Source organism: Mesorhizobium sp. B4-1-1 (genome assembly GCF_006439375.1).
In the GTDB taxonomy this organism is placed as follows: Bacteria; Pseudomonadota; Alphaproteobacteria; order Rhizobiales; family Rhizobiaceae; genus Mesorhizobium.
The window spans coordinates 284862-327860 of sequence record NZ_VFTH01000006.1 but is presented as its reverse complement, the minus strand read 5'-3'; the positions used below and the strand labels follow the sequence as shown (position 1 = coordinate 327860).

Here is a 42999-nt window from a genome sequence, read left to right as displayed (position 1 = left end):
ATCTCCCCCCTTGTGGGGGAGATGGCCGGCAGGCCAGAGGGGGGCGCCGTAGAGCGCCTCGTCTGCCTGACTGGCCACTATCCCGAGCACGGTCATGCCGGCTCGTCCATCAGATGCAGGCTGTCGCGGTTGAAGGTGAGCATCACCGCCTCGCCTTCCGCCGGCAGCGCCGTGCCCGCCGGCACGACCGCATGCAGCCTCAACCCGTCGGCGTCGAGCGCCAGCCTTGTCGTGGCGCCGAGGTAGTTGGTCCCGACCAGGCGCGCGGCGACGCCGTCGCCGCTGGCCGCACTGGAGATGCGGATGGACTCCGGGCGCAGACTCCCCCAGCGATGCTGGCCGGAATAGCGCTGGACGAAATCGGGCGGCAGCACGTTGGACGAGCCGACGAAATCGGCGACGAAGCGTGTGTTCGGGCGCTGGTAGATATCTTCCGGGGTGCCGACCTGCATGATCCTGCCATCGTTGAAGACGGCGACGCGGTCGGCCATGGAAAGCGCCTCGCCCTGGTCGTGGGTGACGAAGACGAAGGTGATGCCGAGCACTTTCTGCAGCGATTTCAATTCCTCCTGCATGTTCTCGCGCAGCTTGAGGTCGAGCGCGCCGAGCGGCTCGTCGAGCAGCAGCACCTTGGGCTGGTTGACCAGCGCGCGGGCAAGCGCGACACGCTGGCGCTGGCCGCCGGAAAGCTGGCCGGGGCGACGCGCGCCATAGCCCGGCAAACGCACCAGCGACAGCGCTTCCTCCGCCGCCTTCAATCGCTCGGCCTTGCCGACGCCCTTGACCATCAGGCCATAGGCGACGTTGTCGAGCACGTTCAGATGCGGGAACAGCGCATAGTCCTGGAAGACGGTGTTGACGTTGCGGCGATAGGGCGGAACGCCTTCGGCGCGCGCGCCGAAGATGGAGATCGAGCCGGCCGTCGGCTGCTCGAAGCCGGCGATCAGCCGCAGGCAGGTCGTCTTGCCGGACCCTGACGGTCCCAGCATGGCGAAGAACTCGCCCGGTACGATGTCGAGATCGACGGCGTCGACGGCGCGCACGTTGCCAAAATGGCGCGAGACTTGCTTGAAGGAAACAGCAGAGATCATGGGCCTGTCTGTCTATAGCCGGGCTGTCGATAGCCGGGTCTGGGAAATTCGCGCGGCGAACCACCTCCCCGCGAGAGGTCGCGGTTCAGCCTCGGGTGGGGACACTCCAACCCCCACACTGCATCTCGATCCTCTCCCCGGAGGGGAGGACTAGGAGATCACCGGCCGCCGATGACGCCGATATAATCCGACACCCAGCGGTAGTAAGGCACGCACTGGTCGGTCTGGCTGGCGCATTTCGACACCGGCGTCTTCCAGAACTTGATCTTGTCGAAATTCTCGTAGCCGTTGGTCTTGCAGCCTTCCTCGCCGAGCAGTTCGTTGCCCTTGCAGGCGGCGGGTACGACCGGCAGCGAGCCGAACCAGGCCGAGACGTCGCCCTGGACCTTCGGCGACAAGGAATGCTCGAGCCACATATAGGCGCAGTTCGGATGGGCGGCGTCGGCTTCCATCATGGTGGTGTCGGCCCAACCGGTGACGCCCTCTTCCGGCACGGTCGAGGCGACCGGCTTCTTGGCGGCGACCAGCGTGTTGACCTGATAAGGCCATGAGCCCGAGGCGACCACGCCCTCGTTCTGGAAGTCGTCGACCTGGATCGCGGCATCGTGCCAGTAGCGGCCGACCAGCGTGCGTTGCGTGCGCAAAAGATCGAGCGCCGCCTTGTACTGGTCCTCGTTCAGCTCGTAGGGGTCCTTGATGCCGAGTTCCGGCTTGTGGAACATCAAATAGTTGGCGGCGTCGGCGATGTGGATCGGGCCGTCATAGGCCTGGACGCGGCCCTTGTTCGACTTGCCGTCGGGCAGCTTCATTTCCTCGAAGACGACGTTCCAGCTCTTGGGCGCTTCCTTGAAGACGTCGGTGCTGTACATCAGGATGTTCGGGCCCCACTGATAGGGAACGCCGTAATGCACCTTGTCGACGGTGAACCACGGCGCATCCTTCAGGCGGTCGTCGACGGTCTTCCAGCTCGGGATCAGATCGGTGTTGATCGGCTGGACACGCTTGCCGGCGACGAGGCGCAGCGAGGCATCGCCCGAAGCGGTGACGAGGTCGAAGCCGCCTTCGTTCATCAGCGAGACCATCTCGTCCGAGGTGTTGGCGGTCTTGACGTTGACCTTGCAGCCGCTTTCCTTCTCGAAAGCCGTCACCCAGTCATAGCCCTTGTCGGTCTCGCCACGCTCGATATAGCCCGGCCAGGCAACGATGTTGACCTCGCCCTCGCCCTTGCCGAGTTCCTTGACCTGGGCCATGGCCTGAGCGGAAAAAGTCAGCGCGACAGTCAGCGCCGTGCACGACTTCAGGAATGCATTCATCGTCGATCTCCCATTGCTAGGGGCAGCGCTCTCAGGGCGCGGCTTTGTTCCCTGAGCGAAAGTGCTGTGAAAAATCCGGTTTCGCAAATTCATTTATCAGAAAGCCGATATCGGTTTTACCGATAGATATCATAGTCGTTGGCGCACCATCCGCTGCGACTGTGCGAGGCCGATGAAGTCGCGCGCGGCCTGCGGCAGGCCGGAGCCGCGGCGCCAGACGGTGCCGACCTGGACCACCGGCAGCGAGCCGGATACGTCGCGCGATTCGATGCGGTCGCCTTCCAACGACCAGGGCCGGTAGACGAGGTCGGGCAGCAGCGCCACGCCGGCGCCGGTGGCGACCAGGCTGCGCACGGCTTCGACCGAGCGCGTGCGGAAGGCGACATGCGGCCTGGCGCCGATCGCCGACAGCAGCTTGCCGGTGTTCTCCTCGATCTCGTCTACGGTGAGCATGATCAGCGGCTCGGACGCGATGTCGCCGATCGAGATGATGTCGGCGCTGGCGAGCCTGTGGCTGAGCGGAACCCACAGCCGATAGGCCGAAACTTCCAGGATTTCCGACTGCAGCGCGGTGCGGTCGCGCAGGTTGGACGTCACCATGACGGCGATGTCGAGCTTGCCGCCGACCAGAAGGTGCTCGAGATAGTCGCCATTGTCCTCGATGGCCGAAACCTCCACGCCGGGATAGGCGCGGCGGTAGCGGGCGAGCAGATCGGACAGCACATAGCCGGCGACCAGCGAGGTGACGCCGAGCTGCAGGCGGCCGCCCACAGCGGCCTGCTCGCTGGAGAAGGAACGGCGCGCATCCGAGACATCGGCCAGGATCTTGGTCGCGTGGCGCAGGAACTGGTGGCCCTTATGGGTGATGTTGAGGCCGCGCGGATGGCGCTCGAAGAGCTCGACGCCGAGATCGCTCTCCAATTCCTTGATCGCCTCGGTGACCGAGGACTGGGAAATCGACAGGTTCTGCGCGGCCCCAGAGACGGTGCCCTGCTCGGCGACGGCGACGAAGAACTGCAATTGGCGGATGGTGAAGGCCATGGCCGGACTAAACACCGGCGCGCGCGGGAAGGGAAGCCGGCACAACCCTTTGTTCTACGCCGGTGAATTCCAGCCTTTTGCGGGTCTGACGCGGCGCCAGTGGGGGCGCAGTCCGATGAGAAACGCGACTTCCAGCGCGAGCACGACGGCCATGATGCGGAACGCCACCGTAGGCAGATCGTGGACGCTGTCGCGCATAGCATAGCCGGCAACAAGAAAGCCGGCGTTCCACAGCATAGCGCCAAGCATGGTGGCCAAAACGAAAGGCAAAGCCGGCAGACGCAGCGCGCCGGCGGCGATCGGCAGATAGTTGCGCACCGTCGGCACGAACTGCGCCAGCAGCGAGGCCCTTATGTGGTTGCGGCAGTAGGCGGCGGAGAACCGCAGATAAGTTTCGCGGCGCAGGAAGATGTAGCGACCGAAACGCCCGACCAGGGCGCCGGCTCGCACCGGCCCGAGCCGGACACCCAGAGCATACCAAAACAGGCAGCCGGTCGTCGAAGCCAGGGTCGTCACCACCAGTAGGCTGCCGAGCGCCGCCAGATCAGGAGCCCTGGTCATGCCGAGAAGGAGCAACAGCACATGCGACGGCGGCACCGGCAGGATCTTTTCGGTGAAGGCGAGGCAAGCGGCGCCGAACAGGCCAAGCCCCAGTGCCGCGGACAGGAGATCGCTCATGCGAAACGCCAGTCATATGTGTCGAGACCCTTGATCCTGGAGACGCGATAGACCGTCGCCGGCGGGAAATTACGCAAGGTGCCGCCAATGCGGACCGCCTCGAGGTCGAGCCTGTCGAGGACGGCCTGGTCGAAAGGGCAGTGGCGGCCAAAGGTGAACTGATATAGGGCTGCGCCCGGCCGAAGACTGGCGAAGACGCCTTCCAGGATCGCAGATGATTTGCGCGGCGATATCAGCCGAAACGGCAGCCCGCTGACCACCGCGCCGACGACAGGGCCATCGAACAGCGGCAGATGGCGCAGGCCGACCGCGTCCGTCTCGACAATGCGCGCCGACGGGAAGCGACGCGCGAGCAGCGCGGCAAAATCCGGATCGGACTCGACCAGCGTAAGGTCGTTTTCGCGCACGCCGCGCTGCAGCAGGGCGCGGGTGAAAGGCCCCGTGCCCGGCCCGAGCTCCAGCACCGGACCGGTGTCGGGGCCGATCTCGCGCGTCATCAGCGCCGCCAGGCTCGGACTGGAGGGCGTGACCGAGCCCATCCGGAAGGGCGCCAGCGTCCAGGCCTTCAGGAAGGACAAAGCGTCATTTGCAGGCATGTTGACCTCATTGCTTGCGCGGGCGATTCGAGTTGCCCGGCATGGACGAGGCGCTGTTTGGAGGTCGCGGATTGCATGGACATTGCGAACGGCATGGCATCGCGAAAGAAAAAGTTCGCCGCCGGCGGCAAGAACTGGCGCCATGTCTATGCAATCTTGGCGCGATAGTCGGCCAGGCAGGATTATTAAGAGATGGGACTGCAAGAGGTCTTCAATGCGTATCCTGATGGTCGAGGACGAGCCGGAAATGGTTTCGGCGCTGCGGGCGGCGCTGAGGCGGCACGACATGGTGGTCGACCATGCCGGCTCGCTGCTGGAAGCGGAAGGATTCGTCGCCGTCGACGGCTATGACGCGATCCTGCTCGACCGGCAGTTGCCGGACGGCGACGGGCTGGCGCTGGTGCCGAAGCTTCGCGCCGCCAGGAACACGACGCCGGTGCTGATGCTGACGGCCCGGGGCGACACCGCCGACAAGGTCGACGGGCTCGACATGGGCGCCGACGATTATCTGGCCAAGCCTTTCGCCTTCGAGGAACTGCTGGCCCGGCTGAGGGCATTGCTGAGGCGCCCGGCGGCGATCGAGACGCAGACGATCCGCGCCGGCCACCTTTTGCTCGATGTCGGCCACCGCGAGCCCTCGATCCGCGGCGAGCCGCTCACCTTGCCGCGCCGCGAACTGCTGGTGCTGGAAGCGCTGATGCGGCGAACGGGGCGCATGGTGCAGCGCGAGGCCCTGATGGAGGCCGTGTTCGGGCTGGACGACGAGATCCAGTCCAACGCGCTCGATACCCATGTCTCGCGGCTGCGCCGCAAGCTCAGCGAAGCCGATAGCGGGGTCGTCATCAACGGCATACGCGGCGTCGGCTACCTGCTGCGCGAGATCACATGAACCTTCGCCGGCCGCGCTCGCTGAAATGGAGCCTGGTGCTGCGCATCGCCATCCTGCAATGCGTGATGCTGACGCTCATCATCATCGGCATCATCGGCGCAATGCTCGCCACCGGCCTCATTCCGCACGATTACGAGGACGGCACGATGGACGTGCTGGCGGATGCGGTGGCGCGCGACGCCAAAGGGGCGCTGGTGCTGAAGGAAAATTCCGATCTGACCAAGCTGCGGTCGGATGTCCCGGACCTCTGGTTTATCATCCGCGACAAGGACGGGCACCTGCTTCAAGAAGGCACCGTGCCGGTTGCCTACCAACCTTTCGTCGGATTGCTGGACAACATCAGCGATGCCCGCATCGACCTCGCCATCGGCGAAGCCGCGCCGCCGGGCGGCAAGATCCGCTGGACCGACACGGCCGCCGGCAACGTCCAGATCATGAGCGGCACGAAGGGCGAGCTTTCGCTGCTGCGCGTTCTCGGGCAGGCGCCGGAACTCTTCCTGCAAGGGATTTTGCCGCTGGCCGGGCTGATGGCGCTGGCGACGCTGTTCGCAACGCCGTGGGTGGTGCGCGGCGCGCTTTCCGGCCTCGGCAACGCGGCGCGCGCGGCGGAGCAGATCGAGATCGACAAGCGCGGCGTGCAACTGCCGCTGGACGGCGTGCCGAAGGAAGTCACGCCGCTGGTCGATGCGGTCAACGCCGCCCTGTCGCGCCTCGATGCCGGTTACGCGCGGCACAAGCGGTTCCTGACCGACGCCGCGCATGAGCTCAGAACGCCGGTCGCCATCCTCAACACACGGCTCGCCGCGCTGCCGGCGACGCCCGAGCGCGCCAGGCTCCTGCAGGACGCCGCGCGGCTGTCCACGCTGGCCGACCAATTGCTCGACCTGCAGCGGCTTGATCGGCAGGCCGAGCATTTCGGGCTGGTCGATCTGGTCCTCCTTGCCCGAAACGTCGTGGTCGACCTGGCGCCGCTGGCCTTCGCCGTCGGCTACGAGATGGCGTTCGAGCCGGCCAAGGAAAAGCTTGTCGTGCGCGGCGACCGCACGGCGATCGAGCGCGCCGTGACCAATCTCGTCCAGAACGCGATCGACCATGGCGGCAAGGCCGGTCGCATCACCATCAGCGTATGCCTGCCCGCGGTCATCGAGGTGCTGGACCAAGGCCAAGGCGTGCCGGCATCCGAACGCGAGCGGATATTCGAGCCTTTCTACCGCCTGCATCCGCGGGATCATGGCGCCGGCCTCGGCCTCAACCTTGTCCGCGACCTGATGCAGTTGCATGGCGGCAAGGTCGAGGTGCTCGACGGCAGGCAGGGCGGCGCCTGCTTCCGCATAATCTTTCCGGCCTAATGTTCGGGTCGGTCATCGCGGCGATCCAGCACCATGGCAGGGATGGCGGCGTAGTAGTCGCTGGTGTTCGGCTAGCTTTCCTGTCCCCCGGTCGGGGTCAAGGCGTCGCGATGGCCAAGCGCGCGCCGGCCTGGCTCAGCGCGGCGGCGATGTCGGGCGGCGGCGGCTGGTCGGTGGCGAGCTCGGAAAAGCCGTCGAAGCCACAGACCCTGACCAGGCCCTGGCGGCCGAACTTGGTATGGTCGGTGACGACCAGCGAGCGCTGGCCGCGCGACAGCACCATGCGGGCGAATTCCGCCTCTTCCAGCTCGTAGTCGGTGAGGCCGGCGGCGGCGTCGACCGCGCCGATCGAAATCACCGCGTGATCGACCGAAAAGCGGCTGATGAACTCGATCGCCGAGATGCCGAAGGCCGCGCCTGAATCGCTGCGCAGCTCGCCGCCCGCCATATAGACCTTGTTGCCGTTCACCGTCGCCAGCGTGCGGGCGATGTCGGAGGAATTGGTGACCACCGTCAGCCGGCGATGGCCGAGCAACTCTCGCGCGAGGAAGGATGTGGTCGTGCCGGTGTCGAGCATGATCGCCTCGCCATCGCGGATCGTGGCCGCGACCATCCTGGCGATCAGGCGCTTGGCTTCGGCATTCTCGCGCATGCGCCGCTCGAACGGCGCCTCGCCCACCATCGAGGCAAGGCCCACGGCGCCATGCATCTTCAGCACCGACCCATCGTCGGCCAGCGGCTTGACGTCGCGCCGCACCGTTTCCAGCGAGACGCCCAGACGTTCGGCAAGGCTGGCTATGGTGATCGTGCCCTCGTCGTTGAGGAGCCGCAGGATTTCGCCATGCCGTTTCGAATGGATCATGTGGATGTCCGGGATTTTGACCGAATTTAAGGCTTTGGCAACGCTTTGAAAGGAGTCGCTTATATTTTCGGGCAAAACACCCAAAAAAAGTCACAGCTTTTGATTGACAGCTCTGCCACCCCGGCATGACATTGACCTTGTGACAGGCTCGGAACTGCCGCAGGAGGGTGATGGCAGAGCCGCAGCCTAGTGACCAGATCGCCTGGAATCAGCCAGGCGCGAGCTTTTATCGAATCCGCGGGGGCGGATGCCGGGATATCATACCTGGCCAAGGGGCTCGTCGGTGCGGTGCGGGATACCGATCCTGGCGTCTCGCACCGACGAGGCTTTTTCACTTTTTGCCATCCTTGTTTTGGGCGGGGCCGGCTGAGGCCGGAACGAAGCCGTGAACGCCGAAGACCGCATCCGCGCCCTGCCGTGCTGGAACGGCGGCATCGAGATCGAGCCGCTGCCGGGCGGCCTCAGCAACGCCAATTTTGTCGTCACGGATGCGGCCGGGCGACATGTCGTGCGCTTCGGCCAGGACTTCCCGTTCCACCATGTCTTTCGCGCGCGCGAGGTGATGACGGCGCGGGCAGCGCATGCGGCGGGCTTCGCGCCGGCCGTGCACTATGCCGAGCCCGGCATACTGGTGACGGAATTTCTTGGCGCGAAGACTTTCCTCGGAGAGGATGTGCGCGCCAATCTCGGCGGCGTGGCGGCGCTGCTGCGCGGCTTCCATCGCGAGATGCCGAACCACGTCTCCGGCGCCGGCTTCATGTTCTGGGTGTTCCACGTCATCCGCGACTATGCGCGCACGCTGAGCGAAGGCGGCAGCCGAAAGAAGGATCAGTTGCCGCGCTATCTTTCGCTCGCCGACGAGCTCGAGCGGGCGCAAAAGCTTTTGCCGATCGTCTTCGGCCACAACGATCTTTTGCCGGCCAATATTCTCGACGACGGCAAACGGCTGTGGTTGATCGACTTCGAGTATGCCGGCTTCAACACGGCGATGTTCGACCTCGCCGGCGTCGCGTCCAATGCCGGCATGAGCAACGACGAATCCTTCGCCTTCCTGACCGCCTATTTCATGAAGGAGCCGGACGGCGAAATCCGCCGCTCGCACGCCGCCATGCAATGCGCCTCGCTGCTGCGCGAGGCGATGTGGAGCATGGTCTCCGAGCTTTATCTCGACGCGCCCGGCATCGACTATGTCGCCTATACCGAGGAAAACCTCGTCCGGCTCGACGCGGCGCTTGAGAATTACCGGACGAAATACGGGACCAAGTCATGACTTTGCCCAGCCATGCCGAAATCGTCGTCATCGGCGGCGGCATCATCGGCTGCTCCACCGCCTATCATCTGGCACGCGACCACAAGGCCGATGTGGTGCTTCTCGAGCAGGGCAAGCTGACCTCGGGCTCGACCTGGCACGCCGCCGGACTGGTCGGGCAGTTGCGCTCCTCGGCCTCGATCACGCGCGTGCTCAAATATTCCGTTGATCTCTACAAGGGACTGGAGGCCGAGACGGGCCTGGCGACCGGCTGGAAGATGACCGGCTGTTTGCGGCTGGCGACGAACGCCGACCGCTGGACCGAATTCAAGCGGCTGGCGACCACGGCAAAAAGCTTCGGCATGGACATGCAGCTTCTGTCGCCTGCGGAAGTGAAGCGCATGTGGCCGCTGATGGAGACCGGCGATCTGGTCGGCGCCTCGTGGCTGCCGACCGATGGGCAGGCAAGCCCCTCCGACATCGCCCAGTCGCTCGCCAAGGGCGCGCGCATGCATGGCGCGAAACTGTTCGAGGACGTGCGCGTCACCGGCTTTGCGATGAAGGACGGCCGCATCACGGCGGTGAAGACTTCAAAAGGCGACATCGCCTGCGGCAAGGTGGTGAACTGCGCCGGGCAGTGGGCAAGGCAGGTCGGCGCGATGGCCGGCATCAACGTGCCGCTGCAGCCGGTCAAGCACCAGTACATCATCACCGAGAAGATCGAGGGGTTGGCCAACGACGCGCCGACGATCCGCGACCCCGACCGCCGCACCTATTTCAAGGAAGAGGTCGGCGGGCTGGTGATGGGCGGCTATGAGCCCAACCCGCAGGCCTGGACGACCAATCTCCCAGGGGGTGACGTCCCCAACGATTGGGAATTCCGCCTGTTCGACGACGACTACGATCACTTCGAACAGCATATGACCCAGGCGATCGCGCGTGTTCCGGCTCTGCAAACCGCCGGCGTCAAGCAGATGATCAACGGGTCGGAGAGTTTCACGCCGGATGGCAATTTCATCCTGGGCGTCGCGCCCGAATGCGCCAACATGTTCGTCGGCGCCGGCTTCAACGCCTTCGGCATCGCGTCGGGCGGCGGCGCCGGCTGGGTGCTGGCGCAATGGGTGGTCGACGGCGAGGCGCCGCTCGACCTCTGGGTGGTCGATATCAGACGCTTCTCCGGCCTGCACCGCGACCGCGACTGGGTCCGCGACCGCACGCTGGAAGCCTATGGCAAGCACTACACGATCGGCTTCCCGCACGAGGAGTATCTGACTGGACGGCCCCGCATCGTCTCGCCGCTCTATGAGCGGCTGAAGACGCACCGCGCCGTGTTCGGCTCCAAGCTCGGCTGGGAGCGGCCGAACTGGTTCGCGCCGGACGGCGCGGCCGCCGAGGACGTCTATTCGATGGGCCGCCAGAACTGGTTCGGCCCGGTCGGCGACGAACACCGTCATGTGCGCGAGAAGGTCGGCATCTTCGACCAGTCCTCCTTCGCCAAATACGAGCTGACCGGCGCGGACGCGCTGAAGGCGCTCGACTGGATCTGCGCCAACGACGTCAACAAGCCGGTCGGACGGCTAACCTACACGCAGCTCCTCAACACGCGCGGCGGCATCGAGGCCGACCTCACCGTGTCGCGGCTCGGCGAGGACCGGTTCTACATCGTCACCGGCACCGGCTTCCGCACGCATGATCTGTCCTGGATAAGCGACCATGTCGGCTCGGGCCTCGACGCCAGGTTGAAGGACGTCACGGAAGATTTCGGCACGCTGTCGCTGATGGGGCCGCGCGCCCGCGACGTGCTGTCGGCGGTGACGGAGGCCGATGTCTCGAACGCCGCCTTCCCCTTCGGCCATGCGCGCGAGATCGCAATAGCCGGCCATAGCGTGAAGGCGCTGCGCGTCACTTATGTCGGCGAGCTCGGCTGGGAGCTGCATGCGCCGATCGCCGCCACCGGCGAGGTTTTCGACGCGCTGATGGCGGCGGACAAGGCGCATGGCATTCGCCCGGTCGGCTACCGCGCGCTGGAGTCGCTCAGGCTGGAGAAAGGCTATCGCGCCTGGGGCTCCGACATCACGCCGAACGACACGCCGCTGGAAGCGGGACTCGGTTGGGCGGTGAAGCTCCGCAAGAACACCGACTTCGTCGGACGCAGGGCGCTGGAGAAAGCAGCCGGCAAAGCGCCGACGAAACGTTTTGCCGGCTTCACCGTGGACGATCCCGAGATCGTGCTGGTCGGGCGCGAGACGATCCTGCGCAATGGCGAACCGGTGGGCTACCTCACCAGCGGCGGCTACGGCTACACGATGGGCAAGAACATCGGCTACGGCTATGTGCGCAATGCCGACGGCGTCGGCGACGAGTTCCTTGCCTCTGGCGACTACGAACTGGTGGTGGCGATGGAACGCACGCCGGCAAAGATCCATCTCGAGGCGCTGTACGACCCGGCCGGGGCAAGAACAAAGGCCTGATCCGCCGAGCCCGGGTCAGCTGACGCGCAGCACAAGCCCCCTGCTCGGCACGGTATCGGTTTCGCCCGGCATCGAGGCATAGGGCGCCGTTTCCTCGACGCGCTTCAACCTGCCTTGAGCCTCAAGCCCGGCGACGCGCTCGGCGAAGCCGGCCTGCCAAAGCGTGTTCTTGACGGTCAGCACGATGACGCCGCCTGGGCGGCAGATGCGGATCAGCTCGTCCAGTCCCTCGACCCCGACATGGCCCGAGGTGAAGACGCCCGCCGAAACAATGCCGGCATAGGCGCCATCGGCGAAGGGCAAAGCGTCGCCCATCGCCAGGCGATGCAGCGCCGTGTAGACGCCCTTGACGCCTGCCTTGTCCAGCATGCCTTGCGAGATGTCGAGCGCCTCGACCCTCGGATAGCCGATGATGGCCAGCCATTCGCCGATCAGGCCGGTGCCGGCGCCGGCGTCGAGCAAGGGTTCTGCGCCGCGCGGCAGGTGCCGGGCAAGCAGCGCCAGGCATATCGTCGGGTGGCGGTAGCCGGCGGCCGACATGTCGGCGTCATAGGTCTCGGACCAGCTGTCATAGATCGCCGCCACTTCCTCCGGCCGCTTCGCGGCGTAGGCCGCGCTTAGCGAGCCGCTGTGCTTGCCGTCCGCCATTTCTGCTCCCGCCGCCGATTCGTATCCGCAATGGTAGCCAAGCGGCAAAAACTGTGGAACCGTTCGGCTATAAAACATCGTGTGATGGTAAAGGGGATGACGATGGACGAGGCGCGCGCCGCGTTGGCCGCCATTCCGGCGCTGGCGGGCTATGACGGACCGCTGCAGCGTTTGGGCGGCCTGACCAACATGGTCTATCGGGCCGGCGAGGCGTGTCTGCGCATTCCCGGCAAGGGCACGCAAGAATATATCAACCGCGCCAACGAGGCGGTGGCGGCGCGCGAGGCGGCCAGGGCCGGCGTCACTCCCGAAGTGCTCTATGCCGATCCGGCGTCCGGCCTGATGGCGACGCGTTTCATTGCTGGCGCCGAGACGATGTCGCCCGAAAAATTCAAGGCGCGGCCGGGCAGCCCGGCGCGGGCCGGCCAGGCCTTCCACAAGCTTCACTCTTCCGGCGCGGTCTTTCCCTTCCGCTTCGAATTGTTCGCGATGATCGACGACTATCTCAAGGTTTTGTCGACCAAGGACGTGGCGCTGCCCGCCGGCTATCACGACGTGGTGCGCGAGGCGGAAGCTGTGCGCGCGGCCCTTGCCGCGCACGCAATCCCGCTCGCCGCCTGCCATTGCGACCCGCTGTGCGAGAATTTCCTCGATACGGGCGATCGGATGTGGATCGTCGACTGGGAATATTCCGGCATGAACGATCCGCTGTGGGACCTCGGCGACCTCTCGGTCGAGGGGAAGTTTGACGTCGCACAGGATGAAGAGCTGACGCGCGCCTATTTCGGTGGCGAGCCGCGACCGGCCGAGCGTGGCCGGATCGTCATCTACAAGGCGATGTGCGACCTCTTATGGACGCTTTGGGGCCTGATCCAACTCGCCAACGGCAATCCGGCCGACGATTTCCGAGCCTATGCCGACGGCCGCTTCGCCCGCTGCAAGGCGCTGATGGAGACAACGGAATTCTCCAGGCATCTGGCAGCGATACGTGCGGGTTAGTTCACGCCCTTCGGCACGTTCTCGGGCGGCACCTCGGTCTCCACCACCTTCTGGCGATGGAAGATGAACAGGCCGGCGAGCACGACGATCGCCGCGCCGACCAGGATACGCGGCCCCGGGACATCGCCGAAGAACACGAGGCCGAAGACCACCGCCCACAGGAGCAGCGTGTAGTGCAGTGGCGCCAGCGTCGAGGCCGGCGCCAGCTTCAGCGCCCTTGTGATCATCAGATGCGCGGCGCAAGAGACGACGCCGAGCAAAAGCATGGCCCCGAAATCGAGCGCCGACGGCGTGCGCCAGGCGCCGATGGTGAGCAGGCCGCCGACAATCAGCGTGCCGATGGTCTGCCAGGTAACCAGACTCGTGTCGCTGGTGCCGCGCAGGAGACGGCCGAGGATGATAGCGAATCCGAAGGCGATGCTGCCCACGAGCGCGAAGGCCGAAGACAGCGAGAAGGCCGCCGAGGACGGCTTCAGGATGATCAGCACGCCGCAGAAGCCGGCCAGGATCGCCAGCCAGCGGCGCCAGCCGACCTTTTCGCCGAGCAACAGATGCGACAGCGCCGCGACGTAGATCGGCCCGGCCATGTAGAAGCTCATCACGTCGGCCAGCGGCAGGTAGACGACCGCGGCATAGAACAGTCCGGTATCGGTTGTGGTGGCCACGACACGCAGGAACTGCAAAACCGGCCGGTCCATGTGAAACAGCCTGGCCGTGCCCTGGTTGGCGATCATCGGACCCAGCACGATGAAGGCGCCGATCGAGCGGATGAGCACCACCTGTCCGACGGAGAAGCTCGCGACCAGCCATTTGCCCATCGCGTCGTTCAGCGCGAACATGAAGTCGCCGGCCAGCATCAAGAGGATGCCGGCGAGCAACATGTTCCTGATCGTGAAATTGCGCGCAAGGGACAGGGCCATGCCGGCTCCCTAACCGCAAGCAGCTGGTTTGACGAGGGAAATTCGGGGAAATCGGTAAGACCAGCGGCGGAAATCGACTAGCCGGCCTTGTGCCGCCTGTTCACTTGCGCCGGCCGGCCGGCGATCGACAGCCGCGTTTCCTGCCTGGTCCGCTCGGCCACAACCTTGCCCCTGGCAATGACGCAGAGGCGCTCGGGGCGCAGGCGAACGGCTTCGATCGCATTGCCGGCATCGAGCACGACAAGGCTCGCCCGCTTGCCGACCGCGAGGCCCAGATGGTCCAGTCCCATGATGGCGGCGTTGACATTGGTCACCATGTCGAAGCAGCGCGCCATGTCGGCCGGGCTCGACATCTGCGCGACATGCAGGCCCATGAAGGCGACGTCGAGCATGTCGGCCGTGCCTAGCGAATACCAGGGGTCGAGCACGCAATCCTGACCCCAGCCGACGCGGATCCCGAGCGCCTGCATCTCCTTGACCCGGGTCAGGCCGCGCCGCTTCGGGAAGGTGTCGTGGCGCCCCTGCAGCATGATGTTGATCAGCGGATTGGGGATTGCCGACACGCCGGCCTCGGCGATGAGCGGCAAAAGCTTCGAGACGTAGTAATTGTCCATCGAATGCATGGAGGTGAGGTGCGAGCCGGCCACCCTGCCCTGCAACCCGAGGCGCTGCGTTTCATAGGCCAGTTGCTCGATATGGCGCGACAGCGGATCGTCGGTCTCGTCGCAATGCATGTCGACCATCAGGCCGCGTTCGGCCGCGATCTCGCAAAGCTCCATGACCGACCGCATGCCGTCGGCCATGGTGCGCTCGAAATGCGGGATGCCGCCGACGATATCGACGCCCTTGTCGAGCGCGCGGATGGTGTTCTTCAGCGCCGTCGGCGAGCGATAGAGGCCGTCCTGCGGAAACGCGACCAATTGCAGGTCGATATAGGGCGCGACGGTTTTCTTGACATCGAGCAGCGCTTCCACCGCGAGCAACCGGTCGTCGCAGACGTCGACATGGCTGCGGATGGCGAGCAGGCCCATCGACACCGCCCAGTCGCAATAGGCGAGCGCGCGCTCGCGCACCGCTTCATGCGTCAGAAGCGGCTTCAGCTCGCCCCACAGCGCAATGCCTTCGAGCAGCGTTCCGGAAGCGTTGATGCGCGGGATGCCGTAGGACAGTGTCGCATCCATATGGAAATGCGGATCGACGAAGGGCGGCGAGACCAGATTGCCGCGGGCGTCGATTTCGGTCGGCGCGGAGCCCGGCAGTTTCTGCTCGACCGCCCGGATGGTTTCGCCGGCAATGCCGATATCGGCAATCCTGCCGTCCGGCAGCGTGCCGCCGCGCACGATGAGGTCGAAATCCATCTGTCGTCACCCTTTCAAGTATCGGCAATCATCGTGGCCGAAAAGACAGCCTGGCGCAGCCTTTTCTTTCCCCGGCAGCCGAAAGGTTCCATCGCGCCGCAACTCGCTCTATAAGCCGCCTCTCGCCCTCGTGGCGAATCCGAAATTCTCGCAGCCAGACTCAGGATCGGCCGTTGTTTCGCTTCTTCCGTTCCACGGAAAACCAGCGCCTCATCGCAAGGCTGGTGAGGGAATCCTTCCACGAGCATAGATTCGGCTATGGCGCAGCCATAGTGTCGATGCTGGTGGTGGCCGCCATGACTGGCGCCAGCGCCTGGATCCTGCGCGAGATCACCAACGAATTCGTCGTCTTCAAGAGGCTCGACCGTGTCAACATGATAGCGGCGAGCGTCGCGGGGATCTTCCTGCTCAAGGGCTTCGCAACGTTCGTGCAGGCCTATTGCATGAGCCGTGTCGGCAACGCCATCATCGCCGACCGGCAGCGCAAAATCTACGATCGCATCCTGGCGCAAGGCATCGAATTCTACCATTCGACCTCGTCGGCCGACCTGATCGCCCGCATGACCAACAACGCTCAGGCCGCGCGCAGCGTGCTGGACCTCGTCGTCACCTCCTATGTGCGCGACCTGGTGACATTGATCGTGCTGGTCGCGGTCATGGTTTGGCAACAGCCGTGGCTGTCGCTGATCTGCTTTGCCGTCGGGCCAGTGGCGATCTATGGCGTCAACCGCATCCTGAAACGCGTGCGCAAGATCGCGTCCATGGAATTCATGTCGCTTGGCCAGATCGTGCATGTGATGCAGGAGACGGCGATCGGCGTGCGCGTCGTCAAATCCTTCAACCTCGAAGGCGCGATGCGCAAACGCATGTACAAGGCCGTCTCCGATGTCGAGAACCGCGCCAACAACATCGCGACGCTGGAGGCCGCCACCAGTCCGGTGATGGAAACGCTTGCCGGCCTGGCGATCGCCGGGGCGGTCTTTGTCAGCGGCTTCCTGGTGCTGCAGGGCGGGCAGATGCCGGGCAACATCATGGCCTTCATCGCGTCGCTGCTCTTGGCCTATGAGCCGGCAAAGCGCCTGGCCCGCGTTCGCATCTCGCTTGAGACCGGCATCGTCGGCGTGCGCATGATGTTCCAGCTCGCCGACCGGCCGCTGACGCTGGCCGAGAAACCCGGCGCCACTCCGCTGCAACCCGGCCCGGGCGAAATCCGGTTCGACAATGTCAGCTTCGCCTACCCGGAAAGCCCGCCGGTGTTCGACGGCTTCAACCTGACGCTTCAAGCCGGCAAGATGACGGCGCTGGTCGGGCCGTCGGGCAGCGGCAAGTCGACGATCCTGAACCTGATCATGCGCATGTACGACCCGCAGACCGGCAAGGTGATGTTCGACGGCCAGGACATCTCGTTCGCGACGCTCGATTCGCTCAGGCAGAAGATCGCCTATGTCAGCCAGGACACGTTCCTGTTCGCCGGCACCGTCATGCACAATATCCGCCTCGGCCGCGAGGGCGCGACCGACGAAGAGGTGATCGCCGCCGCCAAGGCCGCCAACGCGCACGAATTCATCAGCGCCATGACCAAGGGTTACGACACGGAGGTCGGCGAGAACGGTTCGCTCTTGTCCGGCGGCCAGCGCCAGCGCATCTCGATCGCGCGCGCCATGCTGCGCAATGCCGAGATCCTGCTGCTCGACGAGGCGACCAGCGCGCTCGACGCCGAATCGGAAGCGCTGTTCCGCGACGCGCTGCAGCAGCTTACCGTCGGGCGCACGACGATCGTGATCGCGCACCGGCTGTCGACCGTGCACCAGGCCGACACGATCGTGGTGCTGGAAAAGGGCAAAGTGGTGGAAAGCGGCCCGCACAAGACCCTGCTCAAGCAGGGCGGGCTCTACCAGAAGCTTTATGAATATCAGCTGATGCCGTAGCGCGGCGGCTGTCCTTCTCCCCTTGCGGGAGAAGGAGAGGCGTTCATCACTCCGGCACTTTCCGCACAGCGCCCTTGTCGGCGCTGGTGGCGAAGGCGGCGTAGGCGCGCAGCGCGGTCGTCACCTTGCGCTTGCGCTTTTCGGCCGGCTTCCAGGCGTCGGCGCCCTTCGCCGCCATCGCCTTACGGCGCGCTTCGAGCTCGGCATCACTGATGGCGAGCCGGATCGTGCGATTGGGGATGTCAATCTCGATCGTGTCGCCTTCCTGGACCAGGCCGATCGCGCCGCCTTCGGCGGCTTCCGGCGAAACGTGGCCGATCGACAGGCCGGACGTGCCACCGGAGAAGCGGCCGTCGGTGATCAGGGCGCAGGTTTTGCCGAGGCCCTTCGACTTCAGGTAGCTGGTCGGGTAGAGCATCTCCTGCATGCCGGGGCCGCCGCGCGGTCCCTCATAGCGGATGACGACGATGTCGCCGGCCTTGATCTCGTTGCCGAGGATCGCCTTGACGGAGGCGTCCTGGCTTTCGAAGACGCGGGCCGGGCCGGTGAATTTCAGGATCGATTCGTCGACGCCGGCGGTCTTCACGATGCAGCCGTCGAGCGCCAGATTGCCCTTCAGCACGGCAAGACCGCCGTCTTTCGAGAACGGCGTCTTGGCCGAGCGGATGACGCCCTTCTCCCGGTCGGTGTCGAGCTCGTCCCAGCGGCGGTCCTGGCTGAAGGCGACCTGGGTCGGCACGCCGCCGGGAGCGGCCAGGAAGAAGTTGCGGACGTTTTCGGCAGAGGTGCGCGAAATATCCCAATGGTCGAGGGCCTCGCCAAGGGTCGCCGTATGCACAGTCGGCAGGTCGCGATTGATCAGACCGGCCCGGTCGAGCTGGCCGAGAATGGCCATGATGCCGCCGGCGCGGTGGACGTCCTCCATGTGGACGTCGGACTTGGCCGGCGCGACCTTGCAAAGCACAGGCACTTTGCGCGACAGCCGATCGATGTCTTCCATGGTGAAATCGACCTCGCCCTCGTGAGCGGCGGCGAGGATGTGCAGAACCGTGTTGGTCGAACCGCCCATGGCGATATCGAGCGCCATGGCGTTCTCGAAGGCGCCCTTGGAGGCGATGCTGCGCGGAAGTGCCGTTTCGTCGTCCTGCTCGTAGTAGCGCTGGGCGAGATCGACGACGAGATGGCCGGCCTCGACGAACAGGCGCTTGCGGTCGGCATGGGTGGCCAAGGTCGAACCGTTGCCGGGCAGCGAGAGGCCCAGCGCTTCCGTAAGGCAGTTCATCGAATTGGCGGTGAACATGCCCGAGCAGGAGCCGCAGGTCGGACAGGCCGAGCGTTCGATGACCTTGACGTCCTCGTCGGAGATCTTGTCGTCGGCGGCGGCGACCATGGCGTCGACCAGGTCGAGCGCCTGCGCCTTGCCGGCCAGCACCACCTTGCCGGCCTCCATCGGTCCGCCGGAGACGAAGACGGTCGGGATGTTGAGGCGCAGCGAAGCCATCAGCATGCCGGGCGTGATCTTGTCGCAGTTGGAGATGCAGACCATGGCGTCGGCGCAATGCGCGTTGACCATGTATTCGACCGAGTCGGCGATCAGCTCGCGCGACGGCAGCGAATAGAGCATGCCGTCGTGACCCATGGCGATGCCGTCATCGACGGCGATGGTGTTGAACTCCTTGGCGACGCCGCCGGCCTTCTCGATCTCGCGCGCGACAAGCTGGCCGAGGTCCTTCAGATGCACGTGGCCCGGCACGAACTGGGTGAAGGAATTGACCACCGCGATGATCGGCTTGCCGAAATCACTGTCCTTCATGCCGGTTGCCCGCCACAGGCCGCGGGCGCCGGCCATGTTGCGGCCATGGGTGGTGGTGCGGGAACGATAGGCAGGCATGAACTTTCCTCACAGTCGGCGTCGCGCCACAGGCACGCGGGAGCCGGGATTTAAACCGCAGGCGTTATATACGCCGGAGCCTGGTCTGGCCATTTTTTTGCGATGCGCCAGATTTTCTCAAGAAAAATGCATGCGCTGTCGGACCGCGACCGGTTCGACCGTCCTTGGGTAGCGGCGAGGGCGATGGCACCTCCGCCGCGCCCGTCCATCTTGGTAGCCACACCGAAACAGTACGAGGAGCACGACATGCAGAAGATCACCACTTTCCTGTGGTTCGACAACCAGGCCGAGGAGGCCATGAACCACTACATCTCCATCTTTAAGAATTCGAAGGTGCTGAGCGTGACGCGCTGGCCTAAGGGCCATCCCCAGGAAGGCCAGGTGCTGGTGGCCTCGTTCGAGCTCGACGGCGTGCAATTCCAGGCGCTGAACGGCGGCCCGCAATACAAGTTCACCGAAGCGATCTCGCTGTCGATCGACTGCAAGACGCAGGACGAGGTGGATCATTTCTGGACCAGGCTCACCGAAGGCGGCGGCGAACCAGGACGCTGCAGCTGGCTGAAGGACAAGTTCGGCGTTTCCTGGCAGGTCGTGCCGGAGCAGTTGCCCCGCCTGCTTATGGACCCCGACCGGGCCAAGGCAGGCCGCGTGATGTCGGCGATGATGCAGATGGGCAAGATCGAGATCGACAAGATCGAAGCGGCCGCGAGGGGATGAGAATTAGTGAGTAGTGAGTAGTGAGTAGTGAGTAGTGAGTAGTGAGTAGTGGGTAGTGAGTAGCGATGCCAGATCTTTCCAATTACCAATCAACTACTTCACCACTCACTACTCACTAGAATCACGCCGCCTTGTCGCGGACCTGGTAGTCCTTGACGGTGGCGAAGCGGATCGCCTTCCAGCGCTCGGCCTCGTAATTCAGTGAGAAGGCGTGCTGGGCCAGAAACACCGGATCGTTGTCGAGATCACGGGCGATGTCGCCGCGATGCGCCTCGATGAAGCGCTGCACTTCCGCCTTGTCGTCGGCCGAAATCCAGCGGCAGACGGAAAAGCGCGACATCTCGAAATCCACGGGAAGCGTGTATTCGATGTTGAGCCGCTCCTTCAAGACGTCGAGCTGCAGCGCGCCGACCACACCGACGATGGCCGGCGAGCCGTCCTCGGGTGAGAACAGCTGGACGACGCCCTCCTCGGCCATCTGGTGCAGCGCTTCCTTCAGCTTCTTCGCCTTCATGGCATCGCCGAGGCGCACGCGGCGCAGGATTTCCGGCGCGAAATTGGGCACGCCGCGGAACAGTATCTCCTCGCCTTCGGTCAGCGTGTCGCCGATGCGCAACGTGCCGTGGTTGGGAATGCCGACGACGTCGCCGGCGTAAGCTTCGTCGGCGGTGACGCGGGTGCGGGCGAAGAAGAATTGCGGCGCCGAGAGCGACATCGGCTTGCCGGTGCGCACGAGCTTGGCCTTCATGCCGCGCTCCAGCGTGCCCGAGCAGACGCGCACGAAGGCGATGCGGTCGCGGTGGTTGGGGTCCATGTTGGCCTGGATCTTGAAGACGAAGGAGGTCATCTTCTCCTCCGTCGCCTCGACCGTGCGGGTATCGGCCTCCTGCGCGCGGGGCGGCGGGCCGTAGGCGCCCAGCGCCTCGATCAGATCGCGGACGCCGTAATTGCGCAGCGCCGAGCCGAAATAGACCGGCGTCAGATGACCTTCGCGGAAGGCGTCGATATCGAGAGGCCGGCAGGCCCCGCGGGCCAGCTCCAGCTCCTCGATGAAGGCTTCGCGCTCATTGTCCGGCAAGAGCCCGGCGACGCGGTTGGAATCCGGGCCGTTGACGGGCGTGCGCTCCTTTTCCTCATCACCCTTGCGCACGGCATTGAGCGCCAGGTGATAGGTGCCGGAAAACGTCCTGCCGCGGCCGATCGGCCAGGTGATGGGCGCCGTATCGAGCGCCAGCTTCTGCTCGATCTCGTCGAGGATCTCGAACGGATCGCGGCTTTCGCGGTCCATCTTGTTGACGAAGGTGATGATCGGGATGTCGCGCAGCCGGCAGACCTCGAACAGCTTCAGCGTGCGCGGCTCGATGCCCTTGGCGGCGTCGATGACCATGACGGCGGAGTCCACCGCCGACAGCGTGCGGTAGGTGTCGTCGGCGAAATCCTCGTGGCCGGGCGTGTCGAGCAGGTTGAAGACATTGCCTTCATATTCGAAGGTCATCACCGAGGTGACGACGGAGATGCCGCGCTCGCGCTCGATCTTCATCCAGTCGGACCGCGTCTGGATGCGGTCCTTCTTGGCCTTGACCTCGCCGGCAAGCTGGATGGCGCCGCCGAACAGCAGCAGCTTTTCGGTGAGCGTCGTCTTGCCCGCGTCAGGGTGGGCAATGATCGCGAAGGTGCGGCGGCGCGCAACCTCTTCGGGTATTGTTTCGGGCATTTCTTTTAAGGCGTTCCGTGTGACAGGCGGCGCTTCTACCAGCGTGGCGGCGGCCTGTCGACATGGGGCGGGCAGCGCATCATGCCCGCCGCTCCGCTTCAGGCCAGTTCGGCTGCGCTTTCGGCCGGGGCGATCTCCGGCAGCCAGCCGGCAATGGCCTTGCCGATCGTGTCGGGATGGTCTTCCTGCAGGTAATGGGCGCCCGGCCCCAGATCGATGAAGCGGCAGTTCTTCAGCCCCGCCGCGAATTCCTTTGCCGCCTGCGGTGAAATCAGAGCGCCTGGATTGCCCGCGAACAGCAGTTTCGGATAGGAGGAGAGCCGCAGCGCCCGGTGGTCGTGCGCGCTGATTGCGGCGACATCGGCCGGCAGGCCTTCGATCGGCAGTTCCCTCGGCAGGCGCAGCGCCGGCTTGCGCGACTGCGGCGTCGGGAACGGCGCCCGGTAAGCGGCCATTTCCTCCTCGCTCATCGACCGCAAGACCGAGGCAGGCAAAATTTTTTCGACGAAGATATTGTCCTCCAGCACCAGCTTCTCGCCGGCGCCCGGCGTGCGCAACGCCTTGAACAGCTCGCGCGCCTGCGGGCGCTGGTGGAAGTCCTCCCAGCGCTCGAAGGGCTGGATGAATTCCATGAAAGCAAGGCCCAGAACGCGCCGCGGCCGTCGCGCCGCAAAATGGAACGCCAGCGCCGTGCCCCAGTCCTGAGCGACGATAGCCAGATTTTTGATGTCGAGCGCGTCGATGAAGGCGTCGAGATAGCGGACCTGATCGAAGAAGCGATAATCGATATCCGGCTTGCCAGACCGGCCATAGCCGATCAGATCGGGCGCGATGCAACGACCGAACGGCGCGACATGCGGGATGATGTTTCGCCATATGTAGGAAGAGGTCGGATTGCCGTGCAGAAACAGCACGGTTGGTCCGGTCGTCCCCGCCTCCAGATAAGACATCGTCGAATCAAGTACAGCGATCTCGGCGGGCCGCACCTGTAGTTTATCTTTCCTCGAATTCATCGGACTCACTCCCTTCCTAACACGGTGCTGAAGATGATTTTCTTGAACCGCTCGAGCGGTTCCGGGCTGCGCTCGACCTTCATGCGCAGCATGGCGCCCTGCCAGGACGACAGCAGGAAATCGGCAAGGTCCTCGGGATCGAATGCCCTGGAGATCTCGCCCGCCGCCTGACCCTCCGCGATGCAGGCCGCGAAGGGCCTGCGCCAGCGCTCGAAAATGTCGACCAGCCTGATCCGGAGCCGTTCGCTGTGGACAGCCGTTTCCAGGCTGAGATTGCCGATCATGCAGCCGTGCGCCCAGTCGTGCGTCTCGAGCTTCGAGGTGATGACGTCGAGATAACGGCGCAACCTGCCGATGGGCGGCGTGCCGTCACGCGCCAGCGCATTTTCCACCAAGCCGCTGACATAAGCGAAGTAGCGTTCCAGCACTTCGCCGGCGAAGTCTTCCTTGGAGGCAAAATGGTTGGTGAAGGAGCCTGGCCGGGCGCCGGCCGCCGCGACGATGTCGCGGACGCCGGCTGCGGCATAGCCGGAATTCCAGATGGTCTGAAAGCCCGCCTCGATAAGGTTTTCGCGGAGTGATCGCCTAGCCATGGCGATATAATACGTACGTACGTATTAATATCAAGTGTGCGAATGCGCGCTGGCAAGGTTTACCGAAAATCTGCAGCGGGCAGGCCTCTCAGAATAGAACGGGAAGCGCCTGCGGCGCGTGCCGCGGGTGCCCACCTCATCGAGGCCGGCTGAAGCGGACGCCGACGGAACCAGCCACTCAAATTCGCGCATTGCCGTCCTGGCTGCCGCCGCACCAGGTAACCGACGAGATTTCGGAGCGTTTGATACCGATGTCGCGCAACAGGTAGTCCGGCAACTCGTCCAGCCAGGCGCGATCCCTGCGGATGCGGATGATCAGCGCGAGGATGCGCAGGCCGGAACGGCATATTTCGACGGCTGTCGCGAAGGAACGTCCGTTAACGGACGGGCGGGCGGCGGGCTTCGTTCCCATGCGAAGGGTTGGCATGATCATGTTCCTTTTGTTTGAACGAAGGGATCGGGAGGGCCGTGCAGGCCCTCCCGAAGACGCTGCGCGTGTCAGGACCGGTCGTGCTCGCAGCTCACATAAGGGTTCCAGTCGGCGAACATGCCGGCCGGGTTGGGCCGCCAGTGCCAGACATGGAGCTCGTAATACGGGTCCACCGGATGGACACCCACCGTCGTCTTGCGCTGCAGGGTGCGGCCGAGGAATTCGGGTACGCCTTTGCCCTTCCAGTCCTTTTCGAAGACGATGTATTCCATGCCGACGAGCTGCATGGAGCCATCGGATTCCGGCTCGTAGGTCAGCACGTCCGGCTCGCCGAGCACGAGCCTGCCGTCGCCGGCCCGCCCGGGATGGATGAAGTGGACGCCCATCGTTCCGTGCTCGTCATGCGTCGTGCATTCGAACAGCTGCCGGTAGCCGTCCGCCTTGGCGACCTCGATGTCGAGATACTTGGCCGCCATTTCGCGGGACCGGTTGAGCACCGGATCGGACATGTCATGGGCGAGCGCGGTGCCACAGAACAGCGCGGAGGCGCCGACGGCAAGGACAATTTCCGCAAAGCGCTTCACGGTCGATCCTCCCCATCAGGCGGCGGCGTAAGCCGTCGTCGGATCGAACAGGCGTTTGACCCGTGTGATCTTCGTCGCCGGGAAGCCGCTCATCTTGGCATGACGCTGGATGATCGCCTCATCCTTGGCGAGATAGACGCAAAAGGTCTTGTCGTCCGCCACGAAGGATTCGACCCACTGGATGTCCGGGCCGAGCTCGGCCAGAACGGCGTTCGAGGCCTTGGACGCGTCGCGAAGCTGCTCGCGCTCGAAGGTGCCGACCTCGGGAATCTCGCGTTCGATGATGTATTTGTGCATGTCAATCTCCTTGATCTGGGTTCAAATGCTACCGAGCGCCCGACCAAGTCGGTGCCCGTGACATCCCGGGGGCCGCTGAGCTAAACTGCAGCTTGGCCCGCCAGGCAGACGGAGAATTGCGAAAGAGGCGGCCAACAGTCCTTATGCCGCCCTTATCTTATTCTGATCCTTTGCCTATTGCGTTACAGGGATTGCCGCCGATGGGAATTTATTGCTTTGGCGACTTCGAACTCAACGAGGACTCGCGCGCCCTTCGCCTCGCCGGAAGCGAGATCGAGGCGCAGCCCCTGGTCTTCGATTTCCTCGCCGTCCTGCTGCGCCATCAGGAGCGCGCCTTGAGCAAGGACGAATTGCTTGAGACACTGTGGCCCGACGTGACGGTGACCGAGGCTTCGCTGCAACGCGTCGCGAGTCTTGCCCGCGGCATTCTTCGCCAGGGCGGCATGGAGACGGCGCTGCGCAACCTGCCCCGCTTCGGCTACCGGATTTGCCTCGATCAACCGGCCGCCTCGGAAACCAGGCCGGCGCCGGCCGATGCGGGCGGCAGGCCCTCGATCCCCGGCCTGCCAATTCTGTCGGCGCGGGCTGCCGTTGCAGCGAGGAAATGGCATGACGCCGCGGCCTCTTTCACGCAAGCGGATGCCGCCGACGAGGTGCTGACGGCCGATCTCGAGGAATGGGCGCTGGCACTGGAATGCATGGGCCGGCCGGCCGAAGCGATCCCGCTTCTGGCGCGCGCGGTGACGGCTTACGGCGTCGCCGGCGAGCGCCTGCGCGCGGCTTCGCCGGCAATCACCCTCGCCAGGATCCATCTCGAGAGAGGCGAACTTGCCGTTGCCAAGGGCTGGCACAAGCGCGCCGCGCAGTTGATCGATGCCGCTTCCGACAGCAGGGAGCACGGTCTCTGGTGCTGGATGGGCGCGCGCATCATGGGCGCGGAAGCCGAGCCGGAAAAGGCGCTTGCGCTGGCTGAACAGGCCTTCGCGGTCGGCAGGCATCTCGACGATCCGGTGGTGGAGTCGCTCGGCCTTATCTATCGCGGCTTCTTCAAACTGTGTCTCGGGGAAACCAAAGCCGGGCAGGAGGATCAGGACCTTGCCGCCGCGCTCGGCCTGTCCAGCGATGTCGACCCGGTCGTCGGCGGGATCCTCTACTGCAACATCCTCTGGGCCTGCCGGAATTTCGGCGACTGGTCGCGCGCCAACCAATGGACGCTTGGCTACGAAGACTGGTGCAGGGGACACGGGCTGGAAGACCTTTCGGGCTCGTGCCGGCTGCATCGCGCCGAAGTGCTCGGCGTTCATGGCACGCTGAAGGAGGCGGAAGCGCTTGTGCGCGCGGCACTCGACCAGCTCGCACTCGACGCTCCTTGGGCGACCGGCGACGCCATGCGCGTGCTGGGCGACATTCACCTGGCGGCCGGAGAATTCACGGAAGCCGAAACGGCCTACCGTGCATCGCATGCGGCGGGCTGGGATCCGCAGCCCGGACTTGCGCTGCTGCAACTCGAGCAAGGACAGGCGGAGGCCGCTTTCAGCGCTCTCGAACGTTCCCTGGTGGGCAATGGCTGGCCGACCTTGCAGCGGCGAGGCATGGTGCTTGCCACGCTCGCCAAGGTGGCGGCGCGGACCAATCGGCGCGAGCGGGCGAAGGAGGTGATCGCCGAATTGGAGACCCAGCCACAGCGGTGGCCGATGGCCTCCATCCAGGCACTGACCGCGGAAGCCAAGGCGGAGCTTTTCATGCAGGAAGAGCGCCTCACCGAGGCTGCCCGGGAGCTGCAGATCGCATGCTCACGCTGGAACGAGATCGGCTCGCCGATCAATGTCGCCGACGCCAGGCTGTCGCTCGCGGCGATGCTCATCAAGATCGGCGATCGTTCCGGCGCCGAGTTGGAGCTCGGCACCGCGCTGGCGGTCGCGAAGAAAGTCGACTCTTCCCGGCTCATGCGGCGCTGCGAAGAGCTGAAGGACCTGATTGCCGGCGCGCAGGCGGTAGCGGTGGGCGGCGCCTAGCCGCCTCCCACTTGAGGTCAAGCCGGCATGGTGGCATGACGGGGAATTCTCCTCAAAGGGTCCGACATGAGCAGCGCAAAGCAAGTCATCGTCATCGGCGCCGGCATCATCGGTGCCTCGATCGCCTGGCATCTGACGCAGGCCGGCGCACGGGTGACGGTGGTTTCCGGAAGCGGCGCCGGCGGTGTCGCCACGCCGAATTCCTTTGCCTGGATCAATGCCAGCTGGGGCAATCCGCAAACCTATTTCCGGCTGCGTATCCGCGCCATGGCCGAATGGAAACAGCTGGCGAATGATCTGCCGGGCCTGCCGGTCGCCTGGTGCGGCGGCCTGTGCTGGGATCTGCCCGCAGACAGGCTCGAAGCCTATGCGGCCGAGCATTCGTCCTGGGGCTACGGCATCGAGCGCGTCGGGCGCGAACAGGCGGCGCGCATCGAGCCCAATTTGGCGGAGCTTCCCGAGTTTGCACTTTATGTCGCGCAGGAAGGCGTGGCCGAGCCTGTGGCGACCACGAAGGCGCTGCTGACCGATGCCGAACGGCGCGGCGCGCGGATCGTCACGGGAACCGTCGACAGGCTGGCGCTGGTCAACGGCAAGGTCACAGGCGTCGTCGCTTCGGACGAGATCATCGCCGCCGACGAGGTGGTGATTGCGGCGGGCGCCGGCGCTTCGGCGATCGCCGCGACGGCAGGCATCAAGCTGCCGATCGAGACCCCGCCCGGCCTGATCGTGCATTCGCGACCGCACCCAAAGCTGCTCAACGGGCTGGTGCTGGCTGACAGACTGCATATGCGCCAGACCGCCGAGGGCCGCATAATCGCCGGCTCGGATTTCGGCGGTGGCGATCCGGGCGAGAAACCGGAGGCCGCCGCGCACGCGCTGTTCGCCGCGACGAAAGCGATGCTGCGCGACGCCAACAGACTGGAATTCGACTTCCACACGATCGGTTACCGTCCGACGCCGGTCGACGGTTTCCCGATCGTCAGCCGTGCGGAAGGTGTCGGCGGCCTCTACGTCGCCGTCGCCCATTCCGGCATCACGCTGGCGCCGGCGATAGGCCTGTTTGCGGCCGGCGAAATCCTCAACGACAAGCGCGATCCGTTGCTTGAATCCTACGCGCTGTCGCGTTTCGATCAGTAGCCAAGAGGCCGGCGAAACCCTCCGGCGAGCGACGCAATCGCGGCTGCAATGCCGAGCAGCCGCGCTTCCGACCATTTCCTGCCGACCAATTGAAGGCCGATCGGCAAGCCGTCGCGGTCCTGCCCATAAGGGAACGCGAGCGCCGGATGGCTGGAATAATTGAACACCGCTCCATAGGCCGGCAGCATCCAGTAGCTCTCTTCCTTGCCGTCGACCTTGAGCGGGCTGCCCGGCTTGCAGTGCGGGAAGGCCGCGGTCATGGCGACCGGGCAGAGCAAGGCATCGCAGCTGTCAAAGAATCGCTCCCAGGCAAGGATCGACCGGTCGCGGCGCGCAAGCGCAGCGAACCAGCGCGACACAGGCGTCGGCTGCTCCGGCGGTTCCGGCTGCGCGGCTTCCAACATCATGCCGATCAATGCACCGCCTTCGGACAAATCGTCGTGCAGGTCGAGCTTCGGCAATTTCGCGCTCTCCACAGCCGCGCCAGCCGAGGCGAGCTGCGCGGCCAGGCTTTCTACGGCGGCACGGATTTCGGTGGCAACCGGGAAGCCCGGGAAAGATTCGGCCACGGCGATGCGCAACGACTTGAGTTCGAGTTTCGGCATCGGCTCAACCGACACGGGCGCCAGGTCGGTGTCCGCGCGGTCCGGTCCGGCAATGATCCGATAGATCAGCGCCAGATCCTCGATGTTGCGAGCAAGCGGGCCAACACATGACATCAGCCGCACGCTGCGCGGCATACCGCCTGGAGCGGGAAAGGCGCCGGCCAGCGACACGCGATGCTCAGTTGGCTTCAGGCCATAGACGCCGCAGAAAGCAGCGGGCAAGCGTATGGAATCCTGCATGTCGGTGCCGACTTCGAACGGAGTCATGCCTGTCGCGACTGCCGCGGCTGCGCCACCGCTTGAGCCGCCCGCCGTGCGCGACGGATCCCACGGATTGGAAGTGCGCCCGAACAGCGGGTTGTCGGACTGCCAGTCGCCCAGCATAGTGGCGACGTTGGTCTTGCCGACCAGTATGGCGCCGGCTGCTTTCAGCCTTTCAACCACAGGACTGTCCTGCCTAGCCATGTAGTCGGCGAACGGCGGAAAACCGACGGTGGTCCTGATGCCCGCCGTCTCGTGCGCATCCTTCAGCGTGAATGGCACCCCGTGCAGCGGACCGAGCGTGTCGCCGCGCGCCATTGCCGCATCGGCCAGCAGGGCACGTGCCTGCGCCTGTTCCCGATCGAGGATGACGACAGCGTTGACCGGCCCGTTGTGCCGGTCGATCTGGGCAAGCTGCGCATCGAGCGCCTCGATCGCCGAAATTTTTCGCTGGGCAATGGCTGCCGCGAGCTCGGCAGTCGAGGAAAACCCGATATCCATGTGCACACTCCGGCTGCTTGCCGCGCCTCGCCTTGAACATGGCGGATGAGGGCGCGGCTTCAAGCCGAATTCAGCATCCGAAGCTCGCGGGCGCTTGATCGAATTTGCGCCAAGTGCCGATTTCCCTCACCCTGCGAGAGCCAACCGGACGGCCGCCGGCGCGAAAGGCTTGATGCTGGTGCTGTCGCGGGTCATCGTCACAAAGCTCGACTGCGGGATTTCGTGCCAGGTCCGGTCGTCGCGATCGAACGGCTCGGAGACGATGCAGCGACCCACCCCCTTGGCGAAGGCGCCGGTATAGAGCGTCGGAGCATGCTCGTCAGTGGCGTAGCGAATGGCGTGAAGCGCCCGACCGTCGCTGAAGGCAGCCGTCAACTTCAGCGACGGTTCGATGCCGGCACGGCGCGCAGCATCGAGCACCCGGCTGGTGACGCGCGACACCGCACCTTGTGGATCCTGCGCCAGGCCTTCGCCGATCATGAGCTGAAAGAACAATTCGGAATCCGTGCTGCCTTCGATTTGGTCGAACAACGTATCGGAGAGCGAATTCTCCAGCACCCGACGGACCCGCTCAAAGCCGCCGATCTGGCCGTTGTGCATGAACGACCAATGGCCCGAGACGAAGGGGTGGCAGTTCGCGCGGCCGGTGCCGCCGCCCGTCGAGGCGCGCACATGGGCCAGGAACAGGCCGGATTTTATCTGGCGTCCGAGACTGCTGAGATTGGTATCGGACCAGGCTGGCAGGACATCGCGGTAAAGGCCGGGTTCCGGCCGATCGCCATACCAGGCCACGCCGAAGCCGTCGGCATTGGTCGGCGATTTCGCCTCCCGCGCCTGGCGGCTCTGAGCGATCAGGGAATGGGAGGGTGCGGCGATGACGTCTTCCAGGAAGATCGCGTCGCCGAGATAGGCTGCCCACCGGCACATTGTCCTGTGATCCTCTTATCGATGCGTTTTTGAGCGTGCGAATGAATTCGCGGCTCGTCGGGCGCTACAGATGACAGGAGGGAGCTTTGGCGTCCTTACGCCGTGCTTACGTTTTGCTGATCTCTGCCTGAACGCGGCAGCCTGGGATTTGCGTCAGCCGACCAGCGCCAGCTTATTCGCCGCCGGCGCAAACGGACGGATCCCGGTACCGTCCCTCGTCATGGTGACGAAGCTCGCCGGGGGTATCGCCTGCCACTCGCCACCGTCGCGGTCGAAAGGCTCCGAGACGATGCAGTGGCCGTCGCGCTTGGCGAAGGCGCCGGTATAGAGCGTCGGCGCATGGTCGTCGGTGGCATAGCGAACCGCGTACAGCGCCTGGCCATCGGAAAAGGCCGCCGTCAGTTTCAGGGAGGGCTCGATGCCGGCCCGGCGCGACGTATCGAGCACGAGGCTGGTCGCCCGCGAGACCGCGCCCTGCGGATCGCCGGACAATCCTTCATCGATCATCAGCAGGAAAAAGAGCTCGGAATCGGTAGTGCCCTCGCGCTGGTCGAAGACCGCGTCGGAAAGCGAATTCTCCAGCGCGCGGCGGATCTTTTCGAAGCCGCCGATCTGGCCGTTATGCATGAACGACCAGCGGCCGGAGATGAAGGGGTGGCAGTTCATGCGGCTGGTGGCGCCGCCGGTCGAGGCGCGGACATGGGCCAGAAACAGGCCGGATTTTATCTGCCGGCAAAGGCTCTTCAGATTGGGGTCGGACCAGGCCGGCAGGATGTCGCGATAAAGGCCGGGCTCGGGCCGGTCGCCATACCAGGCGAGTCCGAAGCCGTCGCCATTGGTCGGCGACTTGGCTTCCTGGGCGCAGTGGCTCTGGGCAATCAGCGAGTGGCAGGGCGCGGTGATGATGTCTTCAAGGAAGACCGCTTCACCAAGATAGGCCGCCCACCGGCACATCGCTTTCCACCATCTATCAGGCGCGATCCATCAGAGCCGTCGGCTCCTTGACCGCATGCGAGCCTCTGTTGTGCGTGCGCTCATAGAGCTCGCGAACGATTCGGCTCGCCGTAGTTTCGAACAGGAATGGCAAGAAAGCGTGAACGAGCGCGGCGCCCGCCGCCATCGACAGCCGCGAACAGAACCAGGCGGCGAAGGCCATGTGGCCGAAATAGGTCTCGCCGACCTTCTCCGGGTGAGAGGTGAAGAGCGCCGCAAGCCTGGTCGTCATGGTGATCCCTCCTGCCGGGATGAGCCCCGAATGCTGAGTATCGTGCCACATGGGTTTGGTTCATCGGTCCCAAATTGTCCTTGCTTTTGCCGGCTTCATGGGACATTCATCCCAACATGTCGGTGGAAATTGATGAGATCGATCGAAGATTGCTGGCCGAGCTGCAACGCGACGGCACGCTGTCGGTCGATCAGCTGTCAGAGCGGGTGGCGCTGTCGCGCAATGCCTGCTGGCGGCGCGTCAAGCGCCTGGAGGAAGATGGCGTCATCACCGGTCGCGTCGCGCTGGTCGATGCCGACAAGCTAGGCCTCGGCCTGTCTGTGTTCATCCTGATCCGCACTTCCAACCACGATCCGGACTGGCTGCAGAAATTCCGCGCGGCGGTGACCGGCTTTCCGGAGATAACCGGCGTCTACCGCATGTCGGGCGATCTCGACTATGTGGTGCGCGCCCGTGTCGCCGACGTGAAAGCCTATGACCGTCTCTACCAGCGGCTGATCGCCAAGGTGGCGCTGTCGGACGTCTCGGCCTCCTTCGTCATGGAGGAGATCAAGGAGACGACCGTGGTGCCGGTGGAACTACGCTGACGGCCCTGGAACCGGACGCGAAAGAAAGCCGTTGATAGGCCCTACGTCAGAGTTGACCGAATCGGCTTTCGCGCCGATAGGAGTGTGCTCATGCGCACCGCTGTTTATCCTACCTCCGTCATCGGCCCCACCGTCGGTTTCGTCAGGCTTCCGCATGGTGAAGGCTTGCCTCTGCCGGCCTATGAGAGCGCGGGTGCCGCCGGCATGGATTTGCGCGCGGCGGTGCCGGAAGACCGGCCGCTGCTCATCCTGCCTGGAAAGCGAGCCCTGGTGCCGACCGGCCTGATCCTGGAAATCCCCGAGGGCATGGAAGGCCAGGTGCGGCCACGATCCGGCCTTGCCTACAAGCATGGCCTCACCGTCCTCAATTCGCCCGGCACCGTCGACAGCGACTATCGCGGTGAGGTGAAGGTGCTGCTGGTCAATCTCGGCGACGAGGATTTTTCAGTGACGCGCGGCCTGCGCATCGCCCAGATCGTCTTCGCCGCCGTGACCCAGGTTGCGGTCGAGGAGCGCGCGCTGGCCGGCGGCACGACGCGGGGCGCAGGCGGTTTCGGGTCGACCGGCACCGCTTGAATGGCAATCCCTAAACTTGTTATTTTCGACTGCGACGGGGTCTTGGTCGACACCGAAAACCTTGCCAACAGGCGCCTTGCCGAATGGCTGACCGCCGCCGGTTTTACGACGACATTCGAATATTGCCGCAAGAACTTCTCCGGCCGCAGCATGGCCTCGGTGCAGAAGGAGATCGAAGAGACGACCGAGGTCAGGCTCGGCTCCGACTTCGTCGACCGCTGGAATGCCGGCCTGCCGGACCTTTTCTCGCATGGCGTCAAGGCGATCCCCTATGTGCGCGACTTCATCGAGACGGTGCGCAAGGCCGGCATTGCCTATTGCGTCGCCTCCTCGGCGCGGGTCTTCAAGATGCACATCACGCTTGGGCAGACCGGGCTTTTGCCGCTGTTCGAGCATGCCATGTTCTCCTCGACCATGGTCGGGCGCGGCAAGCCGTTCCCGGACCTCTTCCTGCATGCCGCAAAGACGATGGGCTTCGCGCCGGCCGACAGCATCGTCATCGAGGACAGCGTCGCCGGTACCCAGGCCGGCATCGCCGCCGGCATGCGGGTGTTCTCCTACCACGCCGATCCGTTCTCCGATCGCGACGGCCTGGCGGCGGCCGGCGGCATATTGTTCGACGACATGCGGGAGTTGGCCGGACTCGTGCCTATACGCTGATCGGACCCCGCTGCGCACCGCAAAACGCCGTGCTAGCGTGAGCGCATCCGAGGGGGCGCGGTCCATGATTTCCAAACTATGCCGTTTCATGCTTGCATGCCTGCTGCTGCCGTGCCTGTGGACGGCCGCGGCGGCCCAGGCCGTCAGCTTTCCGGAACTGAGCAGCGCCGTTCCCGGACATCGGGACGTTACCTATTTCGACCTCGCCGAAATGATCGTGCCCGATCTCAAGGCCGGCAACGACGGTTTCTACAAGGGCAGCGCGCCGATCGAGGTGCGCGACATCCTCGGTGGCGACGAGGGCGGCTCGCCGCCCGAGACCATCAGCCTTTCCAATGCCGCCGTGCTCGCCGTCAAGGCAGGCGGCAAGGACCGGCTGGCGATGCTTTTCGACCTCGGCCAGGCGCAGGACAGCGCCGAAGGGTTTGCCGTGCTGGCGCTTTACGACATCACGGGCAAGCCGAAGCTGCTCGACGCCGTCAACGTCGGAACCGACCAAAGCACCTATTTTCGCGATCCGGGCAAGCTCGCGGTCAGCCCGGATGACGACGCGCTCATAACCATGAGCACGCATTTCAATTCGAACCAGGGCTATGTCGGCACGATCCTGATCCTGATCCGCGACGGCCGCTTCGAGCCTATCGACCAGATCAACACGTTCGACGAGAATGTCTGCGCCTATAAGCGCACGCAGGACCTGTCCTTCCAGACGCATGCTGGCGACAAACCCTATTCGGCGATCAAGGTGACGGTGACCGACGCCACCAAGCCGAGCGGCGAAAGCTGCGAGGAACCCGCGCCCAAGGCCGTCTCGCACGATATCTCCGTCACCTATCGCTGGGATGCCAAGGCGTCGCGCTACGTCAAGGATTCTGGCGCCTTCGAGAAATTGTCAGCAGAAAACGCCGAGCGCTTCTGAGCCAGACGCATTCGTTTGCCCGGTTCGAGCGAGCGCGATAAATTCCCCCTACGACCCCAATCGAGGACCCGCCATGGACAAGGGCAAGATTTTTCGCGATCTGCATACCTCCACCTTCGTCATACCCAACCCCTGGGATATCGGCACGACCAAGCTTCTCGCTTCGTTCGGTTTCAAGGCGCTGGCGACGACCAGCGCCGGCTTTGCCTTCTCGCGCGGCCTGCCGGACGGCGCCGTGACGTTCGACGCCATGATCCACCATTGCCGCGAGGTGACTGCGGCGACAGACCTGCCGGTTTCGGCCGATCTGGAGCGCGGCAAGGGCGACAGCCCCGAGCAGGCGGCCGAAACCATCTTCGCGGCCGAAGCCGCGGGCCTCGCCGGCTGCTCGATCGAGGACCACACCGGCGACGCCGCCAATCCGATCTACGATTTCGCGCTGGCGACCGAACGCGTCGCGGCGGCCGTCGAGGCTGCCCGCGCGCTCAAGCACGATTTCGTCTTCACCGCGCGGGCCGAGAATTTCCTGTGGGGCAAGAGCGATCTCGACGATACCATCAAGCGGCTGCAGGCTTTCGAGAAAGCCGGCGCCGACGTGCTCTACGCGCCGGGCATTAGCGACGTCGGGATGGTGCGCACGATCTGCGCGTCGGTAAGCCGGCCGGTCAATGTGATGGCCCGACCAGGCTTCACCATCGCCGACCTTGCCATGGGCGGCGTCAAGCGCATCTCGCTCGGACCATGGCTGACCAATTTCGCCTATGGCATGCTGGAGACGGCGGCCCGCGAGATCCAGCAGGACGGCACCTTCGGCTTCACCCGGGCGGCGATGCCGTTCGGCAAGCTGCAGGCGCTGTTCCGGGAGGGCAAGGAGCAGGGCTAGACCGGCTCCCGCGCCGAAACCGTCTTGTGCAGATGCACCATCATGGCGGCCGCGAAAAGCGGCGTCAGAAGGTTGAGCAGCGGCACCGCCAGGAACAGGGCGATGACCAGTCCGGCGAGGAACACAGTGCCGGCATATTTGCGGCGCAGCGCCTTGGCCTCGGGTTCGGCACGAAAACGCATGGCGGCGAACTCGAAGAATTCCCGGCCGAGCAGATAGCCGTTGACGATGAAGAAGGCGGCAATGTTGATGCCCGGCACCAGAAGCAAGAGCAGCGCGACGATGTTGCCGAGGACCACCACGCCGAAGAATTTGATCGCCAGCACGAGCGAATGCAGCGCGGGCACGGGCCTGCCGGGCGGATCGTTGGGATAGTCGGTACGCTCGACCACTTCGGCGACCTCGTCGAGGAAGAGGCCGGCTACGATCGCCGTGACCGGCGCGACGAGTAAGGCCAAGCCCACAGCCAGAACGATGCCGGCGATGATGCCGCCCAGCCATCCGGCCCAGGATGGCAGACCTGGCAGCAGCGCTTGCAGCCAGGGCCAGGCCAGCCATTCGAGCAGGCTGTCGAGGCCGAGCCAGAGGGCCACCAAAGCGAGCAGCGTCAGCCCCAGCGTCTTCAGGAAGACGGAGCGGAATTCAGGCGAGAACAGCCGGCTGGCGGCGGCGCGGGCGGCGTCTAGGATCACGGCAGGTCCAGGCCCTCATCGAGAAACGACGTTTCGCAGATAGGCCGGCTCGATCCCTGGCGCAACCAAAGCGCGTCGCGTCGACGCGCTTTGGGTTTTTGTCTCGAAGCATGTCGCTTGGCCCAAAACCGCTTCACACTTTTGGGCGACAAGCATTATCGCGCGAGCCTGGCCTGCCTGGCCGGAATCGTCATTGCCGCGACGCCTGCAACGACGAAGGCCATGCCGACCCAGGCCGCTGGCCCGAGGCTTTCGCCGAGGACGATGGCGCCGATGCCGACGCCGATCGGCGCGCGCAGATAGGCCTGGGAGGTGGTGCCGACCGAGCCCAGCGTGTGGATCAGCCGGAAATAGATGACGAAGGCCAGCGCCGTCGAAAAGACCGACAGTCCAAGCAGGGCCAGGATCGACGCGGCCGAAGGCGCGAGCGTCCAGGGCCGGTCGACGATCAGGCTGAACGGCACGAGCATCACGGCGCCGCAAAGCATCGAACCCGCGGCGGGTATCATCGGATCGAGACCCTTGAAGCCGCGGCCGAAAATCGCCGCTCCGGCATAGGAGATCGTCGCAATGACGATCGCAAGCTGAGCCCACAGCTCATGGCCAAGTCCGCCAAGCGCCTCCGTGCCGATGATGAGACAGATGCCGACGATGCCGGCGCCGACACCGACCAGCTTGCGCGCCGTGACGGGCTCATGGCGCGTGACCAATGCCGTCAGCAGGAAGGTGAAGATCGGCGACGTCGAATTGAGGATGGTGGCAAGGCCGGCATCGACCGAGCGCTCGGCGGCGGCGATCAGCGTGAACGGCACGACGCTGTTGAGGCAGGCCTGGAAGGCGAACCGGCGCCATGTCGGCGCGTCGGCGGGCATGGCGAGGCCGCGCCAGCGGATGATGGTGAAGAGAATAGCTCCTGCGATCAGCGTCCGGGCGGCGATGAAGGTCACGGGTGGGATCGTCTCGACGCCGATCTTGATGAAGGTATACGAAGCGCCCCACAGTACCGCCAGGACGCCGAGCAGCGCCAGGTCGGTGGACATTTCGGTCTTCTCGGACATTCGTGGTTCGCGCCCTTCAGCCTGTCGCCGGAACGATCCGCTTCTAGCCCGCGACGCCGCGGAAATGTTTGGATCGCGGTGAAACCATAGCTGTCAGGGTCGTGACTGTTGTGGGCCAGTTCGATACGAACGCTGCCGCAGCCGGCGAACAATCGGCGCCGGGGGGCGGCGTCACGGAAGGCAATGGCGATTTTCAGGGTAGGCAAAGCGGCGCCAACTCGCTAGACCCGCGCCCGGCCGGCATGCCAGATAGCCGGGCAGTCCTTGGCGGAGATTTTGATGCCGGAATATGACGTGCTTTGCATCGGCAATGCCATTGTCGACATCATCGCGCAATGCGACGAGGCTTTTCTCGAGACCAACGGCATCATCAAGGGCGCGATGAACCTCATCGACGCCAGGCGCGCCGAATTGCTTTACAGCCGCATGGGACCAGCGATCGAAGCTTCCGGCGGCAGCGCCGGCAACACGGCGGCTGGTGTCGCCAGCCTCGGCGGACGGGCAGCCTTCTTCGGCAAGGTGTCGAACGACGCGCTGGGCGAAATCTACACGCACGACATCCATGCCCAGGGCGTGGCCTTCGATACCGGGCCGCTCGAGGGCGAACCGCCGACGGCGCGCTCGATGATCTTCGTCACGCCCGACGGCGAGCGGTCGATGAACACCTATCTCGGCGCCTGCGTCGAGCTTGGCCCCGAGGATGTCGAGGCCGACAAGGCCGCCGGCGCCAAGGTGACCTATTTCGAGGGCTATCTGTGGGACCCACCGCGCGCCAAGGAAGCGATCCGGCAGACCGCCAGGCTCGCGCATGCGGCGGGCCGCGAAGTGTCGATGACGCTGTCGGATTCCTTCTGCGTCGACCGGTACCGTGACGAGTTCCTCGAGCTGATGCGTTCGGGCACCGTCGACATCGTCTTTGCCAACAGCCACGAGATCAAGTCGCTCTACCAGACCGCCTCCTTCGAGGAGGCGCTCGCCGCCATCCGCAAGGATTGCAAGATCGCCGCCGTCACCCGTTCCGAGAAAGGCTCGGTGATCGTGCGCGGCGACGAGACCGTCATCATCCAGGCGACGAAGATCAAGGAACTGGTCGACACGACCGGCGCCGGCGATCTCTATGCCGCCGGCTTCCTTTACGGCTACACGACCGGACGCAGCCTCAAGGATTGCGGCGACCTCGGCTCGTTGGCTGCCGGACTGGTTATCCAGCAGATCGGTCCGCGGCCTCGGCAGAACCTTCGCCGCGAGGCCGAACAGGTCGGGCTTCTCTAAGGCGATTTCAGGAAAACCGGCCTCCGTACGGGCTTGCTGCGCTCGCTGTAGCCTTCCGTCGAAAATCGTTCCGAAACAAGGAGATAGAGCAGATCATCGCTTCCGCGAAACGATGATCCGCTCGTGAACACGCTGACAAAGCAGTGCCGGCTTTCGGTCCCGCAATTGCGCGGGAAGAGGTGCCGTTGCGTCATCGCCGGCAAGCTCCAAACAGGGCCGGCTGTCGCGGACCTGTCACGTTGGACTTTTAAAATGCAAAATGAGGCGTTCCACGACTGACATTTCGGCACGCCAAACCAGGGGTGTAAAGATGCAAACCAGCAAGCTACCGGGCCGCGAGGCCCGTTGCCGTCGCATATTTTATTTTCCGCGATAGAATTTTCAGCAACCGCCGGCGCCTGGGGAGGAGCGCGGGCCGCAAGACAGATTGATGAGCAGATTCCAGAACCCGTCCGACGGGATTTCACAAGAGGCATTGGCAGGCCTTATGGCCGAAGCCGTGCAACAGGCGCTGATGCAGCATGGCGTCATGCTGGACGCCGAGGCCTTGACTTCGGCAAGCAAGATCGCCGGCCATGTGGCTGCCGCCCTGCCCTTCCTGCCGCCGGCACAGCGCCTTGCCGTCGGCTCCTTCAAGGGCAAGTGGACCGACCTTGCGTCCGACTTTTTTCGTGTGATGACGAATAAGGTCGCGAGCGACGGCGCGGTCATATCCGATCGCGCTTTCGAGCGCTCGGCGTCGGGATCGGACACAGGGAGGCCGGCGGCCCAGCCGATTGCCGAGCGAGCCATGGACTTGCAATCGATGCTGATCGAGGATTGGGCCGGCGAGGTCGCCGGCTCGACCTATCTGGAAGAGAAGCTCCGCATCCCGCGCTCCACGCTGCATCGCTGGCAAAGACGCGGTGAGGTCGTTGCCTTGCGCAAGGGCGGCCGCAAGCATGTCTTCCCCTTGGCCCAGTTCATCGACGGCAGGCCGGTCCCGGGGATCAGCGAGGTGCTTTCGGCGATCGCCAATCCGAGGCTTGCCTGGTTTTGGCTAAGTCGGCCGTCGCCGGAGTTGGATGGCCGCGTTCCCATCGGGATGTTGAGGGATGACATGGTCGAGGACGTGGTCCGCGCCGCTCGAGCCCTGTCCTGACTCCGGCTACCAGGAGTCGATTTTTCCACGTTCATCCGCACTTTTTAGAAATTTAGTCGGCAAATCATCCGTCATGAAACTGTAATAAACGGCACATTTGGCACGTTTCCGGGGTTATCGGGCGTTTCGATTGTACTTATTGTTCAGAATGTCCCATCTTTGCATTTATGTGACGTGATATTTGGGCAACAAGACTTCCATAAGCGTCAGAAAGGCCGCCATTCCGACACAATCACTGTTGTGTGAGGCCCACGATTAAGCCATGTCCAAGGTGAAGAAGCGGCGCCGGTGCGCGACTTTTTCAACGATGGGGACGGGGGTGGCAAAAGCCGAACGGCATGTCAGGCCTGTCTTGAACCTTTGACTGGAGATTCAAGAAAATGAACATCAAGAGCCTTCTTCTCGGCTCCGCTGCGGCGCTGATCGCAGTTTCGGGCGCGCGTGCCGCCGACGCGGTGACCGTTGCCGAGCCGGAACCGGCCGAATACGTCAAGATCTGCGACGTCTATGGCGCCGGCTACTTCTACATCCCCGGCACCGAGACCTGCCTGCGCGTCGGCGGCTACATCCGTTATGACGCCGGCTTCGGCGATCCCGGCACCCTCGACGGCCGCAAGACGACCGACGTCATGGACGGCGATTCGCAGAACAGCTGGAATAAGAACGCCCGTTTCGCGCTGAGGACCTGGACCGGCCAGGAGACCGAGCTCGGTACGTTGAAGACCTATACCGAGACCCGCTTCAACTTCAAGAACGGCGATTCGGCGGTAAACCTGGAATTCGGCTGGGTCCAGCTCGGCGGCCTGCGCGTAGGTGTGGATGAAACGCCTTACGACCAGTTCATCGGCTATGCCGGCAACGTCGTGCAGGACACGATCATCCCGTACGGCATCAAGGTCACCAACGTCGTCAGCTACTATTTCGACGCCGGCAGCGGCTTCTCGGGCGTGATCTCGCTCGAAGAGGGTGCGAACACCGGCAAGATCATCGGCTTGATCGACAGCTATGTCCCGCATGTCGTCGGCGGCCTGAAGTACAAGGGCGACTGGGGCGCGATCACCGGCGTCGTCGCCTATGACAGCAACTACGAGGAAGTGGCCGGCAAGGTTCGCCTCGACGTCAACGTCAGCAAGGAACTGTCGCTGTTCGTCATGGGCGGCTACGGCACCGACGACAACTTCGTCGACCACGGCAGCGGTCGCGGCTTCTACAAGCCGTGGGGCGGCAACTGGGCCGTCTGGGGCGGCGGCACCTACAAGTTCAACCCGAAGACCGCCTTCAACCTCCAGGTCTCGGCCGACGACGCCAAGAACTTCGCCGTCGCGGCGAACGTGGCTTACACGCTCGTTCCCGGCTTCACGGTCACGACCGAACTTGACTACTACCACGACGGCAAGTTCGGTCAGGCCGACGATTACAACTTCACCAAGGCCGACAAGAAGAACAGCTGGGGTGGCATCGTCCGCTTCCAGCGGACCTTCTGATCGAACGCGAAGATCATAAAAGGAAAGGCCCGCAGCATCGCCGCGGGCCTTTTGCTTTGGCTCAGATAAAAGAAACGACCGAGCTGCTATCTAGTGCGCTTCACCGTTTCGCGGAAACGACGAAACGCCCTATCTCTTTGTTTTTTAAGCAATTCCGGACGGAAAACCGCTCACACTTTTCCTGGAATTGCGTGGTCAATTCCCCGCCGTATAGGCCGCGATCGCCGCCATGTTGACGATGTCCGAGTCCTTGGCGTTGAGCGACACGATCTGCACCGGCTTGTTCAAGCCGACCAGCAGCGGGCCGATGACGGTCGAGCCGCCGAGCTCCTGCAGCATCTTGGTCGAGATCGAGGCCGAGTGGAATGCCGGCATGATCAGCACATTGGCCGGGCCGGTCAGCCGGATGAAGGGATATTGCGCCATGGCGCGCGGGTTCAGAGCCACGTCCGCTGCCATCTCGCCATCATATTCGAAATCGACGCGGCGCTTGTCGAGGATGCGCACCGCCTCCTGCACGCGCTCGGAACGTTCACCCTGCGGATGGCCGAAGGTGGAATAGGCAAGCATGGCGAGCCTCGGCTCGTAGCCCATGCGGCGGGCGAAGCCGGCCGCCTCCTCGGCGATGTCGGCGATCTGTTCGGCGTTCGGCATGTCGTGCACGGCGGTGTCGGCGACCAGCACCGTCCTGCCCCGCGCCAGCACGATCGACACGCCGATGACGCGGTGGCCGGGCTTGGCGTCGATGATGCGGCGCACGTCATCGAGCGCCGTCGAATAGTTGCGGGTGACGCCGGTGACGATGCCGTCGGCATCGCCCAGCGCCACCATGCAGGCGGCGAAATGGTTGCGGTCGTTGTTGATCAGGCGCTGGCAGTCGCGGAACAGGAAACCCTTCCGCTGCATGCGCTCGTAGAGATAGTCGGTGTAGATGCCGTTGCGGCGCGACAGCCTGGCATTGATGATCTCCAGGCCCGGCTTGTTCAGGTCGATGCCGGCATTGCGGGCATTGTCCTTGATGACGTCGTCGCGGCCGAGCAGGATCGCCGTGCCGAGCCTCTGGTTCACATAGGAGACGGCGGCGCGCATCACCTGCTCCTCCTCGCCCTCGGCGAAGACGATGCGCTTGGGCTGGCGGCGCACGCGATCGTAAATGCGCTGCAAGGTGGATGCAATCGGGTCGCGGCGGGCGGACAGTTCCTGCGCGTAGCGGTCGAGATCGAGGATCGGCTTGCGGGCGACGCCGGATTCCATCGCCGCCTTCGCCACCGCCAGCGGGATCGCCGAGATCAGGCGCGGATCGAACGGCACCGGAATGATGTAGTTGGGGCCGAATTTCGGCCGGTTGCCCTGATAGGCGGCGGCGACGTCGTCCGGCACGTCCTGACGCGCCAGCTCGGCAAGTGCCCTGGCGGCGGCGATCTTCATCTCGTCATTGATGGTTGTGGCGCGCACATCGAGCGCTCCCCGGAAGATATAGGGAAAGCCCAGCACATTGTTGACCTGGTTGGGGTAGTCCGACCGGCCCGTGGCCATGATGGCGTCGGTGCGGATCTCGGCCACTTCCTCTGGCGTGATCTCCGGATCGGGATTGGCCATGGCGAAGATGATCGGATTTTTCGCCATGGATTGCACCATGGCGGGCGTCAGCATGCCCTTGGCGGACAGACCAAGGAAGACGTCGGCGCCGTCCAGCGCTTCGGCGAGGCTGCGCTGATCGGTCTTGACCGCATGCGCCGACTTCCACTGGTTCATGCCTTCGGTGCGGCCCTGGTAGACCACGCCCTTGGTGTCGCACAGGATGACGTTTTCGGGCGGAAAGCCCATGGCCTTCATCAGTTCGATGCAGGCGATGCCGGCGGCGCCCGCGCCATTGCAGACCATCTTCGTGGTCTTCATGTCGCGGCCGGTGATCTCCAGCGCGTTGATCAGCCCGGCGGCCGAGATGATGGCCGTGCCGTGCTGGTCGTCATGGAAGACGGGGATGTCCATCAGCTCGCGCAGCCGCTGCTCGATGATGAAGCATTCCGGCGCCTTGATGTCCTCGAGATTGATGCCGCCGAAGGATGGTCCGAGGAAGCGCACGCAGTTGATGAACTCGTCGGCGTCCTCGGTCGCCACTTCAAGGTCGATGGAATCGACATCGGCGAAACGCTTGAACAGCACCGCCTTGCCTTCCATGACCGGCTTCGAGGCCAGCGCGCCGAGATTGCCGAGACCGAGAATGGCGGTGCCGTTCGAGATGACGGCGACCATGTTGCCGCGCGTCGTATAATCGAAGGCGCGGCTCGGATCCTCGGCGATGGCGCGCACGGGAACGGCGACGCCAGGCGAATAGGCGAGGCTCAGATCGCGTTGGGTGGCCATCGGCTTGGTGGCGACGATCTCCAGCTTGCCGGGCCGTCCCATGGCGTGGAATTCC

General features: G+C 64.5%; 40 protein-coding genes (1 of these 40 cut by a window edge). 17 read left to right on the top strand and 23 right to left on the bottom strand.

Features of this window, described 5'->3' with window-relative positions; all coding sequences use genetic code 11:
- Positions 1-92 precede the first annotated feature (92 nt).
- From FJW10_RS11845 to FJW10_RS11825, 5 genes are all read right to left on the bottom strand, one after another.
- Entirely contained in the window at positions 93-1091 is a 999-nt protein-coding gene (locus FJW10_RS11845; protein WP_140832366.1) for an ABC transporter ATP-binding protein, read from the bottom strand.
- Positions 1092-1249: 158 nt separating this feature from the next.
- The gene (locus FJW10_RS11840; protein ID WP_140900229.1) at positions 1250-2404 is read right to left on the bottom strand and encodes an ABC transporter substrate-binding protein; all 1155 of its coding nucleotides are present in this window, start codon (positions 2402-2404) and stop codon (positions 1250-1252) included.
- A gap of 129 nt (positions 2405-2533) precedes the next feature.
- The gene (locus FJW10_RS11835) at positions 2534-3445 is read right to left on the bottom strand and encodes a LysR substrate-binding domain-containing protein (protein WP_140832363.1); all 912 of its coding nucleotides are present in this window, start codon (positions 3443-3445) and stop codon (positions 2534-2536) included.
- 54 nt (positions 3446-3499) lie between these two features.
- Entirely contained in the window at positions 3500-4123 is a 624-nt protein-coding gene (locus FJW10_RS11830) for a DedA family protein (protein ID WP_140900228.1), read from the bottom strand.
- Entirely contained in the window at positions 4120-4719 is a 600-nt protein-coding gene (locus tag FJW10_RS11825) for a methyltransferase domain-containing protein (protein ID WP_140900227.1), read from the bottom strand. Before FJW10_RS11825 ends, FJW10_RS11830 begins: the two co-directional genes overlap by 4 nt.
- A gap of 214 nt (positions 4720-4933) precedes the next feature.
- Here FJW10_RS11825 and FJW10_RS11820 point away from each other — a divergent pair, with 214 nt between their 5' ends.
- Both FJW10_RS11820 and FJW10_RS11815 read left to right on the top strand, forming a co-directional pair.
- Positions 4934-5608 carry a response regulator transcription factor gene (locus tag FJW10_RS11820; RefSeq protein ID WP_140900226.1) on the top strand — a complete coding sequence of 225 codons (675 nt, stop codon included), beginning with the start codon at positions 4934-4936 and terminating at the stop codon, positions 5606-5608.
- Positions 5605-6957, top strand: coding sequence for a HAMP domain-containing sensor histidine kinase (locus FJW10_RS11815; protein ID WP_140900225.1), 1353 nt, complete (start codon positions 5605-5607; stop codon positions 6955-6957). The genes FJW10_RS11820 and FJW10_RS11815 overlap by 4 nt, the downstream gene beginning before the upstream one ends.
- 97 nt (positions 6958-7054) lie before the next feature.
- Here FJW10_RS11815 and FJW10_RS11810 read toward each other — a convergent pair whose 3' ends face one another.
- The gene (locus FJW10_RS11810; RefSeq protein WP_140900224.1) at positions 7055-7819 is read right to left on the bottom strand and encodes a DeoR/GlpR family DNA-binding transcription regulator; all 765 of its coding nucleotides are present in this window, start codon (positions 7817-7819) and stop codon (positions 7055-7057) included.
- 385 nt (positions 7820-8204) lie between these two features.
- On the opposite strand from FJW10_RS11810, the gene FJW10_RS11805 reads away from it, so the two are divergent.
- Together FJW10_RS11805 and FJW10_RS11800 are read left to right on the top strand one after the other, a co-directional pair.
- On the top strand, positions 8205-9089 hold the full coding sequence (locus FJW10_RS11805) for a phosphotransferase family protein (RefSeq protein WP_140900223.1): 885 nt from the start codon (positions 8205-8207) through the stop codon (positions 9087-9089).
- Positions 9086-11539 carry an FAD-dependent oxidoreductase gene (locus FJW10_RS11800; RefSeq protein ID WP_140900222.1) on the top strand — a complete coding sequence of 818 codons (2454 nt, stop codon included), beginning with the start codon at positions 9086-9088 and terminating at the stop codon, positions 11537-11539. The genes FJW10_RS11805 and FJW10_RS11800 overlap by 4 nt, the downstream gene beginning before the upstream one ends.
- A 15-nt stretch (positions 11540-11554) precedes the next feature.
- Here FJW10_RS11800 and FJW10_RS11795 read toward each other — a convergent pair whose 3' ends face one another.
- The gene (locus tag FJW10_RS11795) at positions 11555-12187 is read right to left on the bottom strand and encodes a class I SAM-dependent methyltransferase (RefSeq protein WP_140900221.1); all 633 of its coding nucleotides are present in this window, start codon (positions 12185-12187) and stop codon (positions 11555-11557) included.
- Between the two features lie 96 nt (positions 12188-12283).
- Here FJW10_RS11795 and FJW10_RS11790 point away from each other — a divergent pair, with 96 nt between their 5' ends.
- Complete coding sequence (locus FJW10_RS11790; protein WP_140900220.1) at positions 12284-13186, top strand: phosphotransferase family protein; 903 nt, start codon at positions 12284-12286, stop codon at positions 13184-13186.
- Here FJW10_RS11790 and FJW10_RS11785 read toward each other — a convergent pair.
- Both FJW10_RS11785 and FJW10_RS11780 read right to left on the bottom strand, forming a co-directional pair.
- Positions 13183-14106 carry a DMT family transporter gene (locus FJW10_RS11785; protein ID WP_140900219.1) on the bottom strand — a complete coding sequence of 308 codons (924 nt, stop codon included), beginning with the start codon at positions 14104-14106 and terminating at the stop codon, positions 13183-13185. The two genes, FJW10_RS11790 and FJW10_RS11785, sit on opposite strands and share 4 nt — an antisense overlap.
- Before the next feature lie 77 nt (positions 14107-14183).
- Positions 14184-15464, bottom strand: a complete 1281-nt coding sequence (locus FJW10_RS11780) for an amidohydrolase family protein (protein WP_140900218.1) — start codon at positions 15462-15464, stop codon at positions 14184-14186.
- A 173-nt stretch (positions 15465-15637) separates the two neighbouring features.
- Between FJW10_RS11780 and FJW10_RS11775 the strand changes: the two genes are divergently transcribed.
- Entirely contained in the window at positions 15638-17392 is a 1755-nt protein-coding gene (locus FJW10_RS11775; protein ID WP_140900217.1) for an ABC transporter ATP-binding protein, read from the top strand.
- Positions 17393-17438: 46 nt separating this feature from the next.
- Here the strand turns inward: FJW10_RS11775 and ilvD are convergent, their stop codons facing one another.
- Complete coding sequence (gene ilvD, locus FJW10_RS11770) at positions 17439-19283, bottom strand: dihydroxy-acid dehydratase (RefSeq protein ID WP_140900216.1); 1845 nt, start codon at positions 19281-19283, stop codon at positions 17439-17441.
- A gap of 246 nt (positions 19284-19529) precedes the next feature.
- Here ilvD and FJW10_RS11765 point away from each other — a divergent pair, with 246 nt between their 5' ends.
- Positions 19530-20000, top strand: a complete 471-nt coding sequence (locus FJW10_RS11765; protein WP_140832337.1) for a VOC family protein — start codon at positions 19530-19532, stop codon at positions 19998-20000.
- 121 nt (positions 20001-20121) lie between these two features.
- Here FJW10_RS11765 and FJW10_RS11760 read toward each other — a convergent pair whose 3' ends face one another.
- The 6 genes from FJW10_RS11760 to FJW10_RS11735 form a co-directional block, all read right to left on the bottom strand.
- The gene (locus FJW10_RS11760) at positions 20122-21714 is read right to left on the bottom strand and encodes a peptide chain release factor 3 (RefSeq protein ID WP_140900215.1); all 1593 of its coding nucleotides are present in this window, start codon (positions 21712-21714) and stop codon (positions 20122-20124) included.
- A 98-nt stretch (positions 21715-21812) separates the two neighbouring features.
- Positions 21813-22727 carry a haloalkane dehalogenase gene (locus FJW10_RS11755; RefSeq protein WP_140900214.1) on the bottom strand — a complete coding sequence of 305 codons (915 nt, stop codon included), beginning with the start codon at positions 22725-22727 and terminating at the stop codon, positions 21813-21815.
- Between the two features lie 5 nt (positions 22728-22732).
- A complete protein-coding gene (locus FJW10_RS11750; RefSeq protein WP_140900213.1) occupies positions 22733-23320 on the bottom strand; it encodes a TetR/AcrR family transcriptional regulator in 588 nt (195 codons plus the stop codon).
- 178 nt (positions 23321-23498) lie between these two features.
- The gene (locus tag FJW10_RS11745; RefSeq protein ID WP_181177498.1) at positions 23499-23747 is read right to left on the bottom strand and encodes a DUF1127 domain-containing protein; all 249 of its coding nucleotides are present in this window, start codon (positions 23745-23747) and stop codon (positions 23499-23501) included.
- A 71-nt stretch (positions 23748-23818) separates the two neighbouring features.
- Positions 23819-24334: a hypothetical protein gene (locus FJW10_RS11740; protein ID WP_140900211.1), complete on the bottom strand. Its 516-nt coding sequence runs from the start codon at positions 24332-24334 to the stop codon at positions 23819-23821.
- Between the two features lie 15 nt (positions 24335-24349).
- Entirely contained in the window at positions 24350-24631 is a 282-nt protein-coding gene (locus FJW10_RS11735) for a DUF4242 domain-containing protein (RefSeq protein WP_140832330.1), read from the bottom strand.
- 200 nt (positions 24632-24831) lie between these two features.
- On the opposite strand from FJW10_RS11735, the gene FJW10_RS11730 reads away from it, so the two are divergent.
- Positions 24832-26646: a winged helix-turn-helix domain-containing protein gene (locus FJW10_RS11730; protein WP_181177497.1), complete on the top strand. Its 1815-nt coding sequence runs from the start codon at positions 24832-24834 to the stop codon at positions 26644-26646.
- A gap of 66 nt (positions 26647-26712) precedes the next feature.
- Positions 26713-27786 (top strand): FAD-binding oxidoreductase, encoded by a 1074-nt coding sequence (locus tag FJW10_RS11725; protein WP_140900209.1) that lies wholly within the window; start codon positions 26713-26715, stop codon positions 27784-27786.
- Here the strand turns inward: FJW10_RS11725 and FJW10_RS11720 are convergent.
- From FJW10_RS11720 to FJW10_RS11705, 4 genes are all read right to left on the bottom strand, one after another.
- Positions 27780-29153: an amidase gene (locus FJW10_RS11720; RefSeq protein ID WP_140900208.1), complete on the bottom strand. Its 1374-nt coding sequence runs from the start codon at positions 29151-29153 to the stop codon at positions 27780-27782. The two genes, FJW10_RS11725 and FJW10_RS11720, sit on opposite strands and share 7 nt — an antisense overlap.
- Positions 29154-29279: 126 nt before the next feature.
- Entirely contained in the window at positions 29280-30080 is an 801-nt protein-coding gene (locus FJW10_RS11715) for a class II glutamine amidotransferase (RefSeq protein ID WP_140900207.1), read from the bottom strand.
- Between the two features lie 153 nt (positions 30081-30233).
- A complete protein-coding gene (locus tag FJW10_RS11710; protein ID WP_140900206.1) occupies positions 30234-31034 on the bottom strand; it encodes a class II glutamine amidotransferase in 801 nt (266 codons plus the stop codon).
- A gap of 16 nt (positions 31035-31050) precedes the next feature.
- Positions 31051-31305: a DUF6356 family protein gene (locus tag FJW10_RS11705; RefSeq protein WP_140900205.1), complete on the bottom strand. Its 255-nt coding sequence runs from the start codon at positions 31303-31305 to the stop codon at positions 31051-31053.
- A gap of 116 nt (positions 31306-31421) precedes the next feature.
- Between FJW10_RS11705 and FJW10_RS11700 the strand changes: the two genes are divergently transcribed.
- From FJW10_RS11700 to FJW10_RS11680, 5 genes are all read left to right on the top strand, one after another.
- On the top strand, positions 31422-31892 hold the full coding sequence (locus FJW10_RS11700) for an Lrp/AsnC family transcriptional regulator (protein WP_140647325.1): 471 nt from the start codon (positions 31422-31424) through the stop codon (positions 31890-31892).
- A 90-nt stretch (positions 31893-31982) separates the two neighbouring features.
- Complete coding sequence (gene dut, locus FJW10_RS11695; protein WP_140900204.1) at positions 31983-32468, top strand: dUTP diphosphatase; 486 nt, start codon at positions 31983-31985, stop codon at positions 32466-32468.
- Positions 32469-33128, top strand: coding sequence for an HAD family phosphatase (locus tag FJW10_RS11690; RefSeq protein ID WP_140900203.1), 660 nt, complete (start codon positions 32469-32471; stop codon positions 33126-33128).
- 64 nt (positions 33129-33192) lie between these two features.
- On the top strand, positions 33193-34047 hold the full coding sequence (locus FJW10_RS11685) for a hypothetical protein (protein WP_140900202.1): 855 nt from the start codon (positions 33193-33195) through the stop codon (positions 34045-34047).
- Between the two features lie 73 nt (positions 34048-34120).
- Positions 34121-34930 carry an oxaloacetate decarboxylase gene (locus FJW10_RS11680; RefSeq protein WP_140900201.1) on the top strand — a complete coding sequence of 270 codons (810 nt, stop codon included), beginning with the start codon at positions 34121-34123 and terminating at the stop codon, positions 34928-34930.
- On the opposite strand, the gene FJW10_RS11675 is transcribed toward FJW10_RS11680, so the two are convergent.
- Positions 34927-35622, bottom strand: a complete 696-nt coding sequence (locus tag FJW10_RS11675) for a sulfate transporter family protein (RefSeq protein ID WP_140900200.1) — start codon at positions 35620-35622, stop codon at positions 34927-34929. The genes FJW10_RS11680 and FJW10_RS11675 overlap by 4 nt on opposite strands.
- A 155-nt stretch (positions 35623-35777) precedes the next feature.
- Complete coding sequence (locus tag FJW10_RS11670) at positions 35778-36662, bottom strand: EamA family transporter (RefSeq protein WP_246674218.1); 885 nt, start codon at positions 36660-36662, stop codon at positions 35778-35780.
- Positions 36663-36959: 297 nt separating this feature from the next.
- On the opposite strand from FJW10_RS11670, the gene FJW10_RS11665 reads away from it, so the two are divergent.
- From FJW10_RS11665 to FJW10_RS11655, 3 genes are all read left to right on the top strand, one after another.
- Entirely contained in the window at positions 36960-37952 is a 993-nt protein-coding gene (locus FJW10_RS11665; RefSeq protein ID WP_140900198.1) for an adenosine kinase, read from the top strand.
- A 430-nt stretch (positions 37953-38382) separates the two neighbouring features.
- Positions 38383-39093, top strand: a complete 711-nt coding sequence (locus tag FJW10_RS11660) for an antitoxin Xre/MbcA/ParS toxin-binding domain-containing protein (protein ID WP_140900197.1) — start codon at positions 38383-38385, stop codon at positions 39091-39093.
- A gap of 380 nt (positions 39094-39473) precedes the next feature.
- Entirely contained in the window at positions 39474-40577 is a 1104-nt protein-coding gene (locus tag FJW10_RS11655; protein ID WP_140900196.1) for a porin, read from the top strand.
- Positions 40578-40772: 195 nt separating this feature from the next.
- On the opposite strand, the gene FJW10_RS11650 is transcribed toward FJW10_RS11655, so the two are convergent.
- Positions 40773-42999, bottom strand: partial view of an NADP-dependent malic enzyme gene (locus FJW10_RS11650; protein WP_140900195.1) — the 3' portion only. It continues 53 nt past the right edge of the window; 2227 of the gene's 2280 nt are visible here — the last part of the coding sequence; its start codon lies off the right edge, out of view — the gene reads right to left on this strand; the stop codon is at positions 40773-40775.

What these genes read in the sequence shown, in the direction of transcription:
- FJW10_RS11845 (WP_140832366.1), bottom strand. Translation starts at nt 1,091, where the DNA reads ATGATCTCTGCTGTTTCCTTCAAGCAAGTCTCGCGCCATTTTGGCAAC.
- FJW10_RS11840 (WP_140900229.1), bottom strand. Translation starts at nt 2,404, where the DNA reads ATGAATGCATTCCTGAAGTCGTGCACGGCGCTGACTGTCGCGCTGACT.
- FJW10_RS11835 (WP_140832363.1), bottom strand. Translation starts at nt 3,445, where the DNA reads ATGGCCTTCACCATCCGCCAATTGCAGTTCTTCGTCGCCGTCGCCGAG.
- FJW10_RS11830 (WP_140900228.1), bottom strand. Translation starts at nt 4,123, where the DNA reads ATGAGCGATCTCCTGTCCGCGGCACTGGGGCTTGGCCTGTTCGGCGCC.
- FJW10_RS11825 (WP_140900227.1), bottom strand. Translation starts at nt 4,719, where the DNA reads ATGCCTGCAAATGACGCTTTGTCCTTCCTGAAGGCCTGGACGCTGGCG.
- FJW10_RS11820 (WP_140900226.1), top strand. Translation starts at nt 4,934, where the DNA reads ATGCGTATCCTGATGGTCGAGGACGAGCCGGAAATGGTTTCGGCGCTG.
- FJW10_RS11815 (WP_140900225.1), top strand. Translation starts at nt 5,605, where the DNA reads ATGAACCTTCGCCGGCCGCGCTCGCTGAAATGGAGCCTGGTGCTGCGC.
- FJW10_RS11810 (WP_140900224.1), bottom strand. Translation starts at nt 7,819, where the DNA reads ATGATCCATTCGAAACGGCATGGCGAAATCCTGCGGCTCCTCAACGAC.
- FJW10_RS11800 (WP_140900222.1), top strand. Translation starts at nt 9,086, where the DNA reads ATGACTTTGCCCAGCCATGCCGAAATCGTCGTCATCGGCGGCGGCATC.
- FJW10_RS11795 (WP_140900221.1), bottom strand. Translation starts at nt 12,187, where the DNA reads ATGGCGGACGGCAAGCACAGCGGCTCGCTAAGCGCGGCCTACGCCGCG.
- FJW10_RS11790 (WP_140900220.1), top strand. Translation starts at nt 12,284, where the DNA reads ATGACGATGGACGAGGCGCGCGCCGCGTTGGCCGCCATTCCGGCGCTG.
- FJW10_RS11785 (WP_140900219.1), bottom strand. Translation starts at nt 14,106, where the DNA reads ATGGCCCTGTCCCTTGCGCGCAATTTCACGATCAGGAACATGTTGCTC.
- FJW10_RS11780 (WP_140900218.1), bottom strand. Translation starts at nt 15,464, where the DNA reads ATGGATTTCGACCTCATCGTGCGCGGCGGCACGCTGCCGGACGGCAGG.
- ilvD (WP_140900216.1), bottom strand. Translation starts at nt 19,283, where the DNA reads ATGCCTGCCTATCGTTCCCGCACCACCACCCATGGCCGCAACATGGCC.
- FJW10_RS11765 (WP_140832337.1), top strand. Translation starts at nt 19,530, where the DNA reads ATGCAGAAGATCACCACTTTCCTGTGGTTCGACAACCAGGCCGAGGAG.
- FJW10_RS11760 (WP_140900215.1), bottom strand. Translation starts at nt 21,714, where the DNA reads ATGCCCGAAACAATACCCGAAGAGGTTGCGCGCCGCCGCACCTTCGCG.
- FJW10_RS11755 (WP_140900214.1), bottom strand. Translation starts at nt 22,727, where the DNA reads ATGAATTCGAGGAAAGATAAACTACAGGTGCGGCCCGCCGAGATCGCT.
- FJW10_RS11750 (WP_140900213.1), bottom strand. Translation starts at nt 23,320, where the DNA reads ATGGCTAGGCGATCACTCCGCGAAAACCTTATCGAGGCGGGCTTTCAG.
- FJW10_RS11745 (WP_181177498.1), bottom strand. Translation starts at nt 23,747, where the DNA reads ATGCCAACCCTTCGCATGGGAACGAAGCCCGCCGCCCGCCCGTCCGTT.
- FJW10_RS11735 (WP_140832330.1), bottom strand. Translation starts at nt 24,631, where the DNA reads ATGCACAAATACATCATCGAACGCGAGATTCCCGAGGTCGGCACCTTC.
- FJW10_RS11730 (WP_181177497.1), top strand. Translation starts at nt 24,832, where the DNA reads ATGGGAATTTATTGCTTTGGCGACTTCGAACTCAACGAGGACTCGCGC.
- FJW10_RS11725 (WP_140900209.1), top strand. Translation starts at nt 26,713, where the DNA reads ATGAGCAGCGCAAAGCAAGTCATCGTCATCGGCGCCGGCATCATCGGT.
- FJW10_RS11720 (WP_140900208.1), bottom strand. Translation starts at nt 29,153, where the DNA reads ATGGATATCGGGTTTTCCTCGACTGCCGAGCTCGCGGCAGCCATTGCC.
- FJW10_RS11715 (WP_140900207.1), bottom strand. Translation starts at nt 30,080, where the DNA reads ATGTGCCGGTGGGCAGCCTATCTCGGCGACGCGATCTTCCTGGAAGAC.
- FJW10_RS11710 (WP_140900206.1), bottom strand. Translation starts at nt 31,034, where the DNA reads ATGTGCCGGTGGGCGGCCTATCTTGGTGAAGCGGTCTTCCTTGAAGAC.
- FJW10_RS11705 (WP_140900205.1), bottom strand. Translation starts at nt 31,305, where the DNA reads ATGACGACCAGGCTTGCGGCGCTCTTCACCTCTCACCCGGAGAAGGTC.
- FJW10_RS11700 (WP_140647325.1), top strand. Translation starts at nt 31,422, where the DNA reads ATGTCGGTGGAAATTGATGAGATCGATCGAAGATTGCTGGCCGAGCTG.
- dut (WP_140900204.1), top strand. Translation starts at nt 31,983, where the DNA reads ATGCGCACCGCTGTTTATCCTACCTCCGTCATCGGCCCCACCGTCGGT.
- FJW10_RS11690 (WP_140900203.1), top strand. Translation starts at nt 32,469, where the DNA reads ATGGCAATCCCTAAACTTGTTATTTTCGACTGCGACGGGGTCTTGGTC.
- FJW10_RS11685 (WP_140900202.1), top strand. Translation starts at nt 33,193, where the DNA reads ATGATTTCCAAACTATGCCGTTTCATGCTTGCATGCCTGCTGCTGCCG.
- FJW10_RS11680 (WP_140900201.1), top strand. Translation starts at nt 34,121, where the DNA reads ATGGACAAGGGCAAGATTTTTCGCGATCTGCATACCTCCACCTTCGTC.
- FJW10_RS11670 (WP_246674218.1), bottom strand. Translation starts at nt 36,662, where the DNA reads ATGTCCACCGACCTGGCGCTGCTCGGCGTCCTGGCGGTACTGTGGGGC.
- FJW10_RS11665 (WP_140900198.1), top strand. Translation starts at nt 36,960, where the DNA reads ATGCCGGAATATGACGTGCTTTGCATCGGCAATGCCATTGTCGACATC.
- FJW10_RS11660 (WP_140900197.1), top strand. Translation starts at nt 38,383, where the DNA reads ATGAGCAGATTCCAGAACCCGTCCGACGGGATTTCACAAGAGGCATTG.
- FJW10_RS11655 (WP_140900196.1), top strand. Translation starts at nt 39,474, where the DNA reads ATGAACATCAAGAGCCTTCTTCTCGGCTCCGCTGCGGCGCTGATCGCA.